The sequence below is a fragment of the Bacteroidia bacterium genome (genome assembly GCA_040880525.1).
Classification (GTDB): domain Bacteria; phylum Bacteroidota; class Bacteroidia; order CAILMK01; family JBBDIG01; genus JBBDIG01.
Genome location: JBBDIG010000019.1, coordinates 95,116 through 151,737 on the forward strand (window position 1 = coordinate 95,116; position 56,622 = coordinate 151,737).

Genomic DNA, 56,622 nt, shown 5'->3' on the forward strand with positions numbered 1-56,622 from the left:
TAGGGTTATGTAGCAATATATTTCCGGCTACGTAGCGATGGCGTTTCAACCCATCACGGGCACAAGTGATCCAAACCTACAATATTATTTACCGATCTTGTTTAGCACATTGACCGGGTAGGGTTATATAACAATATATTTCCGGCTACGTAGCGATGGCGTTTCAACCCATCGCGGGCACAAGTAATCCAAACCTACAATATTATTTACCGATCTTGTTTAGCACATTGACCGGGTAAGGTTACGTAGCAATATATTTCCGGCTAAGTAGCTATGGCGTTTCAACCCATCGCGGATTTTTGGCTATTCCCCCCTGCTCCGGTGCCGGAAGACTGAGTAGGGTTGAAACCCTACCCTACGTAGCAATAACATCCTGCTCCGTAGCGATAATGTTTCAACCCCTCGCGGCCACCGGGCAGAAAACAACGAAATTTGACCGTTGCCGTTTCATTAAAAAAACACTAAATAAAATTATGAACAAAGAAATTCAAGCTTATAACGATTTGCAATCAAAAGAAGATAAGGAGATCAGCAACCTTTTAGCTGAAGAAATTAACCGTGGTCTTCCGGAGGCAGAGAACAAGATCTGGCATGCGCATCCTGTTTGGTTTTTGGACGGAAATCCCATTGCAGGGTATAGCAAGTTAAAAGGTTGTATTCGTTTAATGTTCTGGAGTGGAGCCAGTTTTGATGAAGAAGAACTGAAGCCCGGTACCGGAAAATTTAAGGACGCCTCCATTCGCTATACCGATGCTGCCGAAATCAATCGCGAAAACCTGAAACGCTGGCTTGAAAAAGCAAGAAATATTCAATGGGATTATAAAAATCTCATAAAGCGAAAAGGTGGACTGGAACGCCTTAAATGAGAGTCGCGCTTATACGTTCTCCGAAAATACTGCCGAACCCAATTTTTTATTCCGTTCCTTGTCCCAGGCAATTACCTTAACGCCTGGCGAATAATGCGTGATTTCAGGCGAGTGGTTTAATAAACCGTTAAATTTTGGATAATCTAATCTCAAATCGCTGACCTTAATTTTATTCAACGGCCATTCAACATGGTGAATGTTAAATTCATTGATCGCTTTATCCTTGTCTTGAAATAAGGCATACCGTTCGGTCAGCCATTTATCAATCCCGGATTTGTGGGTCAATTGATTTCCTACTTCATATTTTAAATATAGTTTGTCTTTACTCTTAACATTTACGGAACTGCAAAGACCTTTATTTCGAATGATTCTTGAGTACCTGTAAGGCAGGCCAGAAAGTACTTTAGCTACCAGGCAGGAAATTTTGGATCCACATTCCATGCTAAGAAAATAAACTCCTTGTTTGCCCTTGAATTTAACGTATGTCCTGAAGTTGATTTCGTGAAAATTTGAAACAGACGGAAACGAAGGTAAGTTTCGCAGCCTGACTTTCTCCATAGTAAACGCAACCAATGAAACCCAGGATTCTCCGTTGTATTTCTCAATCTGCAAGTCCTTCGGTACTAACTTTCGTAATTCCTCATGATCAACCCGCCAATGAAGAAAAACCACATCATTCCATTCCTGGTAATACATCCATTTTCCGGAGGGAAGCGGCCAGGGCCTGTGTTCAGCATTATTTAATATTTCCTTAAATTTCAAAAGTTTGTATCGTATCCCATCAAATTTGCAAGTAAAATAATTTCCGTTACAATGATGTAATGAGCAAATATTTCAATCAGCGCTCCCACTGGTTTCCGTGTACTTCTTAAAGTTATCCAATATCGCCTGCCATCCTGATCGCTGCATTTCTACGTCATTTTCAGTTTCAGCGTCAAAAGTGGTGGTAACTTTAGTGGCTCCACCAAGGTTTTCAAAATCGGTAGTTGCCTGCCTCCCGTCCGACATGGTGTAGGTAATTTTCTTCTGGTCAATCACCTCGTCATAAACCGCTTCAAGATCAAATCCGAAACTTCCGTCTTTGGCCTCCATTCTTGCAAAATATTTTCCGCCCACTTTCAGATCATTTTCAGCCCTGGGGCATTGCCAGTCATCATTCGCAAAGTTCCACTGAGTAATGTGTCCGGGTTTTGTCCAATAATCCCACACCTTGCTGGTGTCTGCTGAAATGGTAGCACCAATCTTAACTTTTGTTCGTCCCATTGTAGTTATGATATTTAAAATTTCTGTTTTGATTATCATTAGCCTTTGCTGTGTCGTCCGTTACCCTCCCTGTATATTGCCGCAAAGTCGTCATTTTCACAGAGCGGTTTCTGTTCCGTATTTCCCTAAACGAAATTAATGCGTTCCGTTTGAAAAACGCTAAACCCGGATCATCAAAGAAATCCCTTCCGGCAGGATGATTTTTATGGGAATGGCATACCCAAAGGCGATTTTGAAACAGGATTACTTCTGTTCACTTAACATTCATTTCTCTATCTTTTTCCGGTTCCACTTTGCGGTGTTTGCAACAGCTTCGTAAGTGGTTTGCAGAAAATCATGCAATGTCTGTCCTGGGTTTTCTGCTTTTCGCACATCCTCATATTTTAAAAAATATTCTCCCATCTGAGCATCGTAGAATGCCTCCTTTGGTAAAACCTTTTGGGCGCCAAACTCAGGAGCTGCCGGATAAGCGTATGCGTAAAAGACGGGAATAGGAAAAGCTTTGCTCCCAAGCCAGAAACCCGCGCTGCTCACTTCCTGTGAATAGGCTTCCTGCATTACTTCCAATGACATGTTGGGTACTCCACCCGGATGCAACGGAGCCGCATTACCTGAAAACCGGGTAACAGCAAGGTCAAACGCTCCCCAAAACAAATGAACGGGACTGGCCTTGCCAATAAATTCACTTCTGAACTTATGAAAAACTCCATTCGCCCTAAGCATGGCCTGCCAAATAGAAGAAGATGCTTCCGGATCGTATGACTTGTTAACGGTATTATCAGCAAATGGAATTGCCGGATCCACTTCGTTTGGACTCGGATGAATTTCTACATCAATGCCGATGCTCCTCAATTTATCAAACAATTCATGATAGAATTGAGCAACCGTCATGGGTCGTAAATCCATTTCTGCCACGTCAGTGTCAGAACAGTGCATAAAGATTTTATGCTGTTTAAAATCAAAGTCAATTTGAAAAACCAGTCCCCGGTAAGGAATGCCATGTGTGGAAAATCCGGTAGATGTAATGTAGAGCGTGCAATGCCAGGAGTGATTTTGCCAGGGCATCGTCCTCAGCCGGATCTTTCCAACAATTTGAATCCATTGATGGAGCGTTTCGATGGTGTCCTGCATTTCAGGAAAATTAATCTCCGGCCATCTCGGAGCACTATTTTTATTTTTAGTAAGGCTGATCGCGTTCATGTGAATATCAATGTTTGTGTATGGCAAATGTAGGGACGCAAAATTTTGCCACCCTACATTTGCCGGTTCAGCACATGGACCGCGGCTACGGCCATGAACGCTGCTGTTTCCGTGCGCAGGCGGGTGTCTCCCAGGCTCACTTCTGCGAAACCTTTTGCACAGGCCAGGGCCACCTCATCAGGGGTAAAATCTCCTTCTGGGCCAATCAGTAGGGTGACATCTTTTCCTTTTTTATATTGCCTGGCAAGATGCTGCTCCGTACCCGTTTCGCAGTGGGCGATGAAACATTGCTCAGGATGTTCCCTTTCCAGATAATTTTCCAGAGGCATAATTTCATTAATTGCGGGAAGAAAAGCATTCATGGATTGCTTCATGGCCTCCACCACTATTTTGTGCAAACGATCGGGCCGTAATCGGCTGCGCTGGGTGCGCTGGCAATTCACAAAGCTGATCTCCGATACGCCAATTTCTGTGGCTTTCTCCAGAAGCCATTCTACCCGGCTCAGGTTTTTGACAGGTGAGAGCGCCAAATGGATATTGTAATGCCGCTCCTGCTGCTGCTCCAACCGCAGGTTTCCGATTTGCGCTTCCTTGCCGGCAACTGCCATCAACAGGCCTTTAAAAATGCTGCCTTTGCCGTTGGTAATGTATATTTCATCGCCAGAACGGAGCCGGAGCACTTTCAGGGCATGGTGCGTTTCATCTGCATTCAGCAGAAATTGATTTACATTAGTCGCCACATTGGGATCAAAAAACAGGTTCACGCGGGGTATCCATTTTATATGACGACAAAATTAGAGAATCTGCTCAGGGCTGCGCTGCTCACCTTTCTGCTTGCAATACTCCCGGCAACAATATTTTCCGCTCCATACCACAGCTTTTCTGCAGAGTTGCCAACCCGCATCGTGGGCAAAGCAAACGTGGAGGGCTCCATAGTCCTCCTAAATGCTGATGGAGCTGTTGCAGAAGCGATTTCTGATACACTGCATTTTCAGGTCAACGGAACGGAAACGGCTGTTGCCGTAGTGAATGGAAAAGGAAACTTTTCTGTAACCGTTGCCGAAAGCCGTACGATTACAATACAGGACCGTGAAGGCCATTCGGTTGAATTGCAGGTGACTTCGCTTCCCTTCTGGCTGAGCATATTGCCACCACTCATCGCCATTCTCTTGGCGCTTATTTTCCGGGAGGTGATTACTGCACTTTTCCTGGGCGTTCTCTCCGGATTATTAATTCTAAATGGGTTCGATTTCAGTGGCCTTATGTTATCCCTGCTGCGTTTTGCCGATACCTATTTGATTAATGCTATTTCTGATCCCGGACATTTATCGGTGATTGTATTTTCATTATTAATCGGGGGCATGGTGAGTCTCGTTTCCGCAAACGGGGGAATGACCGGGATTGTGAAACTTCTGACGCGCTATGCCAATTCATCCCGCAGGAGCCAGTTGGTGACCTGGTTCCTGGGCATCCTCATCTTTTTTGATGATTATGCCAATACACTGATCGTAGGAAATACGATGCGGCCGCTGACTGACCGCTATAAGGTTAGCCGTGAAAAGCTTGCATACATCGTTGACAGCACGGCTGCTCCTGTCGCGGCCATCGCATTTATCACCACCTGGATTGGGGCTGAACTGGGATACATAAAGGAAGTGGCGGATGCCCTGAACCTGCAGGAAAGCCCCTACTCTATTTTCCTCAATTCATTGAAATACGCATTTTACCCCGTTTGTGCGCTGTTTTTTATGTTAATGCTCATCCTGATGGGCCGGGACTTTGGGCCAATGCTTAAGGCGGAAAGAAAAGCAAGAACAGGAAAAGATGAAAAGCTGGATGCCACAGGGCAGCTGCAATCACCGGCAGATGAAGGCAGGCCCGAAATGCGTGCAGCATGGCTCAATGCATTCCTGCCGGTTTTTTCGCTGGTTGCTGTTGCCTTTGGTGCTTTGTTGTATACCGGGTATAGCGAATCAGTATGGAGTGATCCGGGTTTAGGGTTTCTCACCAAAATCGCGCTGACCCTGGGCGAAGCAGATGCTTACCAGGCATTGCTTTGGGCTTCGTTCCTGAGCCTGCTGCTGGCAATTGTCATTACTTTAGCAAGGCGGGTTATTTCACTTCAAAAAACAGTGGAAGTAATTACCGAAGGAATAAAATCCATGTTCATGGCCATCATGATCCTGATACTGGCCTGGGTGCTTGCCGCACTCACCTGGGAGCTGAATACGGCTCAGTTTATCGCGAGTGCATTCAGCGGAAATGTGAATCCACTACTGTTGCCTTTTATTGTGTTTTTAATATCCGCGATCGTTTCTTTTTCAACCGGCTCCAGTTGGGGAACTATGGCGATCTTATATCCGTTGCTTCTTCCTGTGAGTTATCAGCTTAGCCGGGAAGCCGGTTTTTCAGAAGACCAGACCATGGAATTGTTTTATGAAATCACATCCGTTATTTTAGCAGGGTCAGTATTTGGAGATCATTGCTCTCCGATTTCTGATACCACCATTTTAAGTTCCCTTTCTACCTCCTGTTCGCACATAAGCCATGTGCAAACCCAATTGCCCTATGCCGTAACCGTTGCTTTGACGGTGATGGCAACAGGCCACCTTGTATCAGTGTTTATTCACATCCCCTGGTGGTTGAGTTATTTAATTGCTTTTGCCTTGCTTTTTTTAACGGCCCGGTTTGCGGGAAAACAAGTTGTTCCGCTCAGAAGTTGAAGATGTTATTACTGTTTACTTTCTTTGCAAAAAGCTGGAATGTTGAATACAGTTCCTTCTTTCGCAAGCCGTAATTTGTTTGTTCATTTTTCATTTTTTAAATACTTAATACCTATGACACGTCCTTTTTTACTTGATTTTCTCTATGACAGGCGTCAGGAGAGAACGACAAGAAGTTTGGCCAAAAGCCGTCACTTGTCATCTTGGCTCAGAAAATTAATTTTCATTTTAATAGTTAGTGGTTTTTGTTCGGAATTAAATGCTCAAATTGAATTCACATTAGGTACCGGCAGTGCAGGGTCAAATACAGGAACCAGCTACCCGGCTCCTTATGGAAACTACTGGTGGGGAGCGAAACATCAGTTTCTTATCCGGGAGGCAGAAATGACCTCTGCCGGTGCTACATCAGGTGATCTTGATGCGCTTGGATTTAACGTAGTGGGTGTAGAGGGTACGGCCTTGCAGAATTTTACCATCCGAATTCAGCATACCACGCAAACAGCGCTTACCAGTTGGACCACTTCGGGCTGGACCACCGTTTTTAACGCGAGCTCCTACACGGAAGAACTGGGCTGGAACATGCACGAGTTTAGTTCTCCTTTCTCCTGGAATGGTTCTGATAACATCCTTATAGAAGTATGTTTTAACAACGGTAGTTTTACTAATAATGCTTTAACCGCGTGGGATACCTACAGCTACAATGCAAGCATTGAATACCATGCAGATCTTTCCGGGGTATGTGCAAGTACCAATACATCCGGAACCCATCAGAACCGGCCGCAAATTCGATTTCAGCGCTTTGTGAACGATGACGTAAGGATTACTGCTTTCCTCGGCCCGGCCAGCGGTTGTAACCTGGGAACAAATGAAAATCTGGAAGTTACCGTCAGAAACACCGGACTGAATAATATGGCTTCGGGAGACACGATTCCGTTCGGTTATACCATCAATGGTGGCAGCGTGGAACGGGATACTATGTTTCTGACATCAGCTCTGTCCAGTGGTTCAACCCGGAATTTCACTTTCAGTAATTCTGAAGATCTCAGCACAGCCGGAGAGTATGACATCGTACTGTGGACGGAATACCGCCCTGACCTTGTACCCGCTAATGATACTATAAATGTTCAGGTAACAAAAATCCCGTTTGTCAATACTTTTCCATACACGGAGGGATTTGAATCAGGCAGAGGTGGCTGGACCACCAGCGGCACAGACAGGTGGGAATGGGGATCGCCTGCAGCGGGCATAACCTCTGCGGCCAGTGGCACGCAGGCATGGATGACTGACCTGGATGGCGATTATCAAAACAATGACGAAGCTTATCTCATTTCTCCATGTTTTGATTTCAGCGAAATGAGAATTCCATTTCTTGCTTTTTTCCTCAATTTTGATACGGAAACAAACTGGGATGGATTGGAAATCCAGGCTTCGACTGATAACGTGTCCTGGAATAAAATTGGCGCGACAGCACCCGGTTTCTATAATAACACCAGCGCTTTTGGCAACCTCGCTCCCCCCAAGTGGAGCGGCAACAGTAGTGGATGGCAGGAATACAGGTTATCACTCAGAGATCTCACAGGAGAACCCTATGTCCGCTTCCGCTTTCATTTCAGTTCGGATGGCTCGGTTAGCGGTTATCCGGGAACCGCAATGGATAGTTTCCGCGTAATTGATTCCTGCTCTTTTGCTACCGGAATTTCACCGCTTGTGGACTTCTCAGTGCCTGATACTATTTATACCAACAGCCCGACAACCTTCCTGAACACTTACGCTGAGCAAATCAAATTTAACTACGGCAGCCATAATTGGTATGTAGACGGCAGCCACGTTTCCAGTCAGTTCGACCTGCGCCATACTTTTACCGCTGCAGGCCAGTATGATCTGAAACTGGTGACGCGGAGCTGCTGGGGGCTTGACAGTTCTTCGCAAACCATTACGGTGCATAATCCTACCCGGAAGCCAGAGGCCAGCTTTATAGGTGACAAAAACCTTGTAGAAATATTTGAAACAGTGCAACTCACAGATCTTTCCCTCTATGGCCCCAGTTCCTGGGAATGGATCGTGCGGGCACCTACTTCCGCATATTTCTGGATTTCAGGTACCGAGTTTTCTCAAAACCCCGGCATTGCGTTTAATGATCCCGGCATTTACAGCATCTGCCTGGTCGCGACCAATGCTTCCGGTTCTGATACCATTTGCAACCAGGACTATATCGTGGTGAAAGGCAGCCAGAATATGTGTGTTTTTCCATTTTCTACAGAAGTGCCGTCCGGTAATCTTTATGATGACGGAGGGCCTAATATTGATTATGGAGCGGGCCACAATGGTATAAACCTCTGTGCGTTTTTAATTGAACCGTGCGCCAGCGCTGTCATATTGCAGCTCAACGAATTTGACCTTGCAGGAGGGGATTATTTGCGCGTATATGATGGCGAAGATGCAACCGGTATTCCCCTCTGGAACACAGGTTCATCTCCCAACGGGATGACGGGCCAGATTACCAATGCCAGCGTAGTGGACAGCCTGGTTGCCAACAGCGGTAAAATGTACATCGAATTTGAAACCGATAACAGCACAGCCACTATTGATGCAGGTTTTGCCGCTGAATGGTCTACCATACCCGGCAACTTCACTCCGCCTGTTGCTGACTTTACAGCTACAGATACAACCTGTGTGGGAATTCCCACCTCATTTGAAAACCTGAGCACAGGCCAGAACCTGACTTATTCATGGGATGTAAATAATGACGGTATCCCGGAAAGCAGTGCCCGCAATCTTACTTACAGCTTCTCCTCCACCGGCATTTATAATGTAAGGATGAGAGTCACCAATTGCGGAGGTTCCGATTCTATGGTTAACAGAGTGGTGGTAGTTATTCCTAACCGCGCTCCCGGGCCACGATTTGCTGCCGATATTCTGCGTCCCAACGTTGGCGAAATAGTGCAACTGACGGATACAAGCTCTTACTGCGTCAGCGACTGGACCTGGACGATCACACCTTCCACTTTTGATTTTGAAAATGGAACGGATGAGCATTCAGTGCATCCGGAGATTTCCTTTAATGCTCCCGGCCAGTACACTGTGAAACTAATGGTAAGCAACGCCAGCGCCTCTGATTCTTTGACCAAAACCAATTATATTGAGGTAGTGAACTACTGCACTCCGGCTGTCTCCAATCTGAATGCAGATGTAGGGATCAGCCGCGTGAGCCTGGGCACGATCAACAATTCTACCCTGGCCGGAGCCAGCAATTATACTGACTACACGGCTACGCATTCCACCACGCTTGAGAAAGGCGGCAGGTATGGCATTACGCTGGAACGCGCCACCAACAACAACTCAATGTCGCGCGAAGCCTGGATTGACTTCAACCAGGATGGCGACTTTGATGAGGTAACCGAATCCATCGCCTTGGAAACAGGAGCGAAAACCCTGAGTTTCACGGATTCGTTCACTGTTCCTGCAAGCGCACTTACAGGCGCTACAAGGATGCGGGTAGGAGCAGGTTTTGGCAACCAAACCACCAGGCCCTGTGGTCCGCACCAGTTTGGCGAGTTTGAGGATTACCGCATTATCATCAGCCCGGACATAACGCCTCCGGTCATTGATCTCATTGGTGCCGATACCGTTCGCTTAGCGCAATGCGATCCTTACAACGAAGATTCAGCCGTGGTGACTGACAATGTAGATGGCATCATCAGCAGCAGCGTGAATATTGATAATTCGACCATCAATACATGCCAGGTAGATACATTTTACGTAACCTATAATGCTACCGATGCCTCTGGTAATGCTGCCATAGAAGTAATCCGGGTGGTCATTATTACGGAAGATACCGTGAAGCCCGTGCTGACACTTTCCGGACAAAATCCTGATACGATTGAGGTTCACACTACCTATACAGAACCCGGATATTCTGCGTCAGATAATCTGGACGGAAACATTACATCTGATGTGGTGGTCACCGGATCTGTAGATACAGCCGTTACAGGAAGTTACCAACTCACCTACACCGTTTCTGATGCGCAGGGCAATACGGCCGTGGAAACAAGGACGGTTGTGGTGATGGACCGGACAGCTCCGGTTGTTACGCTTAACGGACCTGCGATTGACACCATCGAACTTTGTTTGCCCTATAACGATTCGGGGGCAACGGCTTCTGATAATTACGATGCCAGTGTCAACATCATTGCAACCGGAGAAGTGGATACCATTATCCCCGGCACGTACATCCTTGATTATTGCGCAACAGACGATGCGGGCAATGGTCCTGCATGTATTTCCAGAACCGTAGTGGTAGTGGATGAAACGCCTCCGGCAGTGGCACTAATTGGAGAGGACACGCTCACCATCGAAGTGTATACTTCGCTTGATGACCCAGGCCTTACCATTGATGATGGCTGTAATGAAGATTACACCGTTACCACCGGTGGCGACTGGACTGGAACGGCTGACGATCGCGGCTGCTTTACCCTATGGTATTTTGTTACGGATGCTTCCGGCAATAGCGACAGCATTTCCCGGACAATATGCGTAGTAGACGAAACAGCGCCTGCCATTAGGCTAATAGGTGATCCGGTAATTTACCTGGAGCGCTGGGAAGTTTGGAATGATCCTGAAGCAGAGGCCACCGATAATTTTGATCCGAATCCGGAGATAATTATTGGAGGCAACTTTGTGAACACTCAGCTCGAGGGCGATTATTTCATCACCTACCAGGCAGAGGATATGTCCGGCAATTTGTCTGAAGAGATCTTTAGACTAGTGAAAGTAACCGAGCCCACTACCGGTATTGATTCCGAAAACCTCAGTAACAGCGTTGAGCTATTTCCCAACCCTAACAGCGGAAGGTTTAACCTGCGGCTGGGGCTGGCAAATGAGGAGCACGTCCGCATCAGCATCCTGAATACGCTCGGCCAGGAACTACAGGTTGTGGAAGATGCTACAATTGCTTCTAAGGATTATAGCATTGACCTCAGCACCGAACGGAGTGGAATCTATTTCGTACGGATTCAGGCCGGTAGTCAAACGGTAATGAAGAAAGTGACAATTAACCGGTAGCATTTAATTTATTTTTAACTGAAAGGGGTTGTGGCTTTTTAGCGGCAACCCCTTTTTTTTTAATAGCTGAGGAACAATTATTTTGAATAGGTTTTTGATAAATTAATTTTCTCTTATTATATCCACCTTTGTGTCAGTACTTGAAAATGGTGCTGGCCAACCCGTATATTGATCCGTTCTGATATAGAGAAGTCCACGTTTCCCGGAAGAAGTATTTTTAAATCCAAATACTTGTCCACGGGAAAGTATTACCGATTCGGGACTATGCGTCTGTCTTCCTCCTATGCAACTTCCTTCAGGGAAAATTTCATGGGGCGCTAATACAGTACTCGTATCAGAAAAATAAGTTGCAATCTTGCCTTTATCTGCCTGTGCTGCATCGAAGTCTGCTTTTGTAAGTGTAGTTGAGTAATATCTTGTTTCCACGGCTGTACTTAACCAGGGATTATAATAATCATCCCAATACCAAACCTGAGACCGTGCAATGGGGTCAAAGAATCCAGCTTCGACATAGTCATAATTAAATATAAAGGTAATATCAATTTTATCTGTCATTGTCTTTGCTTTACCCGAATCAACTGGTGCCGACATACTTCCATCTGTTGAGAAGTAGGCATTCTTTGTATTAAAAGTAAGGTTTAGGAATACCCCGGAAACTGCAGGTGTGGGTGTATCATCTTCTTCTTTTTTGCAACTTGTAAATAAGACAATGCATAACATGGTAAGCATCGCGATTAATTGATTTTTATTTTTCATTTTATTTTGTATTTTACTTTGTATTTAATTTCCTACTTGTAAGTGCTTTTCGGTTTCGCCACCTCCTCACCGGCCAACCTGCCAAAAGTAAGTAAAACTAACATTACCAAGTACTGGCTGCTAAAACAATGGGATTTTGTGAATGCTGCAGCGGACATCTGCTCAATCTACCAGCCCAGGAGTTCCTCAATTTTCTTTGCCACTTTTTCAGCGCTAGGCAACATCAGTTTTTCCATGGCCACATTCAGCGGAACGGCCGGGAGGTCTATAGCGCCCATTGTCATGACGGGAGCATCCAGTTCTGTAAAGCAGTTTTCCTGAATGCGGCAGGCAAGCGCCTGGGCAAAGGAATTGTTCAGCGTTTCTTCGGTAAGCACCAGGCATTTGTTGTGGCGCCTGACAGCCTCGTACACCGCTTCATCGTCACATGGCACGAGCGTGCGCAAGTCAAGGATCTCTATCTGTCCGGGATAATTCTTAGAGGCATTCAGCGCCCAATGTACGCCCATCCCGTATGTTACGATCACGATGCTTTCGCCATTGTCAATCCGCTGCTGCCCTGCTTCCTGAAAAATGCGGGCTTTGCCAAAAGGAATGATGTAGTCCTCATCAGGCTCAGGCGATTTTGCGGCTTCGGTGCCGGGCACTTTGCTCCAGTAAAGGCCTTTGTGTTCCAGCATTACCACAGGGTTCGGATCGTGATAAGCCGCTTTCAGTAATCCCTTCATATCGGCTGCATTGGAGGGATAGGCTATTTTAATTCCCTTCACAGGGGTGATCACCGATTCATGACAGCCGGAGTGGTAAGGGCCTCCGCCACCATACGCACCGATCGGCACCCGGATGATGGAACCTACCGGGAACTTGCCCATCGTCAGGTAACAGGATTTGCTCATCTCTGTGATGAGTTGGTTCAGTCCTGTAAATATGTAATCGCAAAACTGCACCTCTACAATCGGCTTGATGCCCACGGCTGCCATTCCTCCTGTAGAGCCAATAATGTATGCTTCCTGGATTGGCGTGTTGAATACGCGGTCATCCCCGTATTTCTGGCCCAGGGTTGCCGCTTCGCGAAAAACGCCACCGAGGCGCTTGCCTACATCCTGGCCGTACAGAATGCACCTTTCATCATCGCGCATCAGTTCGTCAATGGCATGAAGGGCCGCATCTACCATTATGGTTTTTTCAGCACCTGCCGGGGAGCGCTCGCCCTTTTCTTCGGTTATAGAAGTTGGCGCATACACATGATGCATGAGCGATTCAGGTTCCGGATCGGGCTCAGCTTTGGCGCGCTCAAAATCGCGGGCCACCAGCTTGATTGCCTCTTCATTAATTTCCGCCAAGTCGTCATCTGTAATCTCATGTTTATTTTTCAGATACGCCTCCATCCTGGGGATGGGATCGCGCTGCCGGTGCAGGTCGAGGTCGGCATTATCACGGTAAAACTCCATTCGGACGCCTGACGTGTGGTGGCCCAGAAGCGGACAGGTGGCGTGCAGCAGCAACGGTTTGCGTTCGTTGCGAACATAGTTTATTGCCTTAAACATCGCCTCATAACTTTCGCTGAATTCGGTTCCATCCACCTTCATCCGGTGCATTCCTTTAAAACCAGCGGCAAATTCATAGGCATCCATCGCTGCCATTTCATCGCTCGTTACGGAAATTCCCCATTCATTATCCTGCACCAGATAGAGCACCGGCAGGTCGTTCAATACCGCCTGCTGAAACGCCTCGGAAACTTCACCTTCCGTAATGCAGCCATCACCGAGGGAGCAAAGCACTACAGGCTTTTCTCCAGCTTTCAGGAGGTTGCGACCTTCGAGGTATTTGAGGCCGTGCGCCATGCCTGTTGTAGGAATGGCCTGCATTCCCGTAGCACTGCTTTGGTGCGGGATGGTAGGAAATCGCGGATCGTTGCTGGAAGGATGCGCATAGTAGCTGCGGCCGCCAGAAAATGGATCGTCACGCTTGGCCAGCAGTTGCAGCATAAGTTCGTAGGGCGTAAAACCCATCGCCAGTAAAAACGCATCGTCACGATAATAAAATCCGCCATAGTCGTGCGGTTTCAGTTGCAGTCCGGCAGCAATCTGTATGGCCTCATGGCCGCGGGCGGTGGCATGTACATAGTGCGTGATCTGCCGGTTGGCGTCATAGATCGCAAACATGGCACGTTCTGTACACATCAGGCGGTAAGCTTTCAGCAGCAGCTCCTTCTCAAGCATGAATTCTTTCTTTTATTGAACCGGCCAAAATTAGGGAAAATGCACAGCGAATGAGGCGTAAAGCGCAGGAACGTTCAATGGACACCCGGCTGTCCATCCTATTTAAGTTTTTAAAAAATGATTATTAATATTTAATAAAAAATAAATATATGCGAAAAATTAAATTAAGAAGAACAGTACCTCTTCGATTAATATTCATTATTTCTTTTGAAAAATAAAAACCCGGTTATCAGTATTATAAATTAAATTCCAATTAAAATTAGATTCTAAAAATGTCATCGTTTTCTTGTGAAAAAAAGAAACATGAGCCCGGTCACGGGTATAATACCAATTCTTAAAAAGGTCAAAGCTTTCCCAGATTTCCGTCATCACAATTAAATATCCGTTTTTATTCAATAATAATTGCAGCCTTTTCATTTCGTTTGATGGATAAAAAAAATGTTCAAAACACTCTGTAGCAAAAATAAAATTGTAGGAGGCATCGGCATCCAGTGCAGGATAAAAGAGCGGATCATAATGGTCACATATAATGTCATGCTTTTCGAGAAGCCTCGATATTGTGGGTGCCGGGCCACAACCGAAATCCAGACCTCGCATCTCAGGGTTTAAGTATGGCAGAGCCGGATTCACCGCCCGGTTCAGAAAATTCACATACCCTGCCTGCTCTATTCCATTGTTATGCTCCAGGTATCGCTTCTTCTCCTCGGCTGCCGGAAGAAAATACTTCTCATCTGCATGAATCAGAAAACAACGGTCGCAAAACCAATACTTCCTGCTATCTTTTCCTCTGACCTCTTTCTTCAGATCCTGCGATAAACACAATGTGCAATGAGCCATTCAAAATTAATTTTATAGGATAGGATTCTTGCCTGACGCAAAATTCGCTAACTAAATTAAAATAAGGCAACTATGCTTTTGCCTGTATGAGAGCAAAAGCCAGATAAGTAAATGCATAATTCGTTGTAGAAGCATGTGTTGAGATACGGCATCTTTAAAACAAAAACCCGGATATTCAATTTCAAGGAAAAATTTTCGCTACCGGTTTCCGTTTCATCCGAATGTCTTTGCCACTACTCTGAAGTACAGTTTATGAAAATGCTATTGCTCTTGGCTTTAATTGCCATACCCTTTTTCTGTAACGCCCAGGATTTAAAGAATAAACATTTGGATGAACTGTTCGACCGGCTGGAGACAAAGAACCAGGCTATGGGCAGCTTCAGCATTGCGGAAAAGGGTAAGGTTGTATATCAGCGGGCGTTTGGGTACGCCAGCCTTAATCCGGAGATAAAAGCGGATAGCACAACTCGCTACCAGGTGGGTTCAATCTCCAAAACCTTTACCGCTGTTATCATCCTGCAAATGGTGCATGAAGGAAAACTCTCGCTACAGGAGCCATTGTTCAGGTTCTTTCCCAAATGGCCGCAGGCAGAGCAGATAACTATTGAGCAACTGCTGCGACATCGTAGCGGCATTCATAATTTCGGAGAAGACCGCTCAGAGAAATACAGCCTGGTGAATCCACAGACAAGGGAAGAGATCCTGGAAATCTTTGAGCAGGCTCCGATTGACTTTAAACCGGGCAGCCGTGCAGAATATAACAATGCCAATTATGTGGTATTGAGCCTGATTGCAGAAGAAATTGACGGCACCTCTTTTACTGAAACCTTTCAGGCAAGAATTGTAAAGCCATTGCAGCTCCGGTATACTTATGTGGGCCGGAATGCGGGACAGCCCAGCCATGAGGCTCAGTCGTATTATTGGCGAAGAGGCTGGCAAAAGCACCCGGAAGGAGATCTGTCAACACTCATGGGAGCCGGAGCGATAGTTTCTACGCCAGCAGAGGTGAACGTCTTCTTTGCAGCGATATTCAATGAGGAATTCTTCCCGCAGGAAATGATATCAAAAATGATCTCCCTGGAAGATGGTTTTGGAATGGGTATTTTCCGCTACCCGTTTAACCACCGCTCTTGTTACGGTCATGCCGGCTCCATAGGCGCCTTTGAGTCCATGGCCGCCCATTTCCCTGACGAAGAAATCAGTTTTGCCCTTTGCCTCAATGCTACACGAAGGCCACTGAACGATGTTTTGGTCGAGGCGCTGAAGGTTTGGTTTGGAGAGTTCGACTAATTTACCATGCGGAAATCGTGAAACCGGATATTGAGGGAGAGGAACTAAAGACATCCCAGTCAAGCAAATGGATTCTGCACCTTCATTCCAAGAATTTGCTGACCATGATTTGAATCTTCAGTAATTAGTACAGAACAGTTAGCCCTGTCTGCCGCAGCAACAATTAACGCATCCCAAAATGAAAGTTGCCGGGTAAGCATAATATCCAATGCTATTTGCACCACAGAAAGGGGAGTTTCAACTATTTCAAAAAGATCGGGCTGACGGCAATAAGCCTCAACGATCATTACTTTTGTGCGGCCATAACATTAACGCTCGTTCACATTTACAAGCCGATATGAGAAACCAGATTTTTCCCGTCATACCTGCGTTTTGCATTGATTACCGGGAAGTTTCGCTAAATGTTATATATTCTGAGAATGGCTAAACCGCTGAAGCTACTTATCCTAAATTATTATTGGCCTCCGGCAGGAGGTTCTGGCGTACAGCGATGCCTGAAATGGGCAACCTTGTTACCGGAAATGGGAATTGAAACCGTGGTGCTCACGGTGGACGCTGACCAGGCGAATTATCCGCTTCGTGATGAAAGCATGATGAAGGAAGTACCGGACTGGCTTCCCGTTTACCGCACTTCTACGCTGGAACCTTATGGCGTATACAAGCGATTTGCAGGTAAAGGAAAGGTGCCTACCGCAGGGTTTGCAAATGAAAGCAACCCTACGCGACTTCAGAAATTTTCACGCTTTATCCGGGGGAATCTTTATGTGCCGGATGCCCGCAGAGGCTGGAACCAATTTGCGATACCCAAAGCCCTGGAAATTGCGGCAAAGCATAAAGTAGATGCAATCCTCACTTCCAGCCCTCCGCATAGCACTCAACTCATTGCCAGAGCCGTAAAAAGGAAAACCGGTTTGCCGTGGATAGCAGACCTGGCCGATGCCTGGACTGAAATATATTGGTACCCTGAGCTGCGCCATTTGCCTTTTGCCAAAAGAAAAGATGCTGCGTATGAAAGATCGGTAATGGAAGAATCGGATGCCGTGGTCACCATTAGTGACTTGCTCAAAGAACAGTTTATGGCAAAAGCTCCGGGAATTTCAGATGAAAAATTTACGATTATTCATAACGGCTATGATGAATCGGATTTCAACATGCCTTCCCGGCCACCCAAAGACAGATTTATTATCACCTACACAGGAACGCTTGCGGATTCATACGAACCGGATATTTTCTGGAACGTGCTAAAAAGAATGGTGGAGGAAAATCCTGATGTGGCCTATACGCTCAGGTTTGTAGGCGATCTTTCTCCGGGTATCAAGTCTCACCTAAAAAGGCTAGGATTAGAAGCTAATGTAGAATATACGGGATACGTTTCCCATGCAGAAGCTGTGGAACTGATGATGGCCTCCACGGCATTGTTGCTCATTATTCCAAAGTTCAAAGCTGATGTGGGAAATTTGCCCGGTAAAATTTACGAATACCTTCGCGCGCAGAAACCCATTTTCAATATTGGGCCACCGCACGGAGAAAGTGCCAAAATTATAGAGGAATGCCAGGCCGGTAAAACCTTCGGACGAAACCAGGAAGATGAACTTTACCGCTATTTCTTTGATCTTACCCGCCAATGGAAAAATAATCCTGACCTTGACATCAGCCTGGAAAATGCTCCCTACCAAAAGTTTTCACGCCTGAATGAAACAAAGCAATTGGCAGAAATTGTGAAAAAAATAACATCTTAAGCTTTCTCTGAACCGTAGCAAATCCCCTATGAATTTCTCATTCTTTGTTGCCCGCAAATACTTCTTTGGAAGCAGAATTTCAAATGTAATTCACATTATTTCAGCCATTTCGCTGCTGGGCGTAATGGTAGGCACTTTCGCATTGATAGTGGTGCTGAGCGTTTTTAATGGATTTGAAAATGTGGTGCTTTCACTTTTCAATTCATTCGATTCAGAAATTAAGATCACGCTGGCTGAAGGCAAGTTTTTCCATCCAGATTCAGCACGATATGATGAACTGGCGCAGCTTCCGGAAGTCCGCGGCATAACCCCTGTGCTGGAAGATAATGCCTTGCTGAAGTATGACGAAAACCAGGAGATTGCCACGCTAAAGGCCATCCGGCCCGAGTATCTTGCTACCACAGGGATTGATACGATGATATACGTAGGGGAAAGTATTCTGCTCGAAAACTCCATTCCTTTTGCCTTGCTGGGAGCCGGGGTGGCCGGCAAAATAGGTGTAAACATCTTTAGCGAATTCAGCCGGTTGCAGGCATTCTATCCAAATAGAGATGCTAAGCGAATTATCAGCCTCACGCCTGACAGGGCCTTTATCCGGATGAATATTTTCCCGGCCGGTGTCTTTTCCATTCAGCAGGATTTTGATTCGAAGTATGTGTTGGTGCCGATCTCCTTCGGGCGGGAGCTATTCAACGAACCGGAAAAGGTTACAGCAATCGAGATTAACCTGCAGCCGGGGGTAAACCTGGAAAAGATGCGCGAAAAAGTGGAGACACTGACAGGTCCCAAATTCGTGGTGGAAGACAGGTTTCAGCAACACGCCTTGCTATACCGCATTATGAAAACAGAAAAAATTGCGGTTTACCTTATCCTGACTTTCATCCTGCTGATTGCTGCCTTCAACCTGATAGGCTCGCTGGTAATGCTGGCCATTGAGAAGAAAAAGGATATGTCCGTTCTGAAAAGCATGGGCGCAAATGCCGGGCTTATTCGCAGAATATTCCTGTATGAAGGAATGTTGCTTTCCGGAATTGGTGCCGTGGTGGGTATTGGCCTTGGATATTTAATCTGTTGGTTGCAGCAGGAGTATTCGCTCATTAAGATAAATAGTGGGAGCACTTTCGTGCTCAAAGCTTATCCTGTAGATTTTCGCCTCACGGATTTCGTCCTTGTTTTCTGCACTGCTATTGTTCTCGGCCTCATCGCTTCTTATCTGCCTGCACGCATTGCATACAAGCAACTCAATGTAGCAGATTTGCATAAATAGAAGGCACCCTGTATAACCAAAGAAGCCCCGCAATGATTCGCGAGGCTTCCTTATTTGCTATTTGTTATTAAGGATCAATGAAAGTGTGCTACACTGCCGTGTTCGCTTCCTCAAAATATCTTTTGATAAGTGCGACCTTCCCAAATTCTTCCAACCGGCCAGCCGATACAAATACGATCTTTCCCCCCTTATCCAGCACCATTTCAATAAGATCGTCCACCGCATCTGCCATCCGGCCATTGTGCCGGCCATTGTCGCTCAGCGCAATATCGAATCCATCTTCCCCGAGGTAGCCTTCATGATGATAGCCTTCCTCTACCAACAGTGTATCTACGTTTCCGGTGCTTACAGCTCGCCAGGCCTCCCTCAGCCCCTGCGAAACTTTTTTCTTTCCGATTGCCTCACGGAGGCGGGCCATATTTTCATCAATGGTTTTTTGGATGTAACCATCTACCACCGGCTGTAGTGCCTGTCTCAGTTCATGCACCGGTTTGCTCCCGGTTTTGCCCTCAATTGTTTCGATCACATATCGCGCTGATTTCGCGTGCTCCTTAAAATAACTGACCGGCTTGGTTGTGCCCATGACAATAAGCGGAAAGGAGTCGTTCTTCAGATAATCGAAAAGATTGTTGTCCACTTCATGGATGAACTTTTCCATGTATTTGTCTTTATAGTAGCCTTTTTCGCGGGCGTGAGGTGTGGGGGCCTCCACATTTTCCTGCGATGGGCTCAGGAATTTTGTCGGGAATTTTTCATCCATAATCTCCTGCAATTCATACCCATAGCCCATAAAGAGGCGCACAGGATCTTCTGATATATTTAATACCCAATATTGAAAAAGCCGGTTGGTGGCATAAACAAGATCACGGAGTTCAAAGGAATGATCGTCAATCACAATGCGTTCATCAGGTTTATAAGGAATATGCACGATCCGGGAAAAAGATGGCGTAGCGAAAATGCCCACCCCATTTAAGGTATGCTGGTAATCAATGTCCTTTTCAAGTCCCTGGATATTTTCCATGAGTTTATTGGCTTGCTCTCTGCCAAATTTCCTTTCAAGTTCTTTTTCAGTCTTCTGAATAAGCGTTTTCATTCCAATGGAATTCTGCTTGCTTTCCGGGAAAACCATTTTCATCGGAGCAATTATAGATACATAAGGTCCTTGCTGTTGCTTCCGTAAAAGATCAATTTCCTTGTTCAGATTCATATTTTCATTAATTTAAAAGGTGAAGATGAAAAGAGAAAGTTCAGGAGATTCTTTCCCTGGCGTTTGAATTTAATTGATAAAGCTTGGTATACCGAAGAAATCGTGAATAAGCTGAGAGTACTGCTATTACAAATCCATAGAATCCGTCCATAAAACCTCTCCTGATAAAATAGGTGCTGAAGAATTTCGCACCTGGTGAAAATACAACCTTCCATATCGAAAAATGTTTGCCTTTTGCCTTTAGTTCCAGGGCGGATAATGTGCTGAATTTGTTGATCTGTTCCACATGTTGTGCAACAGAACTAATCGTAAAATGATAGCACACTCCATTAAGCGTTCGCGGAACGATCCCGGCCTCAAGTTCAAGTTTTTCATGCACATAATCTCCGACCCATTTTGCCTGCCTGCGGTCAAATAATCGCACCTTGTAGTCAGGATACCAGCCACTGTGCCGGATCCATTTTCCGCAATAATTGTTGAGTCGATTGATGGTGAAGAACCTTTCTTTGCCGGATTTCGTTTGCGCTAATTCGTTCTGAAGTGCAGGAGACAGCACTTCATCAGCATCAAGAGAAAAAATCCAGTTATGCCGGGCAAGCGTGTTAGCAAAATTTTTGGTCTGGGAATATCCCATCCACTCGTGCTGTACAAAGCGAACAGGGAACTCTTTGCAAATTTGTTCTGTAGCATCGGTGGAAAAAGAATCCACAACCAGAATTTCATCCGCGATGCCCTGCACGGAAGCCAGGCAGCGTTCAATATTTTTCTCTTCATTATGAGTGATAATAACCACTGACAAGAAATTTTCATGAGTTTTACCCGCCATAAGCCTTCTTCAGATTTTCACTTAACCCAGCGATAAAGATACATGGTGCAGGAGCTGACCAAAGCAGAACAGGAGAAAATATTTAATGAGGAATTTCTCCCGCATATAGAATCTGTATACAATTTTGCCTTTTATTTAACCAATGATGAGGAGGATGCAAAAGATTTGCTTCAGGAAAGTTTTCTGAAAGCTTACAAATATGCAGGCTACTATCAGGAGGGAACGAACGCAAAAGCATGGCTGTTGAAAATTCTCAAAAATACCTTTATTAATGAGTACAGGAAAAAGAGCACAAAACCCAGGCAGCTTGATTATGACAACATAGAGGGCCGTGAGGTTTCTGAAGATATGGGCATTGTAGACCTGAGGCACGAGGTATTTAAAGAAATGATTGGCGATGAGATCACAAAGGCCATCAATGAACTTCCTGCCGACTACAGGCTTATTATACTGCTCTGCGATCTGGAGGGTTTCAAATATGAAGAAATTGCCAAGATCGTGGACGTGCCTGTCGGAACCGTGAGATCCAGGCTGCACAGGGCACGGAATTTATTAAAAGAGAAATTGGCTGATTACGCAAAGAAAAAAGGTTTTTAAAAATGGTTACTTGCAAGGATGTAGGACAAAAGGTGAATCTGTTGCTGGACAATGAACTGCCGGAAAAAGAACAGCAGGAGGTGCTGGAACATCTTCGGGAATGCAAATCCTGCTGTGAGCTTTATGAGGCTGAGGCACATCTCAAAAACCAGATCCGCAGCCAGCGGGGACATCATCCGGTTCCAAAAAAAGTGATAGAGGAAGTGACGGCCATGCTGAGCGGGCACTAAGAGAATCTCTACTTTTGAAGCCTACCACAACAAAGGCTGATGCCCGACCTTTCAAAACAGTCGCAATTTCTTCACTATTCCAATAAGCGGTTTCTGGCCAGGTGCATTTCGCTGGTCGAAAACCAGGCTGGAAACTATCAGGAAATCCTGACGGGATTGCAGATTCCTCCTGTGCCCGTGATTGGAATTACCGGACCTCCGGGCGCGGGCAAAAGCACGTTAATCAATGCGCTCCTCAAGAAACTGACTGACACCGGCAAGTCTGTTGGCGTCATCGCAGTGGACCCCTCCTCCCCCTTCAACTTCGGCTCTTTGCTTGGCGACCGCATCAGGATGGGTGATTTCTATAATCATCCCAATGTGTTTATCCGTTCGCTGGCAAGCCGTGGTTCTTTGGGCGGGCTTTCGCTCAAAGCTTTCGAGGTGGTGGATGTAATGAAAGCAGCCGGTTTCGATTATGTCATCATAGAAACGGTGGGCGTAGGCCAGTCAGAAGTGGAAATAGCCGGCCTGGCCGATACGGTGGTTGTGGCGCTGGTTCCCGAATCCGGAGACGAAATACAGGTGATAAAAGCCGGACTAATGGAAATCGCTGACATTTTTGTCGTGAACAAAGCTGACCGGCCGGGTGCAGAAATTTACATCGCCAACCTGCGGAAAATGGTGAAGCATGGATCTGACCACAACTGGCAAATCCCGGTGGTGCAAACTTCTGCACTGAAAAATGAAGGAATTGATTCGCTCATCAAATCAATAAAACAACATATAAACAGTGGCAGCATCCAGCAAAAGAAACTTTTGCTCATGGCCGAAAAAGCTTACCGCCTGATCCAGCAGCAGCGAATGAAAGATATACAGAAGGAAGTCCTCATCAAAGAACTGGAAATAAAGCTGGCGGAACCTTCCTTTAATATTTATAAATACATAAGTGAAAATTTTTAATTCTATCGAATTCGGGGGAATTAAAATCGGGGTTATACGAAGCGACTTGAGATGTGTGCGGCTGTGAATCATGGCTATTCTTTTTCAATTGCTTTCTATCCCCATTCATTTTTCTTTTTGTTAAATGATAATATTGCCTTGTCTGTCAATATCTGTCCGTCTGTTAGGTTCTTTTTTGAATAATTTTCGGTTCAACAAAGACGTCCTCTACAAAACCAAAATTCTGAGGTGAAATTACTTTTAGCGTTCCTTCAAAATTCTTGATCGCTTCAGTGGTCAGATGAGATTCAGCTTTTTTAGCAGTTAATATTTTGAAAAACCCGTCCTTCCCTTCACCATTGAACCGCACCTTTAAGATATCACCTATTTCTGGTTTTTGGCCAAATGACCGGAATAGTTGAGCAGTGAATGTGCATTCTTAACTGTCATCTGGCAGATCCAACTTTCCCGCCAGTTCATGCAGCTTTTTTCTCAAGACTTCCTTATCTATCAGGCGGGTTTCATAGTCTGCAATTATTGCAGGGGATACATTTCTGGCTAATGAGTATTCCACTACTTCCGTATCTTTTCCTTTGCAAAGTAGAATGCCAATACTTGGATTTTCATCGGCTCGCTTCACATCCCGATCCAGCGCTTCCAGGTAAAAATTAAGCTTTCCCAAAAACTCCGGTTTGAATTCCTCAATTTTAAGTTCGAACATAACCAGGCATTGCAGTCCGCGGTGGTAAAAAAGCAGATCGGTATGATAATCTTTGTTGCCTACCTGAATACGATACTGATTGCCCATGTAGGTGAAGTCCCTGCCAATCTCCAGGATGAATTTCCGCAGGTTTTCCGTCAGCGCTTTTTCAAGATCTGATTCAGAATGCAGCTCAGGCAGATTGAGAAATTCAAAAATGTAAGGGTCTTTGAAAATCCCTTCCGGGAGCGTTTTTTGAATACTACGGATTTGCCGGTCGCTCGACAGGGTACGCTCAAAAAGCCCTGAGTTCAGATGGCGCTCTAATTCCCTGACCGATAGTTTTTCCTTGATAGCGGAAAGCAAGTAGAATAGCTTTTCTTCCGGTGTTTTAGTCTTGGATAGAATCAACAGGTGGTGTGTCCAGCTTAATCGTGTCAGCACTGATGACACAAATATAATATGCTGATTACCAGGGTATTTAAATTGTGTCAGCCCTGGTGACACACTTGCATTCTTTCCCCTTTTATTGCGGGGATCTGCTCCAGATTCGGTATCGTTCTCCTTTGTCTGCCGTTCCTTCCAAAACCCCACACAAGCGGACGAGGGAGCATAGGTTTCATAAAACTGCCTCATGCGGTATAATCCCCTCCTGTTAAACCCCTTTATGCCCGGAATCTTGTCCTGAATAAACCCGGCCAGTTCATCCACCGTTTTGTCGCCCCAGCTACCTTCAGCTACTTTTTTAGAAACCATCCTCCCAATCTGGTAATAGAGCAATACCAGTTCTTCATTCACTTTGGCAAAAGCTCTTTGCCTGGCTTCATGGATCAGGTGGGTGATTTGGTGAAAGTCGTTATGGAGAGGAGGTGCGGGCATGTACTAAAATTTAAATGTGCATAATTGCTCAGACATTGTATGCGTTTTTGTTTTTTTCTGAAATTGCGAACACAGTGCGTTGGTTTTTGCGAAGATGCAGTAAAACTAGCAACATAGTTCCAACTGTCTTTTTGAAAAACCACTTCTGGTTCCAAATTTTCCGTTAATAACTTGACAAGGTATGCACCACCAGGGCAATGATTGAATGAATATCCTGTATAATATTTTTGAACGATTTTAAATTCTCATAGAATTATTAAAATACGATTCCAAGGGAAAATCTCATTGTTTATTTAAATAAATTCCACATTTCTTTTTTTCACGAAACCTCTATTATTCCGCCACCTCTATTCCGTTCTTTCTTACCTGGATGGCTGCCCGGTTTATGTCAGATGGGCCATTTTCCAACTTCAGCACACCGCGCGGACAAACAGAAGCACAAATGCCACAGCCCACACAACTGGCACGAACTATATTCTGCTGCCGTTGTGCGTACCACCTCACGTCTATGCCCATTTCGCAAAATGCGGAGCAGTTGCCGCAACTGATGCATTGCCCGCCATTAGTTGTAATTCGAAACCTTGAATAAAACCGTTGAATAATTCCAAGAATGGCGGCCATTGGGCAACCAAACCTGCACCAAACCCGGCTCCCCATCAGCGGATAAAAGCCCACGCCAATCACCCCGGCAAAGATGGCCCCGATATAGAAACCATACCATTCCGCCAGATCGCCCGAAATGCTGCTGAGCCAGCCAATTTCCAGCGTGAGACTGGCCCAAAGCAGCATGGTGGTAAACGTGATAATGGCTAGCACTCCGTAAACGATCCAGCGCTCAAATTTCCAGGCAATGAGCCGCTTATCGCTGAGATGCCGATACGGGTCGCCAAATGTTTCTGCAAGGCCGCCACAGCCGCAAACCCAACTGCAATACCAGCGTTTGCCGTAAAAATAGGTAAGAACAGGCGTAGCAATAAAACTCATCACCGCTCCCCAAAAAACCATGAACGTACCCAATGCCCCGGGATCGGATACAAGGGAATGGACATCATTCGGGAACAAATAGTTGAACTGAAGCGGCCAGAAGTAGCTGAAGTAAAATTCCGGCTCCTTGAAAAACATAAGAATTGCCGGCAGGAGAAAAGCAAAACCAAGCTGAAAAAACATCAGCGTTGCCGTCCGGATGAGATGATAGCGGCTGTGTTGATATTTATACATAAACTTCACGCCCATCACCAGAATGGCCAGGGTATACAGTAATCCATAAAGGAACCAATGGTCAGCCGGTGCATTGCGAATGGCCTGGCTCATGGGTTCCACCATAGCTACCAGGTTGTGCAGCCAATCGCCAAACCAATAAATAATAATATAAAAGCCGGTAAACAGGATGGCCGTTATCCAGCCCGTCCATCCGCGGAATTGCATGGCGCTGAAGGTAATGCCATCATTATGGATGCCGGGTTTCATCCCTCTGGCCTGGCCAAAAATGTAAAGCAAAGCACCTCCGGAAATCAATCCGGCAGACAATAAAAGCGAAATCCACGGCCCGCCAATTAACCCGAAAAATGCAATGACGAACGTACACAGCAATCCGGTAAAAGAAATGGCCAAACCGGCCATTTCCACAGCACTGTTATAGTGCGGTTTTATCTCGGTGTCAGAATTCAGAATTGCATAAGGATGCATGTTGCTTTTTTTAATTTAGAAAAAACGAAAGATTTTGCGCCTGTGTTTTTCAGCCGGGTTATCAGGAAATAATTTATTATAATTAAGCCTAATGGCTTCATTATGTTTTTCATGGAATTCAGGATTGAACTGGCACGCTTCCAGGTGCTCGACCACGTATTTCAATGTTTTTTTGTTTGTCATCCAATCCTCGCACACCAACTGCCTGTAGCGCTGCCCCAGGATGTTAAATCCTGTAATGGCCGTGGTTTCAGCATCATACACCAGCCGTACACTTTGCCGGCCATTGGGATGCTGCCAGAATAAGCTGGCATCACCGCCTTCAAAAGTCCGGGGAGCGTGGCCATAGACCTGCCATTCGATTCCAAAAAACTTGGCAGAATTAAAATAATAACCTGGATCATAAGGTATTTTTTTCCCGCAAATTACCCTGGCCACATGCCTGCCCATAATTGCCCCGGTATACCACACCGGGGAAATGGCACGATGTCCCGGAGGAGGTTTGCGCAACTCCACGCAATCTCCCGCTGCATAAACGTCCTCTACCGAGGTGCGCAGGAATGTATCTGCAAGCACGCCACTACCGGTTTCGATCCCTGAGTTTTTCACAACATCCAGATTGGGATGCACGCCTACCGCAATGCCCACGAAACCACAAGAAATTCTTTCGCCCGCATTTGTCCTTATGGCATTCACGCGTCCGTGTTCATCGCCTTCAATGGCGGCCAGTTCAGTTTCAAGCCGTAAATCCACCCCGTGTCTCCGGATTTCTCGGCTTATCATGCTGCCTTCTTCATTCGGAAATATGAGGTCATAGAATTCCTTCTCACGCACAAGGAATGTTACCGCGATTTTTCGTGAGAGCTGCATTTCTGCCATTTCAACGCCTATTAAACCTCCGCCCACGACCACGGCCTGCTGCACATTGCGGGTATGTTCTTCCATCAGTTCCAGGTCCGGAATACCATAAAGCGTTTGAACGCCCCGCAGGTCCGCGCCTTCTACATTCAACCGGTTGGATTTTGAACCACTGGCAATTAGCAACTTATCATAATCCAGGCGCTTCCCGCTCCGCAGGATGAGTTGCTTTTCGGCTGTATTGATTTGGTTCACATAATCCCGGAGCAGGCCAATGCGGTTTTTTTCCCAGAACCAGTCTTCATAAGGCTTGAGGTTTTCATACGCCATGTGGCCCATATATAAGTACATCAAAGCGGTCCGTGAGTAGAAATGCTCCGTCTCGTCAGAAATCACCGTAATGCGGTGGTCGCTCAGCTTGCGAATATGCCGGGCTGCCGTTATTCCGGCAATGCCGTTCCCTATAATTGCGATGTGCATGGCTTGCTTTGCTGATCCTTCAATCTGAATTCGTGCCCAATATAAAGGCTTAAAACTCCAAAAGCACGATTGCAAAAAGCTTTTGCATAACCTGACAAATCAAAACCAGGGAGATTTCACCCCTCGGCACTCTCACTTTTAAAGCAAAAAGATCATTCCTTTTATTTTGCGAATCCTTCGGTTTGTGGGCAAATTTCAACTAAAAATATTAGCCTAATCAAAATCACACGTTTATTTAAAAATTTAAAAACGTTTTGTAAAAATCAAAATATCACTTTTAATTTTTACTGTACCATTCCATACATTTTATTCTTTTTTGTCATCTTAATAAAATAATTTAATCTCGTCTTAAATACTTCCGGACGCTGGCGGGCGCCATCTACCCAGCCTATGCGGATGCGTTTATAAGATTCAGGAAACTGCTGAAAATTCTTCCAGACCTCTTTATCCTTCTTCAACTCAAGAATCAAGTCATCCGGCATCACCGTCTTCTCGTGCAGGTCAGCTTCAGTAAATGCATGGCGAATGCTTTCCATTCCTGCTTCCGTCATTTTTTTAGCCAGGATAAGCCGCTTTACCCGCTCCCTGTTCATGGGCGACAACTCGCTACGCGGCCTGCGTGGCGAAAACCGCTGTGCAAAGGCCTGATCGTCAATCGGCTTAATGGTGCTGTCAATCCAGCCAAAACAAAGCGCTTCTTCCACTGCATCATTATACGGCAAGCGGGGCTTATCAGCATTTTTCCTGTAATAAATCAGCCAGATATCCCGCTCCGTTTTATGATGCTCTTCTAACCATTTTCGCCAATCATCGCGGTGGGTAACGTAGAGCGTTTTCGTAATTTCCATTTCCTGTGCTTATTTCTTTTCCGAAGAAAAATCTTCCCGGTATCAATTTACATTCAATAATATTATTTACAGAATATTCATTTGAATTTTCCCAAATAAAAATTAAAAATTCCGCATTTTAATTAAATATTTAAAAAACGCAATGCTGGGAAGACAGCCGCCAATTAAAGCTCTTTTTTAAAAAACTACTTTCCTTTAAAATCCGGCTTCCGTTTTTCGATAAAAGCGTTCATTCCTTCCTTCTGGTCTTCAGAGGCGAAAAGCATGTAGAAGTTTTTGCGCTCAAAGTAGAGGGCCTCCTGCAGGTGCATGTCGTGCGCCTTATTCACTGATTCCTTCGCCATTTGCACGGCAATGGGAGACATTTCAGCAATCTCCGCTGCGAGCTTTATGGCTTCCTCCAGATACAGATCTACCGGCACCACTTTGTTTACCAAGCCGAACTGGAGCGCTTCCTGCGCAGAAATAAATTTCCCGGTGAGCACCATTTCCATAGCACGGGCTTTTCCTACAGCCCTGGTGAGCCGCTGCGTCCCTCCGGCTCCGGGCATTACGCCAATCTTTATTTCCGGCTGACCAAACTGTGCAGTTTCAGATGCCACGATCATATCGCAGATCATGGTGAGTTCACAGCCGCCACCCAATGCAAATCCGGAAACAGCCGCAATAACAGGCTTTCTCGTTTTGCGTATCTGGTCCCATGTGCTGAATTGGTCCACCTTGAGCATGTCAATGGCCGTTTTCCCTGCCATTTGCTTAATGTCGGCCCCGGCTGCAAATGCGCGTTCGTTGCCGGTGATCACGATTGCCCGCACTTCATCATCCGCATCCAGTTCTTTCAGCGAATCCCGGATCTCCCCCATGAGCTGCAGGTTCAGGGCGTTCAGTTCCTTGGGCCTGTTCAGCCGAATGATGGCAACTCGCTTGGCCGCCAGCTTTTCTACAAGAATAAATTCCATAACCTATTTTTTAAAATTAAAGGCCAAAATTAATAAGTAAAAATTGGAAGCATAATGGAATTGAAGAGCCTCTGAATTTACTTTTCGAAAACAGAAAATGACATACATGTCCTCCTGCATCCTGAAATAATAAAAGACGATCTTTTTAATAAATGGAAATCTATCTCTGGACTTCAATCACAGGAAAATTAATCTAAACTACCGATAAAAACTCTTCCCAAAATTGCGATCCAGCTTCCTGTGAACACGCCAATCAGCGCTCCGAAAATAACATCCACAGGAAAATGAACTCCCACATACACCTGTGCATAAGAGACGGTTGCGGCCCAGATTATTCCTGCCGGGATAAGCCATCGTATATGGCGGCCCAGCATCACAATAAGGAAAAACGATAGCCCAAAATGATTAGCCGCATGAGCGCTGGGGAAGCTCTTGCCGCTGCCACAATTGATCAGCAACCGCACCTCGCCTGCCAGGTTTGCATCATGGCATGGGCGCAGCCGCTCCACGCGCGGCTTAATATAAGAGGCGGTAACCTGATCAGTAATTGTAACCGATAAAATAATGAGCAGCACCATCGCCAGCCCTTTCAGCCTAAAATTGATCCCCAGAAAAGTGAGGAAAAAAGCATAAACCGGTGCCCAAAAAAACTTGTCGCGCAGTGCAGGCATCAACAGGTCCAGCACCGGGTTTACCCACTGGCCGTTAATAAGCCGGAAAGCAGCATAATCCCATTGCATGAGGCTTTCAAACATGATCAGGTTTTTGTGCAATGATAATGAGCCGGTCAGATGATGCCGGGTCGAATAGCGCTAAATCATAGCTACCGAAAACATCAGTAATCGAAAAATCCTTCAGGAAATCTCTGAAGTCATCAATATTAAGACACTCCACCCGCTCAAAGAAAAGGTGCTCTTCACCATTATCATTTATACGGATTTCCTTAACAATGAAGCCCTTCTCTGTAAATCTCCTGATATGGAACTGGATGCCATCGCGGCTAAAATCTTCCTCCCTCCTGAGGTTTGCAATTACTTTGTTGCAATTCAGGAAGTCTATCACCACGTATCCTCCCGGAGCCAGCGTATCATATATATTGCTTATTACCTGGCGGTTTTCATCCTGCGATTCAAAATATCCGAAACTGGTAAACAGGTTGATCTGAATATCAAATTCATGATCTCCAAAAGGCTCCCGCATATCATGGATGTGGAAGCGGAGATTTTCCTTTTCCCCTCGTTTGGCTTCTTTAATATTCTCCTCAACAATGTCAATGCCCGTCACCTCATAACCTTTGGAGGCAAGATAGGCGGCATGTCGTCCTTTTCCGCAGGCTACATCAAGGATGCGTGCTTTTGGCGCAGGGTGCAGGTGATCCAGTAATTTGTCAAGAAAAATTTTGGCTTCCGCAGTATCGCGGTGCTGATAAAGTATTTTATAATACCTCGTTCCGAACCAGTTCAGGAACCAGTCTTTTTTCATTAAATGCCTTGTTTTCTGCAAAAGTAAAAGAATTGAGAGAAGCCCTGCCGGCCCTGCTGCAACTTGAGGCTTTACAGGAACTGCCGCTTAACTTTGCCGCCATAATTTTTGAATGTCACCTCAATGAAAATCCGCATCCTGATAACCGGGGGCACCTTCGACAAAGAGTACAATGAGCTGAATGGAGAACTCTATTTCCGCGAAACCCATGTGCCGGCCATGCTGGAATTAGCGCGTTCCCGGCTGAAGGTGGAGGTGGAGACGCTGATGCTTGTGGACAGCCTTGATGTAACACAACGCGACAGGGAGCTGATGATCGAAGCCTGCACCCGCTCAGAGCAAAGCAAAATTGTGATTACCCACGGGACAGATACGATGGCTGAAACAGCTAAGGTTTTGGCAAGTGCCGTTTCTGATAAAACCATCGTGCTGATGGGCGCTATGATTCCCTATAAGTTCGGCAGTTCGGATGGGCTTTTCAATCTGGGTTGTGCTTTAGCATTTGCGCAAACGCTGCCAAGAGGAGTTTACATTGCCATGAACGGAAAATACTATCATTGGTATAACGTGAGAAAAAACCGGGAACTGGGTCTTTTTGAGGAACTTTCCTAAAACATTGGGAGCCCGGCATTTGCCGAAATTATTCGGTCTCTTTCTCGTACAGTTCTTTTTCCAGCAACTGCTTTTTATAGAGTTCTGCGTAATAACCGTTGCTGCTGATCAGATCGCTGTGGGCGCCCCGCTCCACGATCCTGCCTTCATCCAGCACGAGGATATTGTCTGCGTTCTTTACGGTTGAAACTCTGTGGCTGATGAGAACGGTGGTTTTCCCTTTCATTACTTTACCCATATTTTTCAGGATCTCAGCCTCAGTGTGTGTATCAATGGCGGAAAAACTGTCATCGAATATTAAAACTTTGGGATTTCCTATAATTGCTCTGGCGATGGCCACCCGTTGTTTCTGTCCGCCAGAAAGCGTAATGCCGCGTTCACCCAGGCCCGTTTCAAAACCCTCTGGGAAATCATGAATATCTTTCAGCACGTCAGCGGTTTCTGCCGCTTCCCTCAACAAACTCTCCCTTTCCTGTTCGGTCAGTTCTTCCGTGGCCTGCAAGTGCTGATGGTAGCCGAAGAAAATATTGTTGGCAATTGAATCTGAAAAAAGGAAATCATCCTGTGGCACATATCCTATTTGCTGGCGGTACAGGTCAGGGCGCAATGATGAAATATCTTCGCCTTCAATCAATACGCTCCCCTGTTGCGGATCGTATAATCGCATCATCAGGTAGGCGATTGTGCTTTTACCTGAACCCGTGCGGCCAATTATTCCCAGCATTTCCCCGGAGTTTACCAGGAATGAAATATCCTTCAAAGCCTGGATACCTGTATCGGGATAAACAAAGGAGACATTCCTGAATTCAATATTTCCATTTACCTGAAGTACTTTGCCTTCTTCGGGCACAATGTCAGAAGGCGTTTCCAGTAATTGGTTGATGCGTGCCTGCGAGGCAGCCGCCCGCTGCACCAATGAAGTTACCCAACCGATGGATGCCACGGGCCACGTGAGCAAATTCACATAAATAAAGAACTCTGCAATATTGCCGGGAGTGATAAGCCCCTGCATCACGAGCTGTCCGCCCACGTATAGCGTGATCAGTGTACTTACTCCGATCAGCAACAGAATGAGCGGGAAAAATAGGGCATCCACGCGTACCATCGCCATGGACTTTTCGCGGTAGACATTCACCTCTTCGCCAAAATGATCCTTTACGCTTTGCTCTGAGGAAAAAGATTTGATGACCCGGATCCCCGAAAAAACTTCCTGGACAAAAGTGGTGAGCCGCGAAAGCTGCTCCTGTATTGCCGTACTGCGCTTGTGGATGATATTGTTCACAAAATAAATGGAAAGCGCCAGCACCGGCAACGGCAGCAGCGTGTATAATGTAAGCTTCACATTCACGGAGAGCATGATGGCCACCACAAGCACAATGAGCGTCACCAGGTTTATGGTATACATAATGGCCGGACCCAGGTACATCCGCACCCTGCTTACATCCTCCGTGATCCTTGCTATCAAGTCTCCAGTGTTGTTTCTTCTGTAAAAGGAAAGCGATAACCGCTGATAATGATGGTAAATTTCATTTTTCAGGTCATACTCAATCTTCCGGCTCATCACAATAATAGTTTGCCGCATGAAGAACATGAACAGCCCCCTGCTCAAAGCAAGCGCAATTACCAGCGCTGCAAAGAGAAGCAGGATCTGCCCGAGCTGCTCCAGGAGATGCGACTGAATTCCGGTGTTATCAGAAAGCCTGTAAAGTAGGATGTTCTGCCCTACCAGGTCGAATGCATGGCGCACCACCTGGGCCGGAAAGACGCCAAAGAAGTTGGAGATGACGACAAAGAAAACGCCCCATAAAAGGCGCTTGCGGTATTTAAAGAAATATTTGTTGAGGTGCCAGAGTGATTTCATAAATAAGAATTGGCCGGCAATTCACAATTTGAAAAATTCCTACTTTTGCACAAATTCGTGAGGCATTAATTAATCAGAAAAAGGCTACCTATGACGCTCGTTAAAGAGGAAATTGAGATTCAAAATGTAATTTTTGACCGGCTAACGGAATATCATTATGAGCAGTTAGTGTTTTGCCATGACAAAAATACAGGATTGCGGGCAATCATAGCTATTCACAATACCCACCTTGGCCCCGGACTTGGCGGCACTCGCATGTATCATTATAATAATGACCAGGATGCGATCACAGATGTTTTAAGGCTTTCCAGAGGAATGACTTACAAAGCAGCCATCTCAGGTCTCAACCTGGGTGGAGCTAAAGCCGTCATTATCGGAGATCCCTATAAGCACAATTCGGAGGGCTTGATGCGGAGATTCGGCAGGTTCGTAGAAACCCTGGGCGGACGATATATTACTGCTGAAGACGTGGGAACCACCACCGAAGACATGGAGTATATTAAAATGGAAACCGACCATGTAGTGGGTCTGCCGGAAATGTATGGAGGCGGAGGCGATCCATCACCGATGACGGCTTATGGCACCTACCTGGGAATGAAAGCCAGTGCACTGGAGGCTTACGGAAACGAGAGCCTCTCAGGAAAAAAGATATTAGTAGAAGGCATTGGGAAGGTAGGCCGCCACCTCGTTGAACTGCTGGCAAAAGAAAATGCCAAGATATACGTAGCAGACATCAACCCTAAGAGTATAGATTATGCGGTGAAAGAGTTTGGCGCTACCCACGTTGAACTTGAAAATGTACCTTCCGCTGAAATGGATATCTATTCTCCCTGTGCGCTTGGAGCCACCGTCAATTCCGACACCATTCCCCAGTTCAAGTGCGACATCATTGCAGGAGCAGCAAACAACCAGTTGAAGAATGATATTGAACATTCGGCCTTGCTGAAAGAAAGAGGTATTCTTTACGCTCCGGACTATCTGATCAATGCCGGTGGCCTCATCAATGTCTACACAGAATTAAATGGCTATAACCGGGGAATTGCCCAATCACGCACGGAAAAAATATTTGATGTAACATGTGAGATTTACAAGACTGCAACACAGGAAAGCATTACTACTTATGCAGCTTCTCAGGTTATCGCTGAAAAACGTATTCATGACATTGGCCAAATTAATTTGCCTTACTAAACGGGAAGTCAACCGGACCCCGCAACAGTTCCATCTCATTTTTCATCTTAAAACTTACCCTCAATCCACTTCATGCTGAGCAGAAGACATATTCGATTGAAGGTGATGCAGGCCCTCTACGGATACGAAATTTCCGGAAACTATCCTGAATTAGGTGTTTTAACCAAAAACCTGATGAAAAGCATAAATAAGCTTTACAGCCTGTATCTGTATTTGCTTTTGCTTGTCGAAGAACTTGGCCGCTTTGCCGAACACTACGAGGAAGAAACCAGGGCGAGGGCATTTCAGGGAAGCGAATTGCAGAAAAAACACCTGAGATTTCTGCAAAACCCGGTGGTTCATAAACTCATACATTCTGAGCTTTTCCATAAAAAACTTAATACCTACGATGTAGTTTGGGTGCCGGATCAGGATGCAACCCGCAAGCTCTTTGTAGACCTCAAAAACAGCACAGAATACAGGGATTATATTAGTACCAATACTCCTAATAAGTATCAGGATCATGACCTTGTGACTTTTATCATTAAACATTTCACCACCAACTCTTCCCTCTTTACACATCTTCTCGAAGAGGAATTTTACAATTGGTTCGATGATGAGAAAGTAGCTGTCAACATGGCACTTAAAACAGTAAAGGGAATGGCCTTTGATAATGAAGAAGACTTCCTTCTGCCGTTGACGGATAATGAAGAGGAAAATTTCGATTACGCCAAGTCACTTCTGAAATTTACGGTGCGAAATAATGCTGAACTGCAAAAAATGGTGGATGACAGAATTAGTAAATGGGAGCCAAAACAAGTAGCCGTGGTAGATATTATTATTTTAAAAATGGCCCTGGCTGAATTTCTTTATTTCCCATCTATTCCTACCAAAGTCACCATCAACGAGTACATTGAATTATCAAAAAATTACAGCACGATACAAAGCAAGAAGTTCATTAATGGAGTATTAGACTCCCTCCTAAAGATCCTGACCGTGGAAGAAAAAATCAATAAAACCGGAAGGGGACTGATTTCGAATTAATTTTTTAACCAATAAACAAAACTAAAAAAATGAAATACCTGAGTATTTTTTTCGCAATGGCGCTTTTCACCTTTACTGCTTGTGATGAAGCCTCTGAAACTGAGGAGAGCATTGACTCTTCAGTAGTAGAGAATAATGCAACCGCAAATGAAGATGGTGAAAGCAGCAACCAGGCGGCACAAATTAATTTCAGTGAAACGGAGCATAACTTCGGAACCATTCAGGAAGGAACCCAGGCAACATATACCTTTAAGTTCACGAATACAGGCACTTCCGATCTTGTGATCTCCGATGCAAAACCGAGTTGTGGCTGCACCGTCCCTACCTGGACTAAAGAGCCGTTGAAACCTGGCGATGAAGGCTCCATTGACGTGGTATATGACAGCAAAGGAAGGCCGGGTTCATTTACCAAAACCATTCAGGTGACAAGCAATTCAGAGCCGGCTTTAACCGTGCTTACCATCAAAGGTGAGGTGCAGGAATAATTTAAAGGCAGGTGCCGGCCAATTATTCATTATTATTTTAAAAAAGAAAGAACAGTCTACATGAACCAACTAACAGGAATTCTGCTGATGTCACCGCAGGCAGACGGAGGATTTGATATTGTGAGTTTCCTCCCTTTTATTCTCATCATAGTCGTGATCTACTTCTTTATGGTGAGGCCACAGCAAAAGAAGGCCAAGGAACAGAAATCATTTCGCGCCAATCTTAAAAAGGGCGATCGCGTGGTAACCATTGGAGGAATCCATGGTAAAATAGTGGACGTAAAGGAGGGGACTTTCCTGGTGGATGCCGGGAACAACATCCGCTTTACTATAGAGCAATCGGCCGTATCAATGGAGGCCACAAAAGGCGCCCCACTCGAAAAAACCTGATTTTAATGTGAAAGAATCTGCTTTTTTAAACCAGTTGCTCAGCCGCTTTAAGATAAACCGCAATTCAGAGTGGATTATCTTTTTCTGGTGTATACTGATCGCATCTGTATATTGGTTTATGAAGGCCATGAATAAGCGCTATACCAGCACTGTGGATATGCGGGTGGAATATGTGAATGTTCCTGAAGACCGGACATTTACCCAAGCTCTGCCTGAGATGCTGAATTTAAGAGTAAATGCACAGGGCTGGGATCTGTTTGCTTATTCCCTGAAGCGTCAGGTGGCCTCCTATAACCTGGATATAGGAAATGCAGGTAATACTCCTTACGTGGTGCCCATGAACAACTCGGATGAGATAGTCGGGCATCTTTCCTCTGATGTGGAAATACTCACCGTTTCGCCTGATACGATTCCGGTTATGATGGAATCCTTGGAGCAGAAGACAGTGCCTGTATTGCTCCTGACGGATAGCATTTTCCCGAAGCAATACGGACTTTCCGAAGAAATTTCGGTTGAGCCGGATTCTGTTGTCGTTTCAGGCCCGAAGTCGGTGGTACAGGAAGTAGAGCATGTCGCAACCAAAAAGATCTCTTTGCAGAATTTAACGAGAAGCACGACCCGTCAGGTGGAATTGGAAAAGTTTCAAGAAGCGAATATTAAATACAGCACTGATCAGGTGCAGGTATATCTTCCGGTGGAAAAACTTACGGAAGGGAAAGTGGAGGTTCCAATAGATATTATCAATCTGGCTCCGGAAGATTCGGTTTCACTGATCCCCCAACGGACCACTATCACTTTTCAAACTGCGCTTAGCAACTATTCCAATATCTATCCCGGCCGTTTTCAGGTAACCGTGGATGCGGCTGCGATTGATAACAGCAGCCGCACTCAGCTCAAAATTTCAGTGGCCACCAAACCTCCATTTACGTACAACCTGCGGCTCAAACCCGAATATGTGGACTACATAAGGCAGACAAAATGATGATGAAGGTGGGAATAACTGGCGGAATTGGCAGTGGCAAGTCCACCGTCTGCAAAATATTTGAGGGACTCGGCATCACGGTTTACAATTCGGATATTCGCGCTAAAGAGTTGATGAACAGCCGTCCGGATATCATTGAACAGGTTAAGAAACTCTTTGGAGAAAATATTTATTCCGATCAAAACAAGTTGAAGGGAAAGGAACTGGCAGCCATCGTTTTTAAGAACAAGCGTGCGCTGGAAAAACTGAATGCTATCGTTCATCCAGCGGTACAGCAGGATTTTGAGCGATGGGTTATGATGCAGAATATGCACCTCCCCTATATCCTTAAAGAAGCCGCACTGCTCGTGGAAACCGGCAGCCATAAACTGTTGCACTATCTCATTTGCGTTACGGCTCCGCTTGAGTTGAGGATCAAAAGAATAATGGATCGCGACCACGTAGACAGGAAAGCGGTGATGGAGCGGATCAACAACCAGTTGCCGGAACAGGAAAAGGTTGCTGCGGCTGATTACGTTATTAGAAATGATGAAGATTCTCTGCTGATTCCGCAGATCCTGGAAATTCATGAAGAACTCAGCAAGAAGTCAAAGGAACGCACCCGGAATCTCACCTTCTGAAACAAGGAATAAAAAAGCGGCCCGGATTCCACATTTTGTGGATAATTAACCGGCCTAAAAGCCTTGTTATTACAGTATTTGCAGCATTTTTGTGTCTGTTAAAAAGTTTGTATTAATCCAAGAAAAAAATGTCAGAAAAGAGCAATAGTTATTCAGCGGAGAATATCCAGGTACTCGAAGGTCTCGAAGCCGTAAGGAAGCGTCCCGCAATGTACATTGGCGATGTAGGAAACCGGGGACTGCATCACCTGGTGTATGAGGTAGTTGATAACTCCATAGATGAAGCAATGGGAGGATATTGTGATGACATTAGAGTCATCATTCACCCTGATAACTCCGTAACCGTAACAGATAACGGGCGGGGTATTCCTGTGGAAATGCATAAAAAAGAAAACCGGTCAGCGCTGGAAGTTGTAATGACCGTGCTCCATGCAGGAGGTAAATTTGATAAAGACACATACAAGGTTTCAGGAGGCCTGCACGGAGTGGGTGTATCTTGTGTAAATGCGCTTTCAAGCCACCTCACGGCCGAGATTCACAGAAATGGGAAAAAGTATATTCAGGAATTCGAAAAGGGAAAACCCCTCTACAGTGTAAAAGAAATAGAAGATAGCGAAAAGACTGGAACCATTATCACTTTTACGGCTGATAACGGGATCTTCAATTCGGTGGTGTTTAAGTATGAAACCCTTGCCTCACGATTGCGGGAATTGTCCTTCCTGAACAAAGGCGTTCGACTCTCAATTACGGATGAGCGGGAACCGGACGATGAAGGGAAACCTCGCCATGAAGATTTTTATTCAGAGCTGGGCTTGATTGAATTTCTCCAATATCTGGATGGCAACAGAGAAACGCTAACCGTGGAACCTATGTATTTTGAAGGTGTAAAAAATGAAGTGCCGATTGAAATCGCATTTCAATACAATACCTCCTTCAGCGAAAACATGCATAGTTATGTGAATAACATCAATACAGTAGAGGGAGGAACCCATATTGCGGGATTTCGCAGGGCGCTTACCCGGACACTAAAGAACTACGCTGAAAAAGAAGGCCACCTCTCCAAAGTAAAATTCGAGATTAGTGGTGATGACTTCCGTGAGGGCCTTACCGGAGTGATCTCAATAAAGGTAGCTGAGCCGCAGTTTGAAGGCCAGACCAAAACCAAACTAGGGAACTCTGACGTAATGGGAGCGGTAGATGGTTTTGTATCAGAACACCTGAACAATTTCCTTGAAGAGCACCCCAAGGAAGGCAGGATGATCATCAATAAAGTAGTGCTGGCCGCTACAGCCCGCCACGCTGCCCGCAAAGCACGCGAAATGGTGCAGCGCAAGAATGCCTTCAGCGGACTGAACCTGCCGGGCAAGCTGGCAGACTGCTCTTCGAAAGATCCTTCAATCTCAGAAATTTACCTCGTGGAGGGTGAATCAGCAGGCGGAACCGCCAAGCAAGGCCGCGACCGCGTATTCCAGGCTATTCTGCCATTGAAGGGGAAGATCCTCAACGTGGAAAAGGCAATGGAATACAAGATCTACGAAAATGAGGAAATCAAGAACATGTTCACTGCGCTCGGCATCACCATAGGCACCGAGGAGGATGAAAAAGCACTGAACCTCAGCAGGCTCCGCTATCACAAAATCATCATTATGACGGATGCTGACGTGGACGGCAGCCACATCAGAACATTGGTTCTTACCCTCTTTTTCCGGTACATGCAGGATCTTATTAAAGGAGGATATTTATACATTGCCACGCCACCATTTTATCTGGTTCGTAAAGGCAAGGAAGAAGTTTACTGCTGGACCGATGAGGAAAGAGACCAAGCCATCGCACAACTTTCTGGCGAAAACCAGCGAACTTCTGTAAGTGTGCAGCGATATAAGGGTCTCGGTGAAATGAACGCAGAACAGCTCTGGCAAACCACCATGAATCCTGAGTTCCGCACATTGCGGCAGGTGACTATAGAAAGCGCAGCAGAATCTGATCATATTTTCAGTGTGCTTATGGGAGATGAAGTTCCGCCACGCAGAGAATTTATTGAGCGGAATGCAAAGTATGCCAACCTGGACCTGTAAAGAAGCACCTGTTTCTTTAACCAACCCGAAGCCTGTGCCCCTGTGGTACAGGCTTTTTTATTCTGGGGTTTTGCAACCGGGACGCTAAGAAGAAAGCAATTCAACGTCTGTTCTAACATCTGTGCCCCATCGGTAGCATTCGAGGGTTAATAAGGTTAGTTGGGATTATAATCTACCGATGTTCCTAAGATTTAAAGAAAATTAGAATAAGGGTTTTCAGTTTGGGTATAGTTCGAGCCTGAAATTGAAGCGGCTGCTTTAAAACCTAATTTTCACAACCAACCTTAATAACTGCTGGTGTACCTCTCTCACGCCAACCTTATTCTAATGCTGCTTAATTCCCACCAACTGGTGCGAGCATTCCCATATCCTTGCGTGATATTTCGAGATTGAGGAACTTTTTTATAAAAGAGGAATTAATGGAGACGGCAAATAAATTCAATTTATCGCTGAAGTTTGTTTCAGAATTAAATTCTTTATCCGATTCATTTTTCTTTTAAAATGCAAATCAACACCAATCGGTGGAACCGCTTTCGGTACGCGTTGTATTCTCCGCTTTATGATTTTGTGGTTGGCAGCTTCACCCAACCCATGCGCAAAAAGTCGCTGGCAAACCTGCACTTGCCGCCTGGCAGCAAAATTCTCCTGATCGGGGCCGGAACAGGGCTCGACCTGCCTTACCTTCCTGAACATCTTGCCGTCACCGCAATTGACATCACGCCCGCCATGCTGCACAAACTCCAGCGCAAGGCAAAGCGACTGAACCTGCAGGTTGAAACGCACCTGATGGACGGACATCACCTCCATTTTCCTGATGCCATTTTCGATGCCGTGGTGTTGCACTTCATTATTGCGGTGATTCCCGATCCTGTTGCCTGCATCCGCGAGGCTGAAAGGGTTTTGAAACCGGGCGGAACAGTATTCATTCTGGACAAATTTCTGCCCGACCATGCCCAGCCGAATCTTTTTAGAAGAATCATGAATCCTTTGGCAAATCTTGTCGCCACGGACATCAATCGCAGAGCAGGCGAGATTTTAGCGAAAACCAATTTAGTTCAGATTGCAGAAGTTCCGATGGCTTTCAATGGCACCTTCAAATCTGTGAAGGCGAAAAAACCTGAATAATTCCACCATAGATGCTTTTATTTGCATCTTTATTTACAATCAAGAAAAACAAAATATTATTTAAGATGAAAACAAACAACATCTGGCTGATACTCCTTTTGGGCTTCTTCGCCATCAGTTCCTGTAAAAAGGATGATGATACCGAACCCATTATAACACCTGATCCTACCGACACCATTCCTGATGAAAAATTTGAAGTGATAAATATCAACACCACCAACGGTGATATTTGGATTTGGCTATATGACACCACTGCGCAGCACAAAGCCAATTTCCTGAAACTTGCCGGTGAGGGATTTTATGATAGCACAACCTTCCACCGTATCATTGACGGTTTTATGATTCAGGGAGGCGACCCAAATTCCAAGGATTCCGACACAACCAATGATGGCACCGGAGGTCCTGGCTATACCATCCCGGCCGAATTTGTAAGTACACTCACGCACGTGCAGGGAGCAGTGGCTGCCGCCCGGCAGCCGGATTCTGTCAATCCGCAAAAAGAATCAAGCGGGTCGCAATTCTACATCGTTGAAAACGAAAGTGGCACACCTCATCTTGATGAAAACTACACTATATTCGGTCAGGTAATGGCCGGCATTAATGTAGTGGAAACCATAGCCATCCAGCCAAAGAACCAGGCCAATAACCGACCGTATGCTGATATTAAAATGACAGTAAAAGTGGCGGAAAAAACCGAAGCTGAGCTCAAGACCGAATTCGGCTGGGACATTCCTCAATAAATAAGAAGGATGAATTGCGGTATTCTGGTTTCTTTTGAAAACTACATACACTTTGGAATTCAATCTTAAAACTCACCAGGCATGAATTACTGGCTTTTAAAATCAGAACCTGATACTTACTCCTGGGATGATCTTGTCCGTGAAAACCGGACGATGTGGGAAGGAGTACGAAATTATCAGGCAAGAAATAATTTGCAGGAAATGAAGTTGGGCGACCTTGCCTTTTTCTACCATAGCTTTGATAAAGAGATTGTCGGAATTTGCAAAGTGGTAAAGGAACATTTTCCTGATCCTACAGCAGACGATGAAAAATGGGTGGTTGTGGAAGTGGAACCGGTAAAGCCCGTGAATCGTAAGGTTTCCCTCAAGGAAATTAAGGCAGAGGCAAAGCTAAAAGACCTGAAGTTGGTAACGCATAGCAGGCTTTCAGTAGCGGAAGTTTCGGAAGCTCATTTTAAGCATATCCTGAAAATGACGGAAACAAAGATTTGAAGCCGATGAATCCTGTGGTACTTTTAGAAGACAAACGATTTTCCATAGCAGTGGACAGGCTGTGCTATGAGCTGATCGAGAACCATTCGCGGTTTAGCAACAGCGTACTGATCGGTCTGCAGCCGAGAGGCATTTACCTCGCGAAAAATCTTTATCAGCGCCTGCTCGAACTTCAGCCGGATTCGGTAATTCAGTACGGAAATCTTGATGCTACTTTTTACCGCGATGATTTTCGCAGGCGGGAAATGCCCATCATTCCGCAGCCACAGGAGATGAATTTTGTGGTGGAAGGCAAAAAGGTAATCCTGGTGGATGACGTGCTGTTTACCGGCCGTACGGTGCGTTCAGCGCTGGATGCCCTCGTAGATTTTGGCCGGCCTGAAAAGGTGGAACTGTTAGTTTTGGTTGACAGGCGATACAGCCGCCACCTGCCAATTGAGCCCGATTATGTAGGGATCACCGTAGATACGCGCTCTTCTCAGCGGGTAAAGGTGGACTGGCAGGAAACGGACGGAGCAAATAAAGTGATGCTCATCAACTAAAGCTTCTCCGGTCTATTTGTGTGGCCGTTCTTTCAAATTCTTTGAAGTATTTCAAAGTATCTCAGTGCCCTACCTTGTCCCCTTTCAGTTTCCGTGTGCGCTGGTCTTCTATGAATTGTATGATTTTCCCGGCAATATCCTTTCCTGAGGCCTTCTCAATTCCCTCAAGGCCGGGCGAAGAATTAACCTCCATCACCAGCGGGCCGCGGTTGCTGCGTAAAAGGTCCACTCCGGCAATCTTAAGCCCCAGCGCTTTGGCAGCGTTTACGGCCATTTTCTTCTCTTCTGCCGAAAGCTTTACCGGGTTTCCTGTACCGCCCATGTGCAAATTGCTCCTGAATTCTCCTTCAGCGCTGGTGCGCATCATACTGCCCACCACTACTCCATTTACGATGAAGGCCCGCAAATCCGAGCCTTTCGCCTCCTGAATATATTCCTGGATCATGATATTCACCCTCAGCCCATAAAAGGCATCCAGCGCTGATTTTGCGGCACTTACGCTTTCTGCCAGTACCACGCCCTTTCCCTGCGTTCCTTCGAGAAGCTTAATGATGATGGGCGTGCCGCCTAAATGCCGGATTATGGAAGCCACATCTTCCGGACCTGAAGCGAAGGCCGTTTTAGGCAGTCCGATATGTTCTTGCGCCAGGATCTGAAGGCTCCGGAGCTTATCCCTGGAACGCACAATCGCCTGTGAACTGACGGTGGAGAATACGCCCATCAGTTCAAATTGCCGCACCACGGCAGATCCGAAAAAAGTCCGCGAAGCTCCAATTCTTGGAACGATAGCATCAATATCCTCCAGTCTTTTTTTGTGATAATAAATAATGGGTTTCCCCTTTTCCACAATTACCTGGCATTTCAAATAATCAACGATCTCTACATCATGCCCGCGCTGCTCTGCCGCTTCAATGATCCTGCGGGTAGAATAAAGGCTTTGGTTTCTTGAGAGAATAGCAATTTTCATTAGGTGCTGCTGTGTTTGGGCTTGTTCTTTTTTATTCTTGCTTTTACAAATTTCTGAGACAGATTAATCCTGTCAGTGTCTACAATATATCGTTGCTTTAATAGTTTTCGCCCCAGCAGTACGGGGTATTCCATTTTACTGCGATCGGCAAGGGAAAGTTCCAGGTCAAGCAGTTCATCAAACAACCGGATGGTAGTTTTGATAATATACCGTTTCTCGCTGTGGCCAAATGAACTCTTTACCTGCTTTACCTTATAAAGTGGCAGCGAATATTGATTGTTATTATATGCAGGATGAGAAGGGTCAAGCAATTTGAAGCTTACGAAAGTTTTACGTTTTTGCTTAAAAACCCTGACATCGTGGCAATGAAGAGCCGAAGTATAGGCACCGGTATCAATTTTTGCATCAACACCCATCAGATTTAATGAAGGAAAATCCACCTTCTCCTTTCGGCCAATAACCTGTTTGTCAGTAATAATCAGCATAATGGCCTTATGTGCCGGTAATTTATAGCCTGAAAGTAACGCCAGTAAAAACGTTCAGTCCCGGCATCAGTTCAGTCAATCCTACAAAGGCACCGGCATCTATTATAATATCTTTTACGGGTTGATAGATGATGCCCGCGTTGGCTGAATAATGCCATTCATATTCCTCGTACCAGAAACTTGTTACTACTTCTCCGAAGCCTTTCAAATCAAAATCATTGAGGATTGGGAACGAAACGCTGAGGCTATGGTCAGTGAAAAAAGTTTTCCCCGGTTTACCATGTGCCGTTCCCATAGCGCCTATGGATACGTCCTGACTCAAACGGTAAGAAACAGGCACAGCAATCCCAACATCTTCAAGCTGATCTTCGCTTCTCAGCAAATCCACAATTCCGTAAGGCATCACGCCCAATGCGAACTTGCTTCCATTATTGCCCACCAGATTAAACTTAAAACGCAGGCCCGCAGCCGGCACAAAGTTCATAGACAGTTGCGTTTGAGAATCCAGTTGCTCTTCCCTAAAGCTCAGCAGTGGTAGCACCAGTTGCATATCCACCTGCTGGCTCAGGCCAACTTTGATAATATTATTAAGTACCACAACATTATCAAGGTACACCGGGCGATCTTCATCGAAAAAATTTCCCCCGAAATCAAATAATACAAAATCAGTCTCGATCTGGGCGCGGCCGGCATCCACCGTGATGGGGCTTTCTGTGTAGTCGGGCCGGTCCGGGCTTAAATCGCGCAGACGCCTGTCGGGGACCGGATTACCGAGAGAATACTTCCTGACCTTGGGAGGAGGCACTTCAATGGTATCATCAGGAGTTTCCTGCGAGAGAAGCGGCACCGGATTGAGGAGGAAGGAAAGCATGAGTGCAGCAACAGCTATCAGGTAAAATTTCATGGGTAAGGATTGATTGATTTGAAAAGGCAAATTACACGAGAATTTTTTAGAACCTTATAAAGGCAAAGTTGAGGATTGATCGTCAATTCTTGCAAGCAGCAATTTGGCTAAGTCCTTTTCTGATACATGCAGCGGATCAAGGATGATCGCTGACTGCAGATAATAAGCTTCTCTTTCTCTCAGTTTGGCTGCAATTAACGCGATTAAATCATTTCCGGTTCTGTTTTCCAGCAATGGCCTCACATTTTTCTCCGCAACTGCCCGTCTCGCGATTTCCTGTAAAGGCACTTTCAGGTAGAGCGTAAGGCCCGAAGCATTCATATATTCCATATTATCTGCAAAACAGGCAGTGCCTCCACCGGTTGCCACCACTCCATTTTTCAGCTTTAATTCGAGGAGCGCCATCCGCTCCATTTTACGGAAAGCCGCTTCACCCTCTGCACTGAAGATCTCTGCAATGCTTTTACCGGCCGTGGCCTCAATTACCTCATCCAAATCCACGAACGTCCGATTCATTGCCTTCGCCAGTGCCCTGCCATAAGTGGTCTTTCCGGATGCCATAAATCCTGTTAAAAAAATATTCATGGCCAATAATATCATTTAAATTAATACCTGGAACTTTTGAACCTCTCGCCCCGCGGGTTCATTGAATTAAAGTTATGATCAGAAAAACCGTGATGTATATCATTGCATTTGTTGCGGCAACCATCCTATGCAGTTCCTGCCAACGCTGCATTTCCTGTGCATTGGTGGATCGTGAAGGACAGGTGCTGGAAAGGTATGATACAGAATGCACCAAGCGAAAGCTGCTGAAAGCGTATCGTGAGGAATGCACCAACTCCGCCCGGAAGCTGGAATTAGATTGCCACTGCAAATTAGCCCGTTCACGCGAGCGTGTTGTTGAGTAGCGGAAGTTTGCACAGTTTGCGGAAATATTTGGACGTCATCGCTTCTTTTAAACGAGGAATATGACGCGGAGTATGAATATCGCTGCCGGCAAAATGGGCCATTCCCGCGTCTATCAGTTTCTCGCAGATTAATTTCGCCTCCGGGCTATAGTATTTCGTGAGGGAGAGCAGGTTGATCTGGAAAAGCACCTTCTTCTCTAATAATTTTTCATACCTGGAAAAATCTTCCTGCATAAAAATATATCGCTCAGGATGGGCCAGCACAGGTTTATATCCGGCAACCTGGATCTGGAAAATGGTTTCTTCAAATCCGGCAGGTTCATTCCAGTAAGAAGTTTCAACCAATAAATATTTCTTTCCCATTGTGAGGAGCGGCCCGGCATTGAGTTTTTCCATAAACCACTCATCAAGATAATATTCGGCTGCGGCCTCCACCTCTATATCAATTCCTTCCTGCTTTATTGCTTCGTTCAGTTTGCTTAGTCCGCCCAGGATAATCTCCGGAGTATTCCTGAAGAAATCACCCGTAATGTGAGGCGTGGTGATAAGCTTCTTATAGCCCAGCTTTTTCATGGATGCAGCCATTTGTAGCGCTCTCTCCATATTTTTAGCTCCGTCATCTATGCCGGGTATCAGGTGCGAATGGATGTCCACCAACAACTCCTCTTGTGGCAGTTCCGGAGGGGTCGGTTGTTTTTTAAGAAAATTAAGAATTCCCATATAAAAATTTAAAAAGGACAATAGAAATCAATGCTGTACCTTCATTCAGCTTCAGCTATCAATTTTGCGTAAATCCCTCACCGGTATTGAACTCCTCAGGCGTAAGCGAAGCAATAAGTTCCGGATAATTATATTCACGCAGGGCCTTTCCTTTTTTCAGGAGGATAATGCGGTTGCAAACCTTCAGTGTGCTCATCCTGTGCGCTATGATGATAATTGTTTTCTTCAGGCTTTTCAAGGTGCGCAGCGAATGCAAAATTTCCTGTTCGGTTTCCATGTCAATAGCATTGGTGGCTTCGTCAAAAAGGAGGATGTCTGCATCCTTGTAGAGGGCCCGTGCTATGCCTATCCGCTGCAACTGGCCGGATGAAAACCGCACCCCACCTTCGCCCATTTCTGTCGCCAATCCGCTGGGGAGGGTGGCCACCAGGTCGCTGAGTCCGGCCTGCTTCACTGCCTGGGCAAGTTTGTCTCTGTCTACCTCTGCCGGTTCCGTTCCCAATGCTATATTTTCTTCCACGCTTCCGTTTACAACAAAAAGATCCTGCTTTACCAGGCCAATGTGTTTATGCCAGTCCGCCAGCGCAATATCAGAATAGTCTTTCCCATCCACCACAATTTTTCCGCTGGCAGGCTTCAGGAAGCGCAACAGCAGGTAAAGGAAAGTGCTTTTCCCCGCTCCCGATTCACCAAAAATTCCGAGTGTATCGCCTTTTCTGATGGTGAATGAAAGCTTGTCCAGCAAAGGCCCTTTCATGTTTTCATAAGCGAACGAAACATTTTCCACCTTTATCTCTTTGTCCAGCGCAAACGGAAGGGCTGCTGCCGTATCCTTTTCCTGCACAGCTTCGGCAGGCTCGTCTGATTCGCGGAGGATGTCAATGGTGTGCCGGTAGTTTTTCATGCTGATCAGCGCTCCGATAATGCGGTTGAAAGAAGGCAGCAACCGATAAGCGGCTGCGGCAAAAATGCTGAGGAATACTATCGGAGCACGAAAATACCCTGCAAAATAGAGGGTATAAAAGAATATCAGCGAAATAGCCAGAACTGCCCCCAACTCCAGAATTTTGTGAGGAGCCGCATTATAAGTGTAAATGGATGTCATAAGGCGGTGCATTCCGCTTTGCCGCTGCACAAATTGCTGCGAAAAGAACTCCTCCTTGCCATGTAATTTTAAATCAACAAACCCTTTGAATGCCTGATGCAGGCTTTCGTAAGCCACCGGCTGCAGTTTGATCTGTTTCTTGCCCAGCCTGCTCACCTGGTTTTTTATGAAATAGTATGAAATAAAGATGACGGGGCCTAGCACCACCGCCAGGAAAATCAGCAGCTTTAAATTATATATCCCAATGCCAATGCCTATTAAAATAATGATCATCAATTCGCTGAAAAAAGAAAGGCCGGGAATCATAATACCAAAGGCGAAGAGCGTGGGTACGTTCATGGCGTTGTTCACCAGGCCATAGCTGTTGTTGTTTTTGAGAAAGAGATAGTCCTTGGCAAAATATCGCTTCACCTGTTTTTCGCTGAGGCGTGTGGAGAGGTTGAAAGCAAACTGCGCCTGCATATGCTGGATGAAAAGCAGGTAAACGGTTTTAATAATAAAAAAAATCAGGATGCAAAGGAGCAGCATCAGGATAAAATGAATTAGGCTCGGCTCCCCGAAATATTCATGGAAAAGGCTGAGATATTTTTGCTCTGAGATAAGGTCAGGATTAGCGATCATCATGATGACCGGGACAAACATCGCTACGCTGAGCACATCTGTGATCCCGCCCACGGCAATTCCAAGCAGCAGCAGCAGCGCATGGGTCTTTTCCTTCGGGCTCAGCCACTTCCTGAGTTGCGAAAGCGTTAAAACGAGGATATTATTTGAAAAAGAAATTCGCATGGGTCGATGCAAATTTAGGCAGAAGTGAAAAGTACCTCCTTATTTATATTTTTCATTTTTATAAGAAATAATTCCCGAACCTTTAAAGTTGTCTCTTTTTCAATAAGATATGCCTGATCTGCATTTCTTCAGGTAGTCCGTCATTCATTTATTTACCCAAATTGAGTAATGGATTTAAGCGTTTAATTCTAATTTTGAAGTCATTTATGAAAATCCTACCGCTTTTCTTTCCTCTGCTTTTCTGGTCTCTTGTTGCGGCTGCCCAGTTGCAGCAGGATGGATGTATTGACGAATTTCAGATATTGCCGGGTACGGAATGCGGTATTGACATCAACCCGGTTTGTGGCTGTGATGGCGTTACCTACCGCAACGATTGCGAAGCCCGGCAGCTTAATGGCGTGATCAGCTATACCGATGGCATTTGTGGCAACATCGCGTTCTATTTTCACCCCAACCCTATAGAGCACAGCCAATTGCTCATCGTGAGGATGCTGCGCAAGTTTGAAGGTGATGTTGATCTCTACATTTCCAGTTGGCAGGGAAAGCAGCATTATTTCCAGCGCTACTATTCAGTTACCGAACTGGAGATTACCATTTCGGTGGACCAGCTTCCACGGGGCGTTTATATTATCTACGCAATAGCTGACGGAGAACCATATATCAGCAAATTTGTGCGGTATTAATTGCCCGGCACCTTGTCATCCTCTCTTACCATTTTTACTGATTGTGACGGCCCCAGGTTGCGCTATGTAGCGCAGGTCATATTTCATTTTCATCTTAATGTGGAATATCGCATCCTGCAATTGGGCACTAATGCCAATCCCGGGGAGGCAACCCTTTATTATTCAAAAGATAAACCTGCGGAAGACCAGCTTTACATTCCGGCCTCCGGATTTTTAGCAGCAAGCAAAATTGAAGTTATTGAAACGCCTGTTCTGTGGCAAAACGCAGTGCCGCTTCTTTTTCCTTTGGCCGGAACCGGTGAGTCTGCTTTCGATCTTTTCTCGGCTGTGTTCTGGTGTCTCAGCCGTTACGAAGAATATTTACCCCACCAGGCAGATGAGCATGGACGCTTCCAGCCGAAAAGCTCGCTGGCCTCCAGGGAAGGTTTTCTTCAGTTGCCCGTGGTGGACATCTGGATTTCCATGCTGCGCGACAGGCTGCTGAAGCATTTTCCAGCGCTAAATCTTGAAGCACCGCAATCTGAATTTGTGCCCACAATTGATGTAGATCAGGCATTTTCGATCAAAGGAAAAGGATTAATCCGGACAGCAGGCGGCATGGTACGCGACCTGCTGAAAAATCCGGCAAACGTTTCGAATCGCTTGAAAGTGCTGGCCGGCCTCAAACCCGATCCTTATGACAATTTTGACTACCTCGACCATCAGTTTGAAAAATACCGGCTCCGGCCTGTTTTCTTTGTACAGGTGGGCAAGACCGGGAAGTTTGACAAAAACCTGGATCCGCAGAGTACACAAATGCGGAAAATCCTTTCCCGGCTCAATAAGTACCAGGTTGGCCTCCATCCTTCTTATCGCTCACACAATGAACCTAGGATCCTGAAGCAGGAAAAAGAGCAGCTTGAAGTATTGCTGCAAAAACCTGTGCGGATGAGCCGCCAGCACTTCCTCAGAATGAAATTGCCCGAAACCTGCCGTGAACTGGCGGCTGCCGGAATTGAGGAGGATTACACGATGGGCTACGCGGCAGAAACCGGTTTCCGGGCAGGGACAGCCAAACCTTTTCCCTTTTATGATCTTGAAAAAGAAAAACAGGAAAAGCTGATGATCCATCCTTTCTGCGTAATGGACGTAACCTGCAGGCATTATCTGGAACTGACCCCAGCACAGGCCAGCGAACGGGTGCAGATGCTGATGCAGCAGGTACAGCGATCAGGCGGCACTTTCATCAGCCTTTGGCACAATGAGACGTTGAGTGAAACAGGTATATGGAGCCGCTGGAGAAAGATATTCGAAACCATGCTCGCTGAAGGCTCAGCAATGAACCACCGGAAATGAAGATTTACCACCTGAAGCACCGGGAAATTGATAAGCAGAAGTGGGACCTCATGGTGGCGGCTTCGCGAAATCGCCTGCCCTATTGCTTTTCATGGTTTCTGGATATTGTGAGTCCGGGGTGGGAAGCTCTCATCACGGCTGATTATGAATACCTTTTTCCGCTCACAGGCAAAAGGAAGTATGGCGTACATTACCTTCCACAGCCTGACTATACGCAGCAACTCGGACTATTCTCGGTGTATGAGGTCACAGAAACTGACGTCCGAAAATTCCTCGAAGCCATCCCTGCAAAATATCGCTATATTGATATTCAATTTAATTCAGCCAACAGGCTTCTCGGCATTTCCGATTTTGAAGTAAAAAGACGCAGAACCCATTATCTCGATCTTTCGCCTCCCTACGGAGAATTGAAGAAAAATTATGCGCAACTAAGAAAGAGAAACCTGAAAAAAGCTGCTAAAAAGCACGTAAGCGTAGAGGTAAATGCAGACCCGGCAATGGCGCTGGATTTTTATTATAGCTCGCTTGGACGCAAGCTCAAAGGCGTGGGGCGCAAACAAATGGCATTGCTGAAAAAATTAGTGGCAGCGCTGATGGCCAGAAAAATGTGCCGCCTCTACTCCGCTCACGACTCGCTGGGCCAGCTCATGAGCATCAGCTTTTTTATTATTGACAGAGATTATTGTATTTACCTGATCGGTTCCTCCAACGAAGCGGGGAGAAATTTGGGCGGGCACACGCTGTTGTTTGATCAACTCATCCGGGATTTTGCTTCCACATCGAAAATCCTGGATTTTGAAGGCTCAGAAATACCTTCCATCGCCAATTTCTTTAAAAGTTTTGGCAGTGAAGAAATTTTATATTTGCAAATACGCGCTAACAAACTTCCAATCCTGTTAAGATGGTTCAAAGAGTAATAAACCTTGGCGAAAGCAATTCCCTTGTAAATGAATTCGTAAGTGAACTGCGAGATGAAACGGGGCAGCAAGACCGGATGCGATTCAGAAGAAACCTCATCCGGCTGGGAGAGATCTTCGCCTATGAGATCAGCAAGCACCTGGAGTGGGAGAATCGTGAGGTAACCACACCCCTGGGGGTTTCCACAATTCCCCGGCTCAAGGATCAGCCGGTATTGGCCGCCATTCTGCGGGCCGCACTGCCCATGCACCAGGGAATGCTGAATTTCTTTGACAAGGCTGACAACGCATTTATCTCCGCATATCGCCAACCCTCTTCAGAAGACGGTTTTGAGATCAGAATAGAATACGTTTCCGCTCCTGCGCTGGCTGACAGGGTGATTGTGGTGGTAGATCCCATGCTGGCCACAGGTTCTTCCCTGGTACTTGCCTGCGAAGAATTATTAAAAAATGCCAAACCAAAACACCTGCACCTGGTAAGCGTTATCAGCAGCGTTGTGGGCATTGACTTCGTAAAGCACCGCCTGAGCAACTTCACCATCTGGACCGCAGCGATTGATGAAGAGCTCACTGCCAAAGCGTACATTGTGCCCGGCCTGGGTGATGCAGGCGATCTTGCCTATGGCGAAAAAGACGTATGATTTCTCAAATTTTGCTGAATGTTAGAAGCCGTAGCCTTTCTTATTCTGGGAGTAGTCGTTCTTCTGGGAGGAGGCGAATTGCTGGTGCGCGAAGCTATAAAAGTTGCTTTGCGGGCGAGGATTTCCATTCTGGTCGTAGCCTCCACTATTGTGGCTTTTGCTACCTCCGCTCCTGAGCTTGTGGTGAGCATCTATGCCGCCTTTTTCGGCACTCCTGATATTTCTGTCGGAAATGTAGTGGGATCCAACATTTCCAACATCGGACTTATCCTAGGCGCCACGGCCATCATCCGGCCCGTAATCCTCCGAAAAACCACCCTCACCTTCGACTGGCCCATAATGATCATTTCAGCATTAATGCTCATTATCTTTTCCTGGAACTTTAGTCTTGGCTTTATAGAAGGCAGCATTTTCATTATTTGCCTCATTTTCTACAGTTCCTATCTCATCATTAATTCCCGCAAATCAGGCGTGGACCAGAGCAATCCCGCAAAAGAGATAGAGGAAGAAGAGAAGAAAGCAAAAAAGCATCGCCCGGTGATCGTTCATATTGTATTGCTGCTGGTCGCTATTTTGGCGCTTTACCTCGGCTCCAGGTGGTTCGTTTGGGGAGCCACAGAACTTGCTGTTTATTTTGGCGTGAGTGAACGAATCGTTGCCCTCACCATCGTCTCAATCGGAACCAGCCTGCCGGAAATGATGACCTCCATTATTGCGGTGGTGAAACGAAATGCTGACATCGCTGTCGGGAGCCTGGTCGGCTCCAACATATTTAATATCTTCAGCATTCTGGGCATTACAGCCTTATTAAAGCCTATTCAAATATCAGAAGTGTTTTTGCAGCTCGACTATTTTTGGATGATCGGCCTGTCCCTTCTCCTCTTTCCGCTCATGCATAAGCATGACAAGATCACTCGTGGCGGAGGATTCATGCTTCTGGGTTTTTACCTGCTCTATCTTGTTTATATACTGTGATGGAACAGGCGCTGAAAATACTCAGTGTGATAGCCCTCTGTTCCTTTAAATACCTGATGGGAAACGGGCTTGCCATAGTGTATGGATTCGACTTTTTTACCGCACTGCTTTCCACGGTGGCCGGAGGTGTAGCCGGTGTAATCTTCTTCATTTATCTGGGCCACCAGGCACGGAAAGCACTGGCCTACTTCTTCCCCGGATTGCGAAACCTGCGGCCCGCATGGAGTGTCCCGCTTAGCAGCAAAACCGGAACAGGACCGGAGAGCACAAAGCCAGAAAAACCCATGAGCCGCAAAGAGCGGTGGATACAACGCATTATAAATAACTATGGGCTGGCCGGCATAGCAATACTCACCCCTGTGCTTTTTACTGTGCCTGTCGGGGCATTCATCGCTGTGGCCCTGGATTTTCCCCGGCTCAGGATTGTCTTTTATATGGCCGGATCATTTTTCCTCTGGTCCCTTTTTATGCTTGGCCTGGCATCTCTTACCGGCATTGATGTGCCATCGCTTTACCGTGATCTGGAATTTTAAGCAATCAAGTCAGCAGACCGTATCAACGCTTACGAAGTATTTTCCTTCTTTGCTGAGAAACTTGTGTTTACGGCTTCTACCGCTTAGTTTTGCTAAAGGTGATGGGATTAAGATACGCGCCCCAGGAGCGTGCCAGATCAGGGGTGTTCAGTATCCATTGAGAATATTGATATTTGAAGGTTGAGGGCTAAACTTGATAAAAATCACATAATAACACCCTCAGTGGAGGGCTAAATGTGATAAAATGACATATATAAACAAGTTGTGCGTCAGCTAAAAAAACCACTAACCGAAATATTAAACCGTAAACCATGAACAAATTATCAAAGTACATTTTGGGTTTGGCCCTTACATTAATTGGAGTAGTAACAATAGCAAAAACATCGTTTCTCGGTGGACTACTCATAATTATTACCGGATTAAGTCTAATTCCACCAATATCAGACAAACTCATTGAAAGACTTTCTTTTCTTGCAAAGAGACCAGTCAGAATAGCGTTTAAAATAAGTCTTTTGATTCTTGGACTTGCTGTAACAGGTAGTACATTGGACAAGCAAGAACCTGAAATAAATAGCACCAATTTAGCTCAAGGTTCTGCCTCGGAAAAATCTCCGTATCAGAACTATTTAAACGAAGTCGAAAAAAGAGTAGCCTCACTCCCCGAAGAACAAAAGGCATGGAGAAATAACAAATTGACTGAACTCAAGGAAATGAACACTTACAAATTACTTGTAGATAACGAAACCGTTTCAGTAGATTACATTCCTGTCCTAAATGCCATTTCTAACGGAATGACATACATAAGTTCGGAAGGATTTAGTGTAGATGAAGTAATCATCAAGCGACTTGAACAAATGACAAATGGAGACGAATTAGTAAGATTTTCAATAACCGTAATAGGACTTGCACAACCACAACGCGGTGGCTTGACTAATGAAATCATTGATGTTTTCGTCCGCTACAAAAATCGCTACAAGTATTATGGTGAACCAAGTGTAGTATTCGATGCCGATGGCAAGCAGACAGGAAAAATAGAATTCAACTATGACTTGTCTTCGCTATTTGGTGTTATTGCCCCGACAAACAAAGAAGTCCTAAATGCGGTTTATGAGGCTCGTTCAAAAGGACTATCCGTATGGAACGATGAAGGAGACTACACTTACAACTATATTGCTACAAAAAGAGGTTATAACGACTACTTGAAACGAATTTATCCAAGTAGCCCATATTACATTGACGCAGACTTTGAATTATCGGCAACTCAACTATTCAAAGCTTATGACGACAACGAAGTTGCTGCCGATGACAAATACTTAGATCGAAAACTAATGGTTCACGGTGTCATTGAAGACATTGGGAAAGACATCATGGGAGACCCTTATGTGTCTCTCGGTGTGGACTACTTACAGAGCGTAAATTGTTATTTCTCGGACGACAACATGAACGTCATTTCAAAATTGAGAAAGGGACAAAACCTGACCGTTATCGGAGTCTGTAAGGGGAAAACATTGAACATTTCGGTTAGTTTGAACGACTGTATAATTTGGGAATAAAGAAAAAGCCGAACGCACAACACAGGCTATAGCAAATGCGGGCTGAGTGCTTAAATATCAACATATTACAACCAATCAACTTTACGGTACGCAGACAAGAAATTGGTTTCTAATCCCGCACTTGCCATAGCCAAATCCGTTGTCACACATTTAAAAACGACACATGAAAAGTAAAACGACAGCAGCATTATTGGCTTTCTTTTTAGGTGGACTTGGTGTTCACAGATTTTATCTCGGACAACCAATTTTGGGAATTGTCTATTTGCTTCTCTGTTGGACCTTTATTCCTGCAATAGTTGGCCTAATTGATTTCATAGTCTTGCTATCATATTCTGACCAAAAATTTAACTCAAAGTACAATAAGTCAAGTATTCAAAAGACGAGACATTCAGAAGCTATATCAAATTCTGACAAAGGCAAAACGAACACCGATAAATTGGTTAATGTAACAAGTCGAAAAGTTGGTAATAACACAACGGAAATGACAATCGACCTTAATGAAGAAAACATAGTTGCACTTTTTAAGGAGAAACAAGAGCAAAGAGAAGCAGAAATAAAAAACTTCAACTATGTTCCAATGCAAATCCAGCGTCAAGGTATTCAACTTCTTGAAAGCATTAACATATTAAACACAACGAAAAGTATTGACACATTAATTGGACGATATGAGTTTATTTCTAACATGTATGACAACTTTGTAAAAGCCTCCTACAATAAAAGGTATATTTCTGATATTCAAGTGGCAATTGACCAATACAAGTCAATGTACTATGATAGAATTTTAAAAGACTACGAACTTCAACTTTTAGTACAACCAGAGCACGAAAAATTAACCGACTACTATTCTGACTGCCTTTTCAACTGTTTCAATGGATTTTACAAAGAGCAAAAAGAACAGATTGAAACCCTTAAAAGAGACGATGCAAAGCAAAGAAGAAAAGAAAAGATTATTGAAGTAGCGGATAATACAATATCAGAGTTCGACAAAAACGGCTCAGACAATGACCGATTTAAGCCTTTATTATGTCTTAGCCCCCTAATAAGCTGGAGTAAAATCACATTTTAATTTAGGTCTGCT

At 45.4% G+C, this 56,622-nt stretch carries 54 protein-coding genes; 30 read left to right on the forward strand and 24 right to left on the reverse strand.

The window, feature by feature from the left end; translation table 11 throughout:
* Positions 1-473 precede the first annotated feature (473 nt).
* Entirely contained in the window at positions 474-866 is a 393-nt protein-coding gene (locus WD077_05270; GenBank protein MEX0966625.1) for a DUF1801 domain-containing protein, read from the forward strand.
* A 9-nt stretch (positions 867-875) separates the two neighbouring features.
* Here WD077_05270 and WD077_05275 read toward each other — a convergent pair whose 3' ends face one another.
* The 4 genes from WD077_05275 to WD077_05290 all read right to left on the reverse strand — a co-directional run bounded on the left by WD077_05275 (position 876) and on the right by WD077_05290 (position 4,093).
* Positions 876-1,628 carry a DUF2071 domain-containing protein gene (locus WD077_05275; protein MEX0966626.1) on the reverse strand — a complete coding sequence of 251 codons (753 nt, stop codon included), beginning with the start codon at positions 1,626-1,628 and terminating at the stop codon, positions 876-878.
* Between the two features lie 72 nt (positions 1,629-1,700).
* Positions 1,701-2,129: an SRPBCC family protein gene (locus tag WD077_05280; GenBank protein ID MEX0966627.1), complete on the reverse strand. Its 429-nt coding sequence runs from the start codon at positions 2,127-2,129 to the stop codon at positions 1,701-1,703.
* A 264-nt stretch (positions 2,130-2,393) separates the two neighbouring features.
* The gene (locus WD077_05285) at positions 2,394-3,329 is read right to left on the reverse strand and encodes a DUF5996 family protein (protein MEX0966628.1); all 936 of its coding nucleotides are present in this window, start codon (positions 3,327-3,329) and stop codon (positions 2,394-2,396) included.
* A gap of 53 nt (positions 3,330-3,382) precedes the next feature.
* Positions 3,383-4,093 carry a 16S rRNA (uracil(1498)-N(3))-methyltransferase gene (locus WD077_05290; protein ID MEX0966629.1) on the reverse strand — a complete coding sequence of 237 codons (711 nt, stop codon included), beginning with the start codon at positions 4,091-4,093 and terminating at the stop codon, positions 3,383-3,385.
* Between the two features lie 18 nt (positions 4,094-4,111).
* Here WD077_05290 and WD077_05295 point away from each other — a divergent pair, with 18 nt between their 5' ends.
* Positions 4,112-6,052 (forward strand): Na+/H+ antiporter NhaC family protein, encoded by a 1,941-nt coding sequence (locus tag WD077_05295; protein MEX0966630.1) that lies wholly within the window; start codon positions 4,112-4,114, stop codon positions 6,050-6,052.
* 114 nt (positions 6,053-6,166) lie between these two features.
* On the forward strand, positions 6,167-11,113 hold the full coding sequence (locus WD077_05300; GenBank protein MEX0966631.1) for an immunoglobulin-like domain-containing protein: 4,947 nt from the start codon (positions 6,167-6,169) through the stop codon (positions 11,111-11,113).
* Between the two features lie 102 nt (positions 11,114-11,215).
* On the opposite strand, the gene WD077_05305 is transcribed toward WD077_05300, so the two are convergent.
* From WD077_05305 to WD077_05315, 3 genes are all read right to left on the reverse strand, one after another.
* The gene (locus WD077_05305; protein MEX0966632.1) at positions 11,216-11,869 is read right to left on the reverse strand and encodes a hypothetical protein; all 654 of its coding nucleotides are present in this window, start codon (positions 11,867-11,869) and stop codon (positions 11,216-11,218) included.
* 167 nt (positions 11,870-12,036) lie between these two features.
* A complete protein-coding gene (locus tag WD077_05310; GenBank protein MEX0966633.1) occupies positions 12,037-14,091 on the reverse strand; it encodes a thiamine pyrophosphate-dependent enzyme in 2,055 nt (684 codons plus the stop codon).
* Positions 14,092-14,289: 198 nt separating this feature from the next.
* Complete coding sequence (locus tag WD077_05315) at positions 14,290-14,928, reverse strand: class I SAM-dependent methyltransferase (protein MEX0966634.1); 639 nt, start codon at positions 14,926-14,928, stop codon at positions 14,290-14,292.
* A gap of 252 nt (positions 14,929-15,180) precedes the next feature.
* Here WD077_05315 and WD077_05320 point away from each other — a divergent pair, with 252 nt between their 5' ends.
* On the forward strand, positions 15,181-16,218 hold the full coding sequence (locus WD077_05320) for a serine hydrolase domain-containing protein (protein ID MEX0966635.1): 1,038 nt from the start codon (positions 15,181-15,183) through the stop codon (positions 16,216-16,218).
* A 59-nt stretch (positions 16,219-16,277) separates the two neighbouring features.
* Here WD077_05320 and WD077_05325 read toward each other — a convergent pair whose 3' ends face one another.
* Positions 16,278-16,505, reverse strand: a complete 228-nt coding sequence (locus tag WD077_05325; protein MEX0966636.1) for a PIN domain-containing protein — start codon at positions 16,503-16,505, stop codon at positions 16,278-16,280.
* Positions 16,506-16,637: 132 nt separating this feature from the next.
* Between WD077_05325 and WD077_05330 the strand changes: the two genes are divergently transcribed.
* On the forward strand, positions 16,638-17,957 hold the full coding sequence (locus WD077_05330) for a glycosyltransferase family 4 protein (GenBank protein ID MEX0966637.1): 1,320 nt from the start codon (positions 16,638-16,640) through the stop codon (positions 17,955-17,957).
* Positions 17,958-17,985: 28 nt separating this feature from the next.
* The gene (locus WD077_05335; GenBank protein ID MEX0966638.1) at positions 17,986-19,224 is read left to right on the forward strand and encodes an FtsX-like permease family protein; all 1,239 of its coding nucleotides are present in this window, start codon (positions 17,986-17,988) and stop codon (positions 19,222-19,224) included.
* An 88-nt stretch (positions 19,225-19,312) separates the two neighbouring features.
* On the opposite strand, the gene WD077_05340 is transcribed toward WD077_05335, so the two are convergent.
* Both WD077_05340 and WD077_05345 read right to left on the reverse strand, forming a co-directional pair.
* Positions 19,313-20,431, reverse strand: coding sequence for a hypothetical protein (locus WD077_05340; GenBank protein MEX0966639.1), 1,119 nt, complete (start codon positions 20,429-20,431; stop codon positions 19,313-19,315).
* Between the two features lie 40 nt (positions 20,432-20,471).
* Positions 20,472-21,257, reverse strand: coding sequence for a glycosyltransferase family 2 protein (locus WD077_05345; protein MEX0966640.1), 786 nt, complete (start codon positions 21,255-21,257; stop codon positions 20,472-20,474).
* Between the two features lie 42 nt (positions 21,258-21,299).
* On the opposite strand from WD077_05345, the gene WD077_05350 reads away from it, so the two are divergent.
* Genes WD077_05350 through meaB form a run of 3 tightly spaced genes read left to right on the forward strand, consistent with a single transcriptional unit; the run spans position 21,300 to position 23,026 of the window.
* Positions 21,300-21,854, forward strand: a complete 555-nt coding sequence (locus tag WD077_05350) for a sigma-70 family RNA polymerase sigma factor (protein MEX0966641.1) — start codon at positions 21,300-21,302, stop codon at positions 21,852-21,854.
* A 2-nt stretch (positions 21,855-21,856) separates the two neighbouring features.
* Complete coding sequence (locus tag WD077_05355) at positions 21,857-22,084, forward strand: zf-HC2 domain-containing protein (GenBank protein ID MEX0966642.1); 228 nt, start codon at positions 21,857-21,859, stop codon at positions 22,082-22,084.
* Between the two features lie 39 nt (positions 22,085-22,123).
* Complete coding sequence (gene meaB, locus WD077_05360) at positions 22,124-23,026, forward strand: methylmalonyl Co-A mutase-associated GTPase MeaB (protein ID MEX0966643.1); 903 nt, start codon at positions 22,124-22,126, stop codon at positions 23,024-23,026.
* A 418-nt stretch (positions 23,027-23,444) separates the two neighbouring features.
* Here the strand turns inward: meaB and WD077_05365 are convergent, their stop codons facing one another.
* The 7 genes from WD077_05365 to WD077_05395 all read right to left on the reverse strand — a co-directional run bounded on the left by WD077_05365 (position 23,445) and on the right by WD077_05395 (position 30,897).
* Positions 23,445-24,584 carry a PDDEXK nuclease domain-containing protein gene (locus WD077_05365; protein ID MEX0966644.1) on the reverse strand — a complete coding sequence of 380 codons (1,140 nt, stop codon included), beginning with the start codon at positions 24,582-24,584 and terminating at the stop codon, positions 23,445-23,447.
* A 333-nt stretch (positions 24,585-24,917) separates the two neighbouring features.
* Positions 24,918-26,270, reverse strand: coding sequence for a 4Fe-4S dicluster-binding protein (locus tag WD077_05370; GenBank protein MEX0966645.1), 1,353 nt, complete (start codon positions 26,268-26,270; stop codon positions 24,918-24,920).
* A 15-nt stretch (positions 26,271-26,285) separates the two neighbouring features.
* Entirely contained in the window at positions 26,286-27,608 is a 1,323-nt protein-coding gene (locus tag WD077_05375; GenBank protein MEX0966646.1) for an FAD-dependent oxidoreductase, read from the reverse strand.
* Between the two features lie 284 nt (positions 27,609-27,892).
* Positions 27,893-28,456, reverse strand: coding sequence for a YdeI/OmpD-associated family protein (locus WD077_05380; GenBank protein MEX0966647.1), 564 nt, complete (start codon positions 28,454-28,456; stop codon positions 27,893-27,895).
* A 185-nt stretch (positions 28,457-28,641) separates the two neighbouring features.
* Complete coding sequence (locus tag WD077_05385; protein ID MEX0966648.1) at positions 28,642-29,415, reverse strand: enoyl-CoA hydratase-related protein; 774 nt, start codon at positions 29,413-29,415, stop codon at positions 28,642-28,644.
* Positions 29,416-29,603: 188 nt separating this feature from the next.
* Entirely contained in the window at positions 29,604-30,170 is a 567-nt protein-coding gene (locus tag WD077_05390) for a phosphatase PAP2 family protein (GenBank protein ID MEX0966649.1), read from the reverse strand.
* Positions 30,163-30,897 carry a class I SAM-dependent methyltransferase gene (locus tag WD077_05395; GenBank protein MEX0966650.1) on the reverse strand — a complete coding sequence of 245 codons (735 nt, stop codon included), beginning with the start codon at positions 30,895-30,897 and terminating at the stop codon, positions 30,163-30,165. Before WD077_05395 ends, WD077_05390 begins: the two co-directional genes overlap by 8 nt.
* A 123-nt stretch (positions 30,898-31,020) precedes the next feature.
* Between WD077_05395 and WD077_05400 the strand changes: the two genes are divergently transcribed.
* Positions 31,021-31,509: an asparaginase domain-containing protein gene (locus tag WD077_05400; protein ID MEX0966651.1), complete on the forward strand. Its 489-nt coding sequence runs from the start codon at positions 31,021-31,023 to the stop codon at positions 31,507-31,509.
* Positions 31,510-31,537: 28 nt separating this feature from the next.
* Here the strand turns inward: WD077_05400 and WD077_05405 are convergent, their stop codons facing one another.
* Positions 31,538-33,370 (reverse strand): ABC transporter ATP-binding protein, encoded by a 1,833-nt coding sequence (locus WD077_05405; GenBank protein ID MEX0966652.1) that lies wholly within the window; start codon positions 33,368-33,370, stop codon positions 31,538-31,540.
* Positions 33,371-33,460: 90 nt separating this feature from the next.
* Between WD077_05405 and WD077_05410 the strand changes: the two genes are divergently transcribed.
* The 11 genes from WD077_05410 (at position 33,461) to pyrR (ending at position 43,032) form a co-directional block, all read left to right on the forward strand.
* Positions 33,461-34,558: a Glu/Leu/Phe/Val dehydrogenase gene (locus WD077_05410; protein ID MEX0966653.1), complete on the forward strand. Its 1,098-nt coding sequence runs from the start codon at positions 33,461-33,463 to the stop codon at positions 34,556-34,558.
* A 72-nt stretch (positions 34,559-34,630) separates the two neighbouring features.
* A complete protein-coding gene (gene nusB, locus WD077_05415) occupies positions 34,631-35,581 on the forward strand; it encodes a transcription antitermination factor NusB (protein ID MEX0966654.1) in 951 nt (316 codons plus the stop codon).
* A gap of 29 nt (positions 35,582-35,610) precedes the next feature.
* On the forward strand, positions 35,611-36,066 hold the full coding sequence (locus WD077_05420; protein ID MEX0966655.1) for a DUF1573 domain-containing protein: 456 nt from the start codon (positions 35,611-35,613) through the stop codon (positions 36,064-36,066).
* Between the two features lie 60 nt (positions 36,067-36,126).
* Positions 36,127-36,456, forward strand: a complete 330-nt coding sequence (gene yajC / locus WD077_05425) for a preprotein translocase subunit YajC (GenBank protein MEX0966656.1) — start codon at positions 36,127-36,129, stop codon at positions 36,454-36,456.
* A gap of 7 nt (positions 36,457-36,463) precedes the next feature.
* On the forward strand, positions 36,464-37,438 hold the full coding sequence (locus tag WD077_05430) for a CdaR family protein (GenBank protein ID MEX0966657.1): 975 nt from the start codon (positions 36,464-36,466) through the stop codon (positions 37,436-37,438).
* Positions 37,435-38,058, forward strand: a complete 624-nt coding sequence (coaE, locus tag WD077_05435; GenBank protein ID MEX0966658.1) for a dephospho-CoA kinase — start codon at positions 37,435-37,437, stop codon at positions 38,056-38,058. Before WD077_05430 ends, coaE begins: the two co-directional genes overlap by 4 nt.
* 128 nt (positions 38,059-38,186) lie before the next feature.
* Complete coding sequence (gyrB, locus tag WD077_05440; GenBank protein ID MEX0966659.1) at positions 38,187-40,133, forward strand: DNA topoisomerase (ATP-hydrolyzing) subunit B; 1,947 nt, start codon at positions 38,187-38,189, stop codon at positions 40,131-40,133.
* Positions 40,134-40,634: 501 nt separating this feature from the next.
* Complete coding sequence (locus WD077_05445; GenBank protein MEX0966660.1) at positions 40,635-41,258, forward strand: class I SAM-dependent methyltransferase; 624 nt, start codon at positions 40,635-40,637, stop codon at positions 41,256-41,258.
* Between the two features lie 65 nt (positions 41,259-41,323).
* Positions 41,324-41,998, forward strand: a complete 675-nt coding sequence (locus tag WD077_05450) for a peptidylprolyl isomerase (protein ID MEX0966661.1) — start codon at positions 41,324-41,326, stop codon at positions 41,996-41,998.
* 81 nt (positions 41,999-42,079) lie between these two features.
* Positions 42,080-42,490 carry an EVE domain-containing protein gene (locus tag WD077_05455; GenBank protein ID MEX0966662.1) on the forward strand — a complete coding sequence of 137 codons (411 nt, stop codon included), beginning with the start codon at positions 42,080-42,082 and terminating at the stop codon, positions 42,488-42,490.
* A 5-nt stretch (positions 42,491-42,495) separates the two neighbouring features.
* Positions 42,496-43,032: a bifunctional pyr operon transcriptional regulator/uracil phosphoribosyltransferase PyrR gene (gene pyrR / locus WD077_05460; protein ID MEX0966663.1), complete on the forward strand. Its 537-nt coding sequence runs from the start codon at positions 42,496-42,498 to the stop codon at positions 43,030-43,032.
* Between the two features lie 61 nt (positions 43,033-43,093).
* Here the strand turns inward: pyrR and rimK are convergent, their stop codons facing one another.
* Genes rimK through WD077_05480 form a run of 4 tightly spaced genes read right to left on the reverse strand, consistent with a single transcriptional unit; the run spans position 43,094 to position 45,973 of the window.
* Positions 43,094-43,999, reverse strand: coding sequence for a 30S ribosomal protein S6--L-glutamate ligase (gene rimK, locus WD077_05465; protein ID MEX0966664.1), 906 nt, complete (start codon positions 43,997-43,999; stop codon positions 43,094-43,096).
* Positions 43,999-44,484: a RimK/LysX family protein gene (locus tag WD077_05470; protein MEX0966665.1), complete on the reverse strand. Its 486-nt coding sequence runs from the start codon at positions 44,482-44,484 to the stop codon at positions 43,999-44,001. Before WD077_05470 ends, rimK begins: the two co-directional genes overlap by 1 nt.
* A gap of 22 nt (positions 44,485-44,506) precedes the next feature.
* Positions 44,507-45,388, reverse strand: a complete 882-nt coding sequence (locus WD077_05475; protein ID MEX0966666.1) for a hypothetical protein — start codon at positions 45,386-45,388, stop codon at positions 44,507-44,509.
* Between the two features lie 54 nt (positions 45,389-45,442).
* Complete coding sequence (locus tag WD077_05480) at positions 45,443-45,973, reverse strand: shikimate kinase (protein MEX0966667.1); 531 nt, start codon at positions 45,971-45,973, stop codon at positions 45,443-45,445.
* A 74-nt stretch (positions 45,974-46,047) separates the two neighbouring features.
* Here WD077_05480 and WD077_05485 point away from each other — a divergent pair, with 74 nt between their 5' ends.
* Positions 46,048-46,296: a hypothetical protein gene (locus tag WD077_05485; protein ID MEX0966668.1), complete on the forward strand. Its 249-nt coding sequence runs from the start codon at positions 46,048-46,050 to the stop codon at positions 46,294-46,296.
* Here WD077_05485 and WD077_05490 read toward each other — a convergent pair.
* Positions 46,273-47,016 (reverse strand): CpsB/CapC family capsule biosynthesis tyrosine phosphatase, encoded by a 744-nt coding sequence (locus WD077_05490; GenBank protein MEX0966669.1) that lies wholly within the window; start codon positions 47,014-47,016, stop codon positions 46,273-46,275. The genes WD077_05485 and WD077_05490 overlap by 24 nt on opposite strands.
* 58 nt (positions 47,017-47,074) lie before the next feature.
* Positions 47,075-48,907 carry an ABC transporter ATP-binding protein gene (locus WD077_05495; GenBank protein ID MEX0966670.1) on the reverse strand — a complete coding sequence of 611 codons (1,833 nt, stop codon included), beginning with the start codon at positions 48,905-48,907 and terminating at the stop codon, positions 47,075-47,077.
* Between the two features lie 206 nt (positions 48,908-49,113).
* Between WD077_05495 and WD077_05500 the strand changes: the two genes are divergently transcribed.
* From WD077_05500 to WD077_05535, 8 genes are all read left to right on the forward strand, one after another.
* Complete coding sequence (locus WD077_05500) at positions 49,114-49,590, forward strand: hypothetical protein (protein ID MEX0966671.1); 477 nt, start codon at positions 49,114-49,116, stop codon at positions 49,588-49,590.
* Positions 49,591-49,602: 12 nt separating this feature from the next.
* On the forward strand, positions 49,603-50,925 hold the full coding sequence (locus WD077_05505; GenBank protein ID MEX0966672.1) for a polysaccharide deacetylase family protein: 1,323 nt from the start codon (positions 49,603-49,605) through the stop codon (positions 50,923-50,925).
* Positions 50,922-51,842 (forward strand): GNAT family N-acetyltransferase, encoded by a 921-nt coding sequence (locus WD077_05510; GenBank protein ID MEX0966673.1) that lies wholly within the window; start codon positions 50,922-50,924, stop codon positions 51,840-51,842. Before WD077_05505 ends, WD077_05510 begins: the two co-directional genes overlap by 4 nt.
* Positions 51,827-52,483: a uracil phosphoribosyltransferase gene (gene upp, locus WD077_05515; protein MEX0966674.1), complete on the forward strand. Its 657-nt coding sequence runs from the start codon at positions 51,827-51,829 to the stop codon at positions 52,481-52,483. The genes WD077_05510 and upp overlap by 16 nt, the downstream gene beginning before the upstream one ends.
* An 18-nt stretch (positions 52,484-52,501) precedes the next feature.
* On the forward strand, positions 52,502-53,458 hold the full coding sequence (locus WD077_05520) for a calcium/sodium antiporter (GenBank protein ID MEX0966675.1): 957 nt from the start codon (positions 52,502-52,504) through the stop codon (positions 53,456-53,458).
* Positions 53,458-53,991: a hypothetical protein gene (locus WD077_05525; GenBank protein MEX0966676.1), complete on the forward strand. Its 534-nt coding sequence runs from the start codon at positions 53,458-53,460 to the stop codon at positions 53,989-53,991. The genes WD077_05520 and WD077_05525 overlap by 1 nt, the downstream gene beginning before the upstream one ends.
* A gap of 311 nt (positions 53,992-54,302) precedes the next feature.
* The gene (locus tag WD077_05530; GenBank protein ID MEX0966677.1) at positions 54,303-55,544 is read left to right on the forward strand and encodes a hypothetical protein; all 1,242 of its coding nucleotides are present in this window, start codon (positions 54,303-54,305) and stop codon (positions 55,542-55,544) included.
* 163 nt (positions 55,545-55,707) lie between these two features.
* Entirely contained in the window at positions 55,708-56,610 is a 903-nt protein-coding gene (locus tag WD077_05535) for a TM2 domain-containing protein (protein ID MEX0966678.1), read from the forward strand.
* Positions 56,611-56,622 lie beyond the last annotated feature (12 nt).

Excerpts from the sequence above, each read along its gene's own strand:
- WD077_05490 (MEX0966669.1), bottom strand. The coding sequence starts at position 47,016 with ATGGGAATTCTTAATTTTCTTAAAAAACAACCGACCCCTCCGGAACTG.
- WD077_05295 (MEX0966630.1), top strand. The coding sequence starts at position 4,112 with ATGACGACAAAATTAGAGAATCTGCTCAGGGCTGCGCTGCTCACCTTT.
- WD077_05340 (MEX0966639.1), bottom strand. The coding sequence starts at position 20,431 with ATGAATCTGAACAAGGAAATTGATCTTTTACGGAAGCAACAGCAAGGA.
- WD077_05480 (MEX0966667.1), bottom strand. The coding sequence starts at position 45,973 with ATGAATATTTTTTTAACAGGATTTATGGCATCCGGAAAGACCACTTAT.
- WD077_05390 (MEX0966649.1), bottom strand. The coding sequence starts at position 30,170 with ATGTTTGAAAGCCTCATGCAATGGGATTATGCTGCTTTCCGGCTTATT.
- WD077_05370 (MEX0966645.1), bottom strand. The coding sequence starts at position 26,270 with ATGCATCCTTATGCAATTCTGAATTCTGACACCGAGATAAAACCGCAC.
- WD077_05495 (MEX0966670.1), bottom strand. The coding sequence starts at position 48,907 with ATGCGAATTTCTTTTTCAAATAATATCCTCGTTTTAACGCTTTCGCAA.
- WD077_05520 (MEX0966675.1), top strand. The coding sequence starts at position 52,502 with ATGTTAGAAGCCGTAGCCTTTCTTATTCTGGGAGTAGTCGTTCTTCTG.
- meaB (MEX0966643.1), top strand. The coding sequence starts at position 22,124 with ATGCCCGACCTTTCAAAACAGTCGCAATTTCTTCACTATTCCAATAAG.
- WD077_05530 (MEX0966677.1), top strand. The coding sequence starts at position 54,303 with ATGAACAAATTATCAAAGTACATTTTGGGTTTGGCCCTTACATTAATT.
- WD077_05500 (MEX0966671.1), top strand. The coding sequence starts at position 49,114 with ATGAAAATCCTACCGCTTTTCTTTCCTCTGCTTTTCTGGTCTCTTGTT.
- WD077_05310 (MEX0966633.1), bottom strand. The coding sequence starts at position 14,091 with ATGCTTGAGAAGGAGCTGCTGCTGAAAGCTTACCGCCTGATGTGTACA.
- WD077_05305 (MEX0966632.1), bottom strand. The coding sequence starts at position 11,869 with ATGAAAAATAAAAATCAATTAATCGCGATGCTTACCATGTTATGCATT.
- WD077_05400 (MEX0966651.1), top strand. The coding sequence starts at position 31,021 with ATGAAAATCCGCATCCTGATAACCGGGGGCACCTTCGACAAAGAGTAC.
- WD077_05330 (MEX0966637.1), top strand. The coding sequence starts at position 16,638 with ATGGCTAAACCGCTGAAGCTACTTATCCTAAATTATTATTGGCCTCCG.
- WD077_05325 (MEX0966636.1), bottom strand. The coding sequence starts at position 16,505 with ATGATCGTTGAGGCTTATTGCCGTCAGCCCGATCTTTTTGAAATAGTT.
- WD077_05355 (MEX0966642.1), top strand. The coding sequence starts at position 21,857 with ATGGTTACTTGCAAGGATGTAGGACAAAAGGTGAATCTGTTGCTGGAC.
- WD077_05405 (MEX0966652.1), bottom strand. The coding sequence starts at position 33,370 with ATGAAATCACTCTGGCACCTCAACAAATATTTCTTTAAATACCGCAAG.
- WD077_05320 (MEX0966635.1), top strand. The coding sequence starts at position 15,181 with ATGAAAATGCTATTGCTCTTGGCTTTAATTGCCATACCCTTTTTCTGT.
- WD077_05365 (MEX0966644.1), bottom strand. The coding sequence starts at position 24,584 with ATGCCCGCACCTCCTCTCCATAACGACTTTCACCAAATCACCCACCTG.
- WD077_05375 (MEX0966646.1), bottom strand. The coding sequence starts at position 27,608 with ATGCACATCGCAATTATAGGGAACGGCATTGCCGGAATAACGGCAGCC.
- WD077_05450 (MEX0966661.1), top strand. The coding sequence starts at position 41,324 with ATGAAAACAAACAACATCTGGCTGATACTCCTTTTGGGCTTCTTCGCC.
- WD077_05315 (MEX0966634.1), bottom strand. The coding sequence starts at position 14,928 with ATGGCTCATTGCACATTGTGTTTATCGCAGGATCTGAAGAAAGAGGTC.
- WD077_05280 (MEX0966627.1), bottom strand. The coding sequence starts at position 2,129 with ATGGGACGAACAAAAGTTAAGATTGGTGCTACCATTTCAGCAGACACC.
- WD077_05470 (MEX0966665.1), bottom strand. The coding sequence starts at position 44,484 with ATGCTGATTATTACTGACAAACAGGTTATTGGCCGAAAGGAGAAGGTG.
- WD077_05285 (MEX0966628.1), bottom strand. The coding sequence starts at position 3,329 with ATGAACGCGATCAGCCTTACTAAAAATAAAAATAGTGCTCCGAGATGG.
- upp (MEX0966674.1), top strand. The coding sequence starts at position 51,827 with ATGGTTCAAAGAGTAATAAACCTTGGCGAAAGCAATTCCCTTGTAAAT.
- WD077_05395 (MEX0966650.1), bottom strand. The coding sequence starts at position 30,897 with ATGAAAAAAGACTGGTTCCTGAACTGGTTCGGAACGAGGTATTATAAA.
- WD077_05485 (MEX0966668.1), top strand. The coding sequence starts at position 46,048 with ATGATCAGAAAAACCGTGATGTATATCATTGCATTTGTTGCGGCAACC.
- WD077_05270 (MEX0966625.1), top strand. The coding sequence starts at position 474 with ATGAACAAAGAAATTCAAGCTTATAACGATTTGCAATCAAAAGAAGAT.
- WD077_05525 (MEX0966676.1), top strand. The coding sequence starts at position 53,458 with ATGGAACAGGCGCTGAAAATACTCAGTGTGATAGCCCTCTGTTCCTTT.
- WD077_05380 (MEX0966647.1), bottom strand. The coding sequence starts at position 28,456 with ATGGAAATTACGAAAACGCTCTACGTTACCCACCGCGATGATTGGCGA.
- WD077_05350 (MEX0966641.1), top strand. The coding sequence starts at position 21,300 with ATGGTGCAGGAGCTGACCAAAGCAGAACAGGAGAAAATATTTAATGAG.
- yajC (MEX0966656.1), top strand. The coding sequence starts at position 36,127 with ATGAACCAACTAACAGGAATTCTGCTGATGTCACCGCAGGCAGACGGA.
- rimK (MEX0966664.1), bottom strand. The coding sequence starts at position 43,999 with ATGAAAATTGCTATTCTCTCAAGAAACCAAAGCCTTTATTCTACCCGC.
- WD077_05475 (MEX0966666.1), bottom strand. The coding sequence starts at position 45,388 with ATGAAATTTTACCTGATAGCTGTTGCTGCACTCATGCTTTCCTTCCTC.
- pyrR (MEX0966663.1), top strand. The coding sequence starts at position 42,496 with ATGAATCCTGTGGTACTTTTAGAAGACAAACGATTTTCCATAGCAGTG.
- WD077_05455 (MEX0966662.1), top strand. The coding sequence starts at position 42,080 with ATGAATTACTGGCTTTTAAAATCAGAACCTGATACTTACTCCTGGGAT.
- WD077_05445 (MEX0966660.1), top strand. The coding sequence starts at position 40,635 with ATGCAAATCAACACCAATCGGTGGAACCGCTTTCGGTACGCGTTGTAT.
- coaE (MEX0966658.1), top strand. The coding sequence starts at position 37,435 with ATGATGATGAAGGTGGGAATAACTGGCGGAATTGGCAGTGGCAAGTCC.
- gyrB (MEX0966659.1), top strand. The coding sequence starts at position 38,187 with ATGTCAGAAAAGAGCAATAGTTATTCAGCGGAGAATATCCAGGTACTC.
- WD077_05300 (MEX0966631.1), top strand. The coding sequence starts at position 6,167 with ATGACACGTCCTTTTTTACTTGATTTTCTCTATGACAGGCGTCAGGAG.
- WD077_05385 (MEX0966648.1), bottom strand. The coding sequence starts at position 29,415 with ATGGAATTTATTCTTGTAGAAAAGCTGGCGGCCAAGCGAGTTGCCATC.
- WD077_05510 (MEX0966673.1), top strand. The coding sequence starts at position 50,922 with ATGAAGATTTACCACCTGAAGCACCGGGAAATTGATAAGCAGAAGTGG.
- WD077_05535 (MEX0966678.1), top strand. The coding sequence starts at position 55,708 with ATGAAAAGTAAAACGACAGCAGCATTATTGGCTTTCTTTTTAGGTGGA.
- nusB (MEX0966654.1), top strand. The coding sequence starts at position 34,631 with ATGCTGAGCAGAAGACATATTCGATTGAAGGTGATGCAGGCCCTCTAC.
- WD077_05345 (MEX0966640.1), bottom strand. The coding sequence starts at position 21,257 with ATGGCGGGTAAAACTCATGAAAATTTCTTGTCAGTGGTTATTATCACT.
- WD077_05335 (MEX0966638.1), top strand. The coding sequence starts at position 17,986 with ATGAATTTCTCATTCTTTGTTGCCCGCAAATACTTCTTTGGAAGCAGA.
- WD077_05420 (MEX0966655.1), top strand. The coding sequence starts at position 35,611 with ATGAAATACCTGAGTATTTTTTTCGCAATGGCGCTTTTCACCTTTACT.
- WD077_05410 (MEX0966653.1), top strand. The coding sequence starts at position 33,461 with ATGACGCTCGTTAAAGAGGAAATTGAGATTCAAAATGTAATTTTTGAC.